46 protein-coding genes, 2 tRNA genes and 1 pseudogene (1 of these 49 cut by a window edge) are annotated in these 57,483 nt (G+C 66.5%); 16 read left to right on the top strand and 33 right to left on the bottom strand.

Annotated features, from left to right (window positions below):
- Positions 1-1,438, bottom strand: the 5' end (the start) of a protein-coding gene (locus tag PS060_RS07675) for an AAA family ATPase (RefSeq protein WP_273986622.1). The gene continues 1,922 nt to the left of window position 1, outside the view; 1,438 of the gene's 3,360 nt are visible here — the first part of the coding sequence; the start codon lies at positions 1,436-1,438; its stop codon lies beyond the left edge, outside the window.
- Positions 1,439-1,514: 76 nt separating this feature from the next.
- Positions 1,515-3,023: a DUF2779 domain-containing protein gene (locus PS060_RS07670; protein WP_273986621.1), complete on the bottom strand. Its 1,509-nt coding sequence runs from the start codon at positions 3,021-3,023 to the stop codon at positions 1,515-1,517.
- A gap of 160 nt (positions 3,024-3,183) precedes the next feature.
- On the opposite strand from PS060_RS07670, the gene PS060_RS07665 reads away from it, so the two are divergent.
- Complete coding sequence (locus PS060_RS07665) at positions 3,184-4,122, top strand: DUF429 domain-containing protein (protein ID WP_273986620.1); 939 nt, start codon at positions 3,184-3,186, stop codon at positions 4,120-4,122.
- A gap of 21 nt (positions 4,123-4,143) precedes the next feature.
- Here the strand turns inward: PS060_RS07665 and PS060_RS07660 are convergent, their stop codons facing one another.
- The 3 genes from PS060_RS07660 to PS060_RS07650 all read right to left on the bottom strand — a co-directional run bounded on the left by PS060_RS07660 (position 4,144) and on the right by PS060_RS07650 (position 6,013).
- The gene (locus tag PS060_RS07660) at positions 4,144-4,917 is read right to left on the bottom strand and encodes an NYN domain-containing protein (RefSeq protein WP_273986619.1); all 774 of its coding nucleotides are present in this window, start codon (positions 4,915-4,917) and stop codon (positions 4,144-4,146) included.
- Positions 4,918-4,922: 5 nt separating this feature from the next.
- The gene (locus PS060_RS07655; protein WP_273986618.1) at positions 4,923-5,237 is read right to left on the bottom strand and encodes a hypothetical protein; all 315 of its coding nucleotides are present in this window, start codon (positions 5,235-5,237) and stop codon (positions 4,923-4,925) included.
- 700 nt (positions 5,238-5,937) lie between these two features.
- Positions 5,938-6,013: transfer RNA gene (locus tag PS060_RS07650), tRNA-Trp, on the bottom strand.
- A 92-nt stretch (positions 6,014-6,105) separates the two neighbouring features.
- On the opposite strand from PS060_RS07650, the gene aat reads away from it, so the two are divergent.
- On the top strand, positions 6,106-6,906 hold the full coding sequence (gene aat, locus PS060_RS07645; RefSeq protein ID WP_273986617.1) for a leucyl/phenylalanyl-tRNA--protein transferase: 801 nt from the start codon (positions 6,106-6,108) through the stop codon (positions 6,904-6,906).
- 35 nt (positions 6,907-6,941) lie between these two features.
- On the opposite strand, the pseudogene PS060_RS07640 reads toward aat, so the two are convergent.
- The 4 genes and pseudogenes from PS060_RS07640 to PS060_RS07625 all read right to left on the bottom strand — a co-directional run.
- Positions 6,942-7,178, bottom strand: a pseudogene (locus PS060_RS07640) (DUF2155 domain-containing protein); the annotation flags it as partial.
- A gap of 188 nt (positions 7,179-7,366) precedes the next feature.
- Positions 7,367-7,798, bottom strand: coding sequence for an NADH:ubiquinone oxidoreductase subunit NDUFA12 (locus PS060_RS07635; RefSeq protein WP_273986615.1), 432 nt, complete (start codon positions 7,796-7,798; stop codon positions 7,367-7,369).
- A 200-nt stretch (positions 7,799-7,998) separates the two neighbouring features.
- Positions 7,999-8,493 carry a DUF192 domain-containing protein gene (locus PS060_RS07630; RefSeq protein WP_273986614.1) on the bottom strand — a complete coding sequence of 165 codons (495 nt, stop codon included), beginning with the start codon at positions 8,491-8,493 and terminating at the stop codon, positions 7,999-8,001.
- Positions 8,487-9,059, bottom strand: coding sequence for a regulatory protein RecX (locus tag PS060_RS07625; RefSeq protein ID WP_273986613.1), 573 nt, complete (start codon positions 9,057-9,059; stop codon positions 8,487-8,489). Before PS060_RS07625 ends, PS060_RS07630 begins: the two co-directional genes overlap by 7 nt.
- Positions 9,060-9,286: 227 nt before the next feature.
- Between PS060_RS07625 and PS060_RS07620 the strand changes: the two genes are divergently transcribed.
- The gene (locus PS060_RS07620) at positions 9,287-11,020 is read left to right on the top strand and encodes a fatty acyl-AMP ligase (RefSeq protein WP_273986612.1); all 1,734 of its coding nucleotides are present in this window, start codon (positions 9,287-9,289) and stop codon (positions 11,018-11,020) included.
- A gap of 195 nt (positions 11,021-11,215) precedes the next feature.
- On the opposite strand, the gene PS060_RS07615 is transcribed toward PS060_RS07620, so the two are convergent.
- Together PS060_RS07615 and PS060_RS07610 are read right to left on the bottom strand one after the other, a co-directional pair.
- Complete coding sequence (locus PS060_RS07615) at positions 11,216-11,908, bottom strand: DUF3592 domain-containing protein (protein ID WP_273986611.1); 693 nt, start codon at positions 11,906-11,908, stop codon at positions 11,216-11,218.
- A gap of 33 nt (positions 11,909-11,941) precedes the next feature.
- The gene (locus tag PS060_RS07610; RefSeq protein WP_273986610.1) at positions 11,942-15,007 is read right to left on the bottom strand and encodes a hypothetical protein; all 3,066 of its coding nucleotides are present in this window, start codon (positions 15,005-15,007) and stop codon (positions 11,942-11,944) included.
- 163 nt (positions 15,008-15,170) lie between these two features.
- Between PS060_RS07610 and PS060_RS07605 the strand changes: the two genes are divergently transcribed.
- The gene (locus PS060_RS07605; RefSeq protein WP_273986609.1) at positions 15,171-15,722 is read left to right on the top strand and encodes an ECF-type sigma factor; all 552 of its coding nucleotides are present in this window, start codon (positions 15,171-15,173) and stop codon (positions 15,720-15,722) included.
- Here PS060_RS07605 and PS060_RS07600 read toward each other — a convergent pair.
- From PS060_RS07600 to PS060_RS07585, 4 genes are all read right to left on the bottom strand, one after another.
- Positions 15,719-18,127: a serine/threonine-protein kinase gene (locus tag PS060_RS07600; RefSeq protein WP_273986608.1), complete on the bottom strand. Its 2,409-nt coding sequence runs from the start codon at positions 18,125-18,127 to the stop codon at positions 15,719-15,721. The genes PS060_RS07605 and PS060_RS07600 overlap by 4 nt on opposite strands.
- Before the next feature lie 71 nt (positions 18,128-18,198).
- Positions 18,199-18,879 (bottom strand): AprI/Inh family metalloprotease inhibitor, encoded by a 681-nt coding sequence (locus PS060_RS07595; protein ID WP_273986606.1) that lies wholly within the window; start codon positions 18,877-18,879, stop codon positions 18,199-18,201.
- A complete protein-coding gene (locus PS060_RS07590) occupies positions 18,876-19,400 on the bottom strand; it encodes a hypothetical protein (RefSeq protein WP_273986605.1) in 525 nt (174 codons plus the stop codon). Before PS060_RS07590 ends, PS060_RS07595 begins: the two co-directional genes overlap by 4 nt.
- 115 nt (positions 19,401-19,515) lie before the next feature.
- Positions 19,516-21,099 carry a TIGR00341 family protein gene (locus tag PS060_RS07585; protein ID WP_273986604.1) on the bottom strand — a complete coding sequence of 528 codons (1,584 nt, stop codon included), beginning with the start codon at positions 21,097-21,099 and terminating at the stop codon, positions 19,516-19,518.
- 214 nt (positions 21,100-21,313) lie between these two features.
- Between PS060_RS07585 and PS060_RS07580 the strand changes: the two genes are divergently transcribed.
- From PS060_RS07580 to PS060_RS07560, 5 genes are all read left to right on the top strand, one after another.
- The gene (locus PS060_RS07580) at positions 21,314-22,525 is read left to right on the top strand and encodes a toxic anion resistance protein (RefSeq protein ID WP_273986603.1); all 1,212 of its coding nucleotides are present in this window, start codon (positions 21,314-21,316) and stop codon (positions 22,523-22,525) included.
- Positions 22,525-23,337: a hypothetical protein gene (locus tag PS060_RS07575; RefSeq protein ID WP_273986602.1), complete on the top strand. Its 813-nt coding sequence runs from the start codon at positions 22,525-22,527 to the stop codon at positions 23,335-23,337. Before PS060_RS07580 ends, PS060_RS07575 begins: the two co-directional genes overlap by 1 nt.
- A 15-nt stretch (positions 23,338-23,352) precedes the next feature.
- A complete protein-coding gene (locus tag PS060_RS07570; protein ID WP_273986601.1) occupies positions 23,353-23,652 on the top strand; it encodes a polyhydroxyalkanoic acid system family protein in 300 nt (99 codons plus the stop codon).
- Between the two features lie 140 nt (positions 23,653-23,792).
- Positions 23,793-24,395, top strand: a complete 603-nt coding sequence (locus PS060_RS07565) for a biliverdin-producing heme oxygenase (protein WP_273986599.1) — start codon at positions 23,793-23,795, stop codon at positions 24,393-24,395.
- Positions 24,392-26,941 carry an HWE histidine kinase domain-containing protein gene (locus PS060_RS07560; RefSeq protein ID WP_273986597.1) on the top strand — a complete coding sequence of 850 codons (2,550 nt, stop codon included), beginning with the start codon at positions 24,392-24,394 and terminating at the stop codon, positions 26,939-26,941. The genes PS060_RS07565 and PS060_RS07560 overlap by 4 nt, the downstream gene beginning before the upstream one ends.
- Positions 26,942-26,960: 19 nt before the next feature.
- Here the strand turns inward: PS060_RS07560 and PS060_RS07555 are convergent, their stop codons facing one another.
- Complete coding sequence (locus PS060_RS07555; RefSeq protein WP_273986595.1) at positions 26,961-27,689, bottom strand: energy transducer TonB; 729 nt, start codon at positions 27,687-27,689, stop codon at positions 26,961-26,963.
- Positions 27,690-28,017: 328 nt separating this feature from the next.
- On the opposite strand from PS060_RS07555, the gene PS060_RS07550 reads away from it, so the two are divergent.
- The gene (locus tag PS060_RS07550) at positions 28,018-30,981 is read left to right on the top strand and encodes an ATP-binding protein (protein WP_273986593.1); all 2,964 of its coding nucleotides are present in this window, start codon (positions 28,018-28,020) and stop codon (positions 30,979-30,981) included.
- 117 nt (positions 30,982-31,098) lie between these two features.
- Here PS060_RS07550 and PS060_RS07545 read toward each other — a convergent pair whose 3' ends face one another.
- The 3 genes from PS060_RS07545 to PS060_RS07535 form a co-directional block, all read right to left on the bottom strand.
- Positions 31,099-34,431: a TonB-dependent receptor gene (locus PS060_RS07545; RefSeq protein WP_273986591.1), complete on the bottom strand. Its 3,333-nt coding sequence runs from the start codon at positions 34,429-34,431 to the stop codon at positions 31,099-31,101.
- 285 nt (positions 34,432-34,716) lie between these two features.
- Complete coding sequence (locus PS060_RS07540) at positions 34,717-35,646, bottom strand: isopenicillin N synthase family dioxygenase (RefSeq protein WP_273986589.1); 930 nt, start codon at positions 35,644-35,646, stop codon at positions 34,717-34,719.
- A gap of 42 nt (positions 35,647-35,688) precedes the next feature.
- On the bottom strand, positions 35,689-37,170 hold the full coding sequence (locus PS060_RS07535) for a NupC/NupG family nucleoside CNT transporter (RefSeq protein ID WP_273986588.1): 1,482 nt from the start codon (positions 37,168-37,170) through the stop codon (positions 35,689-35,691).
- Between the two features lie 215 nt (positions 37,171-37,385).
- Here PS060_RS07535 and PS060_RS07530 point away from each other — a divergent pair, with 215 nt between their 5' ends.
- Entirely contained in the window at positions 37,386-38,105 is a 720-nt protein-coding gene (locus tag PS060_RS07530) for a queuosine precursor transporter (RefSeq protein ID WP_443112409.1), read from the top strand.
- Here the strand turns inward: PS060_RS07530 and PS060_RS07525 are convergent.
- The 5 genes from PS060_RS07525 to PS060_RS07505 all read right to left on the bottom strand — a co-directional run bounded on the left by PS060_RS07525 (position 38,102) and on the right by PS060_RS07505 (position 41,318).
- Complete coding sequence (locus tag PS060_RS07525) at positions 38,102-38,767, bottom strand: hypothetical protein (protein ID WP_273986587.1); 666 nt, start codon at positions 38,765-38,767, stop codon at positions 38,102-38,104. The two genes, PS060_RS07530 and PS060_RS07525, sit on opposite strands and share 4 nt — an antisense overlap.
- Positions 38,768-38,953: 186 nt before the next feature.
- Positions 38,954-39,029 (bottom strand) — tRNA-Lys (locus PS060_RS07520).
- Positions 39,030-39,061: 32 nt separating this feature from the next.
- Positions 39,062-39,526: a 2-amino-4-hydroxy-6-hydroxymethyldihydropteridine diphosphokinase gene (folK, locus tag PS060_RS07515; RefSeq protein WP_273986883.1), complete on the bottom strand. Its 465-nt coding sequence runs from the start codon at positions 39,524-39,526 to the stop codon at positions 39,062-39,064.
- Between the two features lie 25 nt (positions 39,527-39,551).
- Positions 39,552-40,418 (bottom strand): N-carbamoylputrescine amidase, encoded by an 867-nt coding sequence (aguB, locus tag PS060_RS07510; protein WP_273986586.1) that lies wholly within the window; start codon positions 40,416-40,418, stop codon positions 39,552-39,554.
- Positions 40,419-40,436: 18 nt separating this feature from the next.
- On the bottom strand, positions 40,437-41,318 hold the full coding sequence (locus tag PS060_RS07505) for a class I SAM-dependent methyltransferase (protein WP_273986585.1): 882 nt from the start codon (positions 41,316-41,318) through the stop codon (positions 40,437-40,439).
- A 143-nt stretch (positions 41,319-41,461) separates the two neighbouring features.
- On the opposite strand from PS060_RS07505, the gene msrA reads away from it, so the two are divergent.
- Entirely contained in the window at positions 41,462-42,007 is a 546-nt protein-coding gene (gene msrA, locus PS060_RS07500; RefSeq protein WP_273986882.1) for a peptide-methionine (S)-S-oxide reductase MsrA, read from the top strand.
- 107 nt (positions 42,008-42,114) lie between these two features.
- On the opposite strand, the gene PS060_RS07495 is transcribed toward msrA, so the two are convergent.
- Positions 42,115-43,380, bottom strand: a complete 1,266-nt coding sequence (locus tag PS060_RS07495) for an RsmB/NOP family class I SAM-dependent RNA methyltransferase (RefSeq protein WP_273986583.1) — start codon at positions 43,378-43,380, stop codon at positions 42,115-42,117.
- 56 nt (positions 43,381-43,436) lie between these two features.
- On the opposite strand from PS060_RS07495, the gene PS060_RS07490 reads away from it, so the two are divergent.
- Positions 43,437-43,598 carry a DUF1674 domain-containing protein gene (locus PS060_RS07490; protein ID WP_273986582.1) on the top strand — a complete coding sequence of 54 codons (162 nt, stop codon included), beginning with the start codon at positions 43,437-43,439 and terminating at the stop codon, positions 43,596-43,598.
- 106 nt (positions 43,599-43,704) lie between these two features.
- Here PS060_RS07490 and PS060_RS07485 read toward each other — a convergent pair whose 3' ends face one another.
- The 4 genes from PS060_RS07485 to PS060_RS07470 all read right to left on the bottom strand — a co-directional run bounded on the left by PS060_RS07485 (position 43,705) and on the right by PS060_RS07470 (position 49,608).
- Positions 43,705-45,120, bottom strand: coding sequence for a cytochrome P450 (locus tag PS060_RS07485; protein WP_273986581.1), 1,416 nt, complete (start codon positions 45,118-45,120; stop codon positions 43,705-43,707).
- A 77-nt stretch (positions 45,121-45,197) separates the two neighbouring features.
- Positions 45,198-46,232: a ferrochelatase gene (gene hemH, locus PS060_RS07480; protein WP_273986579.1), complete on the bottom strand. Its 1,035-nt coding sequence runs from the start codon at positions 46,230-46,232 to the stop codon at positions 45,198-45,200.
- A 79-nt stretch (positions 46,233-46,311) separates the two neighbouring features.
- Positions 46,312-48,585 carry a molybdopterin cofactor-binding domain-containing protein gene (locus tag PS060_RS07475; RefSeq protein ID WP_273986578.1) on the bottom strand — a complete coding sequence of 758 codons (2,274 nt, stop codon included), beginning with the start codon at positions 48,583-48,585 and terminating at the stop codon, positions 46,312-46,314.
- A gap of 3 nt (positions 48,586-48,588) precedes the next feature.
- Complete coding sequence (locus tag PS060_RS07470; protein ID WP_273986577.1) at positions 48,589-49,608, bottom strand: Mrp/NBP35 family ATP-binding protein; 1,020 nt, start codon at positions 49,606-49,608, stop codon at positions 48,589-48,591.
- 132 nt (positions 49,609-49,740) lie between these two features.
- Here PS060_RS07470 and hflK point away from each other — a divergent pair, with 132 nt between their 5' ends.
- The 3 genes from hflK (at position 49,741) to PS060_RS07455 (ending at position 53,421) form a co-directional block, all read left to right on the top strand.
- Positions 49,741-50,862: a protease modulator HflK gene (hflK, locus tag PS060_RS07465; protein ID WP_273986576.1), complete on the top strand. Its 1,122-nt coding sequence runs from the start codon at positions 49,741-49,743 to the stop codon at positions 50,860-50,862.
- A gap of 4 nt (positions 50,863-50,866) precedes the next feature.
- Positions 50,867-51,712 carry a protease modulator HflC gene (gene hflC, locus PS060_RS07460; protein ID WP_273986573.1) on the top strand — a complete coding sequence of 282 codons (846 nt, stop codon included), beginning with the start codon at positions 50,867-50,869 and terminating at the stop codon, positions 51,710-51,712.
- 176 nt (positions 51,713-51,888) lie between these two features.
- Entirely contained in the window at positions 51,889-53,421 is a 1,533-nt protein-coding gene (locus PS060_RS07455) for a Do family serine endopeptidase (protein ID WP_273986572.1), read from the top strand.
- Positions 53,422-53,500: 79 nt separating this feature from the next.
- On the opposite strand, the gene PS060_RS07450 is transcribed toward PS060_RS07455, so the two are convergent.
- The 4 genes from PS060_RS07450 to PS060_RS07435 all read right to left on the bottom strand — a co-directional run bounded on the left by PS060_RS07450 (position 53,501) and on the right by PS060_RS07435 (position 57,451).
- The gene (locus PS060_RS07450; RefSeq protein ID WP_273986571.1) at positions 53,501-55,654 is read right to left on the bottom strand and encodes a transglycosylase domain-containing protein; all 2,154 of its coding nucleotides are present in this window, start codon (positions 55,652-55,654) and stop codon (positions 53,501-53,503) included.
- 123 nt (positions 55,655-55,777) lie between these two features.
- Positions 55,778-56,185 carry a peptide-methionine (R)-S-oxide reductase MsrB gene (gene msrB / locus PS060_RS07445; protein WP_273986570.1) on the bottom strand — a complete coding sequence of 136 codons (408 nt, stop codon included), beginning with the start codon at positions 56,183-56,185 and terminating at the stop codon, positions 55,778-55,780.
- A 118-nt stretch (positions 56,186-56,303) separates the two neighbouring features.
- The gene (locus tag PS060_RS07440; RefSeq protein ID WP_273986569.1) at positions 56,304-56,972 is read right to left on the bottom strand and encodes a glutathione S-transferase family protein; all 669 of its coding nucleotides are present in this window, start codon (positions 56,970-56,972) and stop codon (positions 56,304-56,306) included.
- A gap of 77 nt (positions 56,973-57,049) precedes the next feature.
- Positions 57,050-57,451, bottom strand: coding sequence for a hypothetical protein (locus PS060_RS07435; protein WP_273986567.1), 402 nt, complete (start codon positions 57,449-57,451; stop codon positions 57,050-57,052).
- Between the last annotated feature and the right edge of the window lie 32 nt (positions 57,452-57,483).

Below are 57,483 nucleotides of genomic sequence, written 5' to 3'. Positions count from 1 at the left end.
GGTCGCCGACCTGCATCTCGCGGACGCGGCGGTTGTTCGCGCTGCCGGTGTCAGTGAGCAGGCTCCATTCGGCCCGCTCGATAAAGCGTGGCAACCCGTCTTCCTGCCCCCACAGCGAAGTGACCATCCAAACTGTGGCGGGGGCGACTGGTTGGGTTTTGCCGAAGGCTTCCCGGCAGGTGACCCAAAGAAAACCCTGCACATCCCACATGTCGCGTGGATGCCACCCCCATTCATCGTCCATGATCCGGAATATCTCACGTGCCATGGAATTCACGCGTGCGAGCTCCCCGCGCGACAAAGGAGCATAAGCGAAACCAGCTTCATTGGTGAGAAGTTTCAAGGCGAAGTCGGTCGGACTCGAGCGGATCGGGAGAATTTCGTCAGGCTCGATCAGCGCGCGAAGCATGGTCGGGAACATACGGCTTTCGGCATAGGGCTTGCTCGCCCGCCCATCAGACATGGCCGGCCATAGAGCATCAAGATAGGCAAAGATCGCTTCGCCCCCATTCTCGGCACGCGCAAGGCGAGCGGTCGCCCGCTCCGCAAGGCCGGGATGCTCTGCGCGGACCTCGTCGATTACCTTCTGAGCCCGCCAGTCAATCAGGTTGCAAGGCAAACCGGCACGACCTGCCAGCAATTCGATCAGCGCGGCACCGAGATCTTGCTCGCTTCCGTCTGCCATTACTGTGAGCAGGCTTTGCGCTTCTGACGCAATCGCAGCCTTGTAGTCGCCCTCCGTCGCAGCGAACTCTGGACTATCATCGAAGCTGACGAAGTCATGAAATTTCTTAAGAAATCGGGACTTCAACCGATCTAGCGCTGCACGATCGAGCACTGTCTCGCTTCGCTCATCAAGTCCAAATCGGTATCGGATGGTAGAGCTCGGCTTGTCGCTGCCGATTGGGCTGTGGCGCTCGAGCAAGGTCACGCCGGCGACCGCAGCAAAGCGCTTCCCCTCAAGTGCCGAGCAAACAATGGGCATGGCGTTCGCAAGCCCCATCTCGCGGTGCACGTCTCCCGAGATGATCTCAATCGTTGAGGCTCCTTCCAGACGTGCCGGGGCGATGTGAGCGCGTAGAACGTGCTGGCGGATCTGCTCCGCAATGCTGGTCTGATCTGTCTCCTCAAGGAACCGGCCGTATTGCCCCAACCAGCTCCGCCAACTGGACAGGCGATTATGTGGTGCTTCGGACTCTGGCATCAGAATTCGGTAGCGCTCGCCTCCTGCGACGAAATCGGCACGGATGCGAGAGATTTCCTCGCGAATGTCTTCAAAGCTATGAGCCTTCCACGCCACTTCGAGATCAGCATAATCGAAGCCCAGTTCCGATAGCTTGCGCTCAATCGTTTTTACCGCATAGACACGTGTATTGCGTCCAGCTTGCGTGTTCGCGCCGTTTGCCTCGAGCCAGCTCCGAAATTCTTCTTCCCTCAACCGTTCCTCCTTGCCATTCCGCGCGAGCCAATTGCCAAGCCACAGATCTTCAGAAGCTTTCTTAAGGTCACAGTAGCTATGGCAACAAGGCCTGCTGAGCAGGCTGGCGTCCTCCAAGCGCCCGCGCCACCGCAACCATCGCCCAAGTGTCGCGCGCGCAATAGGCTTTGAGCGCCTCTTCCAGCGCCTCCCGCCGCAGCGGATCGCACGCCGGATCGGCAGCTTCGAACCATGCCGCCTGCGCATCGCCCCCGTCCTTTACTTCGAGCGCGCCGTAATCGAGTTCAGCGGCAATCGTCGGGAGCACCGCCTTGATCGACCAGCTCCCACGCTGGTCGCGGTGGTACCAATGGTTGCGAGCGACAGGCAGCAGATCGACGGTCGCCTCCGCCATAACTTCGAGACGCGGGGCGAGATCGGGGAACGAAGCTGCCAGATCGCGCAACACGCTGCGCTCGAAGGCCGCGTTATACGCAATGATCGTCGCGCCCGCGGGGATGTGCTCCACCAACGCCTCAGCACAGGCCCGGCGCGGATCGGTGCCGTCGCAGCTCAGGAATTCGTGGTGCGTCATGCGACCGCCGCGCCGCTCGAGGTGGAGCGAGAACTGGAACGGGATCTGCTGATATGGGCGCGTGCCGACCCAGCGCGGAACCGCAGCAGCGACAGTCTCGAAATCGAGCCAGGCGCGCGGCCAGCCCCATCCCGCCATCGCTTTGCGCGCACCTTCCGCGTCGTGAAACGGGATGCCGTCGCGGGTCGCGGCAAGGATGCGGGCGTGGCGGTCGTTGAGGTCGGCTTCGGCGAGATCGAGCAAATCCTCGACTCCGCGCTCCAGCCAGCGCTTGCCGCCGCCGTAGGGGAGCAAAGTCACGGGCCATTCCGGGCCCTGCGGGAGGTCGCGGCTGCAATAGGCAGCGAACTCGCACGCGAAGGGCGCGCTGCAATGATCGCCCATCTCGCGCTCGGGTTCCTCGCCGGACAGCGTAGCGCGCGCCTCAGCAACCAACGCCGGGCGGGTGGCAATGGTCCCCTCCAGATCGGCGAGCAGATCGGCATCGGTGAACAGCCCGGCATAATCACCCTCTCGGGTGAGGACGAAGGTTGTGTCGATATGGCGGATGGCGGCGCGTTTCAGTTCGATCCCCGCCTCGCGCATTACCCAGACCTGCGTAGCGAGATCGCCGCGGTGGTAGTCCTTGACCTTGCCCGAGCTCTTGACCTCGGCAGCTACCCAGCCCCCGCCTTCGACCTTTTCGAGCACATCGACGCGCACCAGCACACCGTCATGTTCGAAGGTCGCTTCGAAGATTGGGCCGGGATGCCCGCCTGCAATGAGAGAGGAGGTCTTGGCCAGCGCCTCGGAAAGAGACGGCGGATCGACCATCACACCGCCTGGATGAAGCGCACAGGCGATCTCACCAACGGCATTACCGGTCGCAAAGCGCGCTTCGGCGCCCTCGTCCTGCTCGGCGAGCTCAGGGCGATGCGTCGCAAGCCATAGCTTCTTGGGACATTGCTCGAAGGCCGTGATCTTCGATTTGGAGAGGCCGAAACGGCGGGTGGCGGTGCTAGTCTGCATCATGGTCCGTTTCCTACAGCGATGATGCGACAGAAACGGTCATTCATTCCTCGGTGACGGAATGGAGCGGCGTTGCTCGGTCTGGAGCGATAGTGTTCGAGAACCACAGCCCCGACAAGATTTATCTCTTGTTACCAGATGCTTCTTTACAGCCCAAGGGCCGGTGACCGAAATCGGCAGCAAAGAGATGCATGTGATGAGAGTAGTCCTCGGGATCGACGCGGCATGGACGGATAAGAACCCCTCGGGCATTGCCGTCGCAATTGAGGAGCCGGAAGGCTGGATGCTCAAAGGTGCCTTCCCATCGGTCGAGCACTTTACAGCCCAAGCGCACAAGCGGCCAGCGCCCGAGAAACCCTCCGGCGGCGTCGGGCAGGCCCGCGACTTGCTCGAAGCCACGCGCGCATTGGCGGGCCGCCTGCCTGATCTGGTCGCGATCGACATGCCCATGGCTCGTGAGCCGATCACGACACGGCGCGCTTCGGATGATGCGCTATCACGGGCCTATGGTGCCAGATGGTGCGCCGCTCACAGCCCCAACGCCCAACGCCCGGGCCCCATCAGTGATCGCTTGCGCGAGGGTTTTGGCGAGGCGGGATACCCGCTGTGCGTCCGCGAAATCGCGACGCCGGGCCTGATCGAAGTCTACCCGCACCCAGCCTTAGTCGAGCTCTGCGACGAGCCCAAGCGTCTGCCCTACAAGGTCGGCAAACTGCGGTCCTACTGGCCGAAATCCAAACCGGAGCACCGGCGGCTTCTGCTATCCGACGAATGGAGCTCGATCGGCACGGTGCTTGAGCCCTATCTTCAGGGTGCCGGAGCCTTTTGCAGCACCTCCGAATTGACCACGAAGCAGCTCAAGTCGCAGGAGGACATGATCGACGCGATCATCTGCTGCATCTGCGGGATCCGTGCCCTTGAGGGCGGAGCAAAGCCGATGGCCGGCGACGACCTTTCTGCCATCTGGGTTCCAATGGCCGACCCCGTCATCCAATCGCGGACGCTTTTGCCCAGCAGCCCCTTCTCCGATCGCGCCGAGCTGCGCAGGGAGGTCTGGCACGACAATCTGGAAGATGACGAGGAGCTGGCAAAGTACCTGTAAGGCAGCGATGCCGTGTGGCGTTCAGCCGGGCCGCTTTGCCTTCGGCGAACCTGTCTGCTTCGGCCGGATGTAGACCCTCAGATTGTCGCGTCTGACCTCGAAGGCTTCCGACTTCTCGATAAGCGTGAGCAGCTTCGGGCATCCATATGTCCGAGGGTCGAAGTCGGGCATCAGCGCGGCAAGCCGCGTGCCCACCGCCCCCAGAAAGTGCCATCCGTCAACATCGTCGATTTGGCTGATGGCCGTGCGGATGTGGGGTATCGCTGCGGTCGGCGGCATCTTGGACGATCCACTGACCGCCCCGTTCCCTACCGCCTCAGCCCCGGCAGGCACCGATCCGTCACCCGGCGGAAGCAGGTTCTCGGTATAGATGAACCGCTTGCATGCCCGGCGGAAGCTTTCGGGGGTTTTGTGTTCGCCGAAGCCGTAGACGTCGAGGCCCTGTTCTCGGATGCGGGCGGCAAGCCTCGTAAAGTCGCTGTCCGACGAGACCAGGCAGAACCCCTCAAATCTGCCACTATGAAGCAGGTCCATCGCGTCGATGACCAGCGCGATATCCGAAGCGTTCTTCCCGACCGTGTTGGCGAAATTTTGCTGGGGGATGATTGCGTAGGTCGCCAGCACCTCAGACCACCCCTTGAGCCGCGTGCCCGAGAAATCGCCATAAATGCGCCTTGCGCTTGCCTCGCCGATGGTCGCGATCTCCTCGAAGATCGCCGCTGCTGTCCGCGGCGATGCATTGTCGGCGTCGATCAGGATTGCGAGGCGCTGGGGGCGCTCAAGTTCGGTGGCCATCCCGCCTAGTAGCTGCTTTGTCCTAACATCTTGTTTCGGCGAGTGGCCCAGACGATCCACTTGAGGAGAAGCGCGCGCTGTTCGTCCGTCAAAGAGCAAATGCCGGCAACCGTGTCGGCTATGGTCTTGGGCTTGAACTCTCTCCCCGAGCGAAACGCCCGCCTCAAGAGGCGGATCGCACAAATGATCGCTGCGGCAGGAAGCCCGTGAAGCGGCGGCTCGCTCGGGTCGAGCGGGCTGTCGCCGTTTTGATCACGAAGGCGCTTCTCCTGCCTTACAGCCTTTTCGACAATGATTTGGGTTCGCCGCGCACGCTTCAATTTATGCTCACTTTGCGAGTCTTTATTCTTCGGGCAAGCTATAATATTATCATCATTCTTATGCCCCCTCCAATCGATTGAATAGGCGTTTATAGGTCCGGCTATTATTTGATACCAAATTTGTTGGAGAGATTTTTTATTTTTTGAGCGAGTTTAGTAATGTCCGCATTATTGACCAGACTCACTTTCATCAGATTCTTATTATCTTTGGGGCATTTGAGTGCGCGCGGAAATCGAGCGTTCGACACTGGTCATAGATCTGAGCCGGACCCCGCACCGATGGAGGATGGGCGAGCATGCGCCAGCTCTCGTCCATTCGAGCAGAACCTTGCCTGATGCCGTTAGTGGTAGTGGCTGACCTCGCAGTTATCGACACAACCCTTCGCGGAAGGTGGCATCAGCGAGGGACACGCCGCCGCAGACCGGGCGTGCGGCCTATCATCGATTTGCAGGGGTCCTGCGCCTCGTGAACCTTGGATCACCGCCAAAGCGCCGATCGGAATGTCCAGTTGCGCGGGGATGATCCTGCGCAAGACAGGTGGATACCCGAAATTTTTGAAGGCCGGTCTTGCACGTCATGCGAGAGCGATTCATAGCCGCCTGGTCATGGCCACTAAAGGGTACCACGACGGGGTACCACAGGATTTTGACTCGAAGAAAAAACCGTTACTTTTCAGAAGCTTGAACTTCAAGAAAAAGTTGGCAGGGGTGACAGGATTCGAACCCGTGGCCCTCGGTTTTGGAGACCGATGCTCTACCAGCTGAGCTACACCCCTGCACTGGCGGAAGCGGCCCCTTATCCGAGGCTCGCGGGTTAGGCAATCCTCTTTGCCACGGGGCGACGGGCGTTGTATTGTGCAGCGCAACCATGCACGCCCCCCAACGCCCTCCGATCCCGGTCGAGACCCTGCTTCTCGCCTATCGCAGCGGGATCTTCCCGATGGCCGACACGCGCGAGGATACCGAGGTGTTCTGGGTCGAACCGCGCGACCGGGCGATCATTCCGCTTGGCGGGCTGCATATCTCCAAATCGTTGCGCAAGGTGATCCGCGCCGACCGCTTCCTGGTCACGGTCGACCGGGCGTTCGAACAGGTGATCCGCGCCTGTGCCGCTCCGCGCGCCGAGCATCCCGAGACCTGGATTTCCGAGCGGATCGTGCAGTCCTATCTCGGCCTCCATCGCGCCGGAAACGCCCATTCGGTCGAATGCTGGCTACCGGGCGAGGATGGCTGGCCGCAGCTCGTGGGCGGGCTCTATGGGGTCGCGTTCGACCGGGTGTTCTGCGGCGAATCGATGTTCAGCCGGGTGCCCGATGCAAGCAAGGTCGCGCTCGCATGGCTGGTGGCATTGATGCGGCGCGCGGGCTACGCGCTGCTCGACTGCCAGTTCATGACCGATCATCTGCGCTCGATGGGCGCGACAGAACTCGCGCAGGCCGATTACCGGCGGCTGGTTGAGCGGGCGCAAGGGCAGCCGCAGTGCAGCCTTGTCGAAGCCTGGCGTGTTTTCGACGGCGGTTATGCGGCGGGCGTGGCGGCGGCGGCAGGGGCCGGAGTGGCCGGGGCCGAGGGGCGCGCGGCTGGCTTGCCCGAAGCGTCCGCCTTGGGCGAGGCCGGGCCTTCTTCGCCCGGGAAGCTCATAATGCAGTCCTTGATCCAGACATCATAGACCGGGTGTTCGACCACGTTGAGGCTGGGCGACTCCCGAAACAGCCAGCCCGAGAACACCCGCGCGTGCTGCGCCGCGCCGCGTTCGCGGATGTCAACCTGCACGAAAGCGCCGGTTTCCTGCGGCATTTCCCACGGCGCGGTACGCTCGCAGGCCGAGACGCGCACGATCACCGGGCCGATCTCGCGCGCCTCGCCGGGCTTTAGTTTCAGCTCTTCGGAGACGTTGTTGCGCTTGTTGAGCAAGCCGAGCACCGCAACACGCTCGTTCATCGGCGTTGCGCCGTAATCATTGCCGGGGGCGACGGACGAGGAGGCAGAGGGCGCTGCCGCCGCCGTTGCATCGTCAAGCGGAACTTCGACCGATTCGCCCTCGGGCGCCGTGAAGTAATCGCAGGCCGAAAGCGCCAGCGAGGCTGCCAGCAGGCTTGTCAGAGCAGCGGCGCGCACCCCTTTGCGCCTCAGCTGTCCGCGCTGCCGGGGGTCCAGGCCTCGTAATCGCCGACCGCACGGGCACGCTGCCCGCCGCGCTCCAGAGCGCCTTGCGGGACATAGGCTGCCATGGTGCCGGTGGCGTTGGGGGTGTAATCGGCCTCCCAGATGCGCGGCGGGGGCAGGTGGCTTTCGGGCACATCGTCATAGGTGCCGTGCAGCCAGCCGTGCCATTCGGCCGGCACGCGGCTGGCATCATTGGCGCCGTTGTAGATTACCCAGCGCTTTTCGCGGCTGGTATAGGAGCCATCATTGGCCCCGCCCGCCCTGCTGCGCTCACGGTAATACTTGTTGCCCGCAGCATCGGTGCCGACGTGCTCGCCCTTGGCGCGGCTGGCCCAAAGGTGGGTGCCGAGCGTGGCACCGTCCCACCAGGTGAAGATCTTTGCGAGGATTCCCATGGGGGCTGCGCCTAGCGGATTAGTACCGGCGCGCCAAGATGGGATTGGAGTGGGCGGACAAGCTCGGTCCGCCAACGGACGGACCGCAAGGCCGACCGGCCGCCCGCAGCGATGCGGCCTTCAGGCCGCGTGAGCGAGGATTTCGCGCGCCGGATGGCGTGCGGAACACAAAAAACTCCGCGCGCAGGCGGGCACGCAAACTAGAACACCACCTTATCGCCCGGCACGATCCCCAGCGCCGCCGCGCGGCCTGCGCGCAGTTCGAGCACCGCGCTGGCCGACCCCTTGGAGCTGACCGAATCGAGCGAATAGGGCGTGGTGTTCGCCGCAATATTGGCGATCCGCCCGTCCGGCCCGATGAAGATGATGTCGAGGCTGAGCGGGGTGTTCTTCATCCAGAAGCTGCGCGGCTGCGGCACGCCCGAGGGGAAGATCATCCCCTCGAAATCGCCCAGCTGCGTGCGGAACATCAGCCCGCGCGCCTGCGCCTCGGGGCTGGCGGCGAGTTCAACCTTGAAGGCGATTTTCTTGCCGCCACGATCCACCGTCAGATCGATCACCTCAAGCCCCGAGACCGGATGGATCGCCGGGGACGCGGCTGGTGCGGGCGTCTGCGCCGTCGCGGTCGCACCGCCGCCCGGCGAGCAGGCCACCAGCGCTGCCAGCGCCCCTGCAATCAGCATCTGCCTTACCATTGTTCGTCCATCCCTTCGTCAGTGGCGGCCTCGGCCAGCCAATCTTCGACATCCTCGGGCCGGGCGGCGGCGAGGATGACTTTCACATGGTCATACTGGTGGCCTGCGCGCAGCATTGCTGCAACGGCTTTTTCGTGGGCCTTGCGGGCGGCAAGCGGATCTTCGGGCGCGGCGCCCCACGGCCCGATCCTGCGTTTCTGCGCCATCAGCATGGCGGCACGGCGGCTCGCGGCCTCCCCCGGCGCATGGGCCGTGCGCACCGCCTCGCCAACGCCGGCATGGCGCAGGCTTTCCTCGACCCGCCTTGCACCATAACCGCGCCCGCCCAGATCGCGGGCGCGCATCCGGGCATAGGCATCATCATCGACATAGCCGAGTTCCACCAGCCGAGCGACAAGCGCGGGAATATCGACCTCTATCGTCCGGCCATCTGCATCCTCGGCCAGCCCGCGCTCGCGGATCTTGCGCCCGAGATAGGCCTCGAGGCGCGCGGCGGTGGTGGCAAAGCGGGCGGCATAATGCAGCGCCAGATCGCACAATTGCGCCTCGCCCAGCGGCGGTTTCACCCGTCTGGCATCGCGGCGCGAGGGCCGCTCATCCTGTCCGGCCCCACGACCGAATGATGACGAATTCGCTTTACGTGAAACCATTTCGCCTTATTCGTGCCACTTTCCTTATCAAATGCGAAACATTGGACGCCGCCGGACTATGCCCGGCGACACGGGGTTATGCCAGAGCGCGGGAGGGACAACACCATGAACCGCGCCGCAACTTACGGGTATCGCTGAAAAATATGACCGACGCCGCTTTGACGCCGACGCCGAATGACTGCGATCTGCCGCGAATCCGTGCGCAATTTGCAACCTTCAACGAAGCGATCGACTATGCCGCGCAGAGCCTGAAGGGGCTCAACTTCCACGATATGCGCGGGGAGCTGGCGCGGGTTTATCCCTATTCCGCCATGCGCGAAGATGCGCTGGTGATGGCGCGCCGCCTGATTGTAGCCGGCATCGGCAAGGAAGACCGCGTTGCCCTGATCGCGGAAACCGGCGCCGATTTTGCTGCGCTGTTCTGCGCCTGCGTCTATGCCGGGGCATGGCCGGTGCCGCTGCCGCTGCCGACCAGCTTTGGCGGCAAGGAGAGCTTCATCGACCAGCTCGCCGTGCAGCTGATGAGCTCGGACCCCAAGCTGCTGCTCTACCCCGAAGAGATCGCCGAAATGGCCGAGGCCGCCGCCGCGCGGCAGGGTTGTGCGGCGGAAAGCTGGCAAGCGTTCGGCGAGCGCCCCGCGCCCGAATGCGAACTGCCGCAGGCCAGCCCGGACGATATCTGCTACCTGCAATATTCCTCCGGCTCGACCCGCTTCCCCACCGGCGTTGCCGTCACCCACCGTGCGCTGCTGCATAATCTGTATGGTCACTCGACCACGATGAACCTCGGCGAGAATGACCGCTGCGTCAGCTGGCTGCCGTGGTATCACGACATGGGGCTGGTCGGCTGCCTGCTGTCGCTGATCGCCAATCAGGTTTCGGGCGATTACCTGAAGCCCGATGCCTTCGCGCGCCGGCCTCTCGCCTGGCTCGATATGATCAGCCGCAATCCGGGCAACACGCTCTCCTATTCCCCCACCTTCGGCTACGACATCTGCGCGCGCCGCATCTCCAGCCAGAGCCAGGTGGCCGAGCGCTTCGACCTGTCGCGCTGGCGCATCGCGGGCAATGGCGCGGACATGATCCGCCCGGACGTGATGCAGAACTTCGTCAACGCCTTTGCCGAAGCGGGCTTCAAGGCCTCCTCCTTCACCCCCTCCTATGGCTTGGCCGAGGCGGTGCTCGCCGTCACCGTGATGCCGCCGGGCGAGGGTATCCGCGTCGAACTGGTCGAGGAAGAGCGGCTCTCGGGCGCCCCGCGCGATCTCTCGCGTCCGGCCCGCTACCGCGCGATCGTCAATTGCGGCAAGGCGCTGCCTGACATGGAAGTCGCCATCAAGGGCGAGAATGGCGAGCGCCGCGGCGATCATCAGATCGGCAAGGTGTGGTGCCGCGGGCCGAGCGTCATGCACTCCTATTTCCGCAACCCCGAGGCCACCGAGGACTGCCTCGTCGACGGCTGGCTCGACACCGGCGACATGGGTTACACCGCCAATGGCTATCTGTTCATCGTCGGCCGGGCGAAGGACATGATCATCATCAACGGCAAGAACCACTGGCCGCAGGATATCGAGTGGGCGGTGGAGCAGCTGCCCGGCTTCAACCACGGCGACATCGCCGCTTTCGCGATCGAAATGGAAAACGGCGAGGAAGCCCCCGCGGTGCTGGTGCACTGCAAGGTCTCCGACCCGGAAGAGCGCGTGCGCTTGCGCGACCAGATCGCCGACAAGGTGCGTTCGGTCACGGGCATGAGCTGCATCGTCGAACTGGTGCCGCCCCGCACCCTGCCGCGCACCAGCTCGGGCAAGCTTTCCCGCGCCAAGGCCAAGAAGCTCTATCTGGCGGGCGAGATCGTGCCGATCAGCCTTGCGGCTTGAGCAATAACCTGAGGAGGAATGCCGTGTCAGACATTCCTCTTGCATCGCTCACCGGCCGGATCGCCATTTTCTTCCGCCCCAGTGGGCGCTGGGCTGTATGCCATGCGCATGGGCCTGCTGCGACCGGTTCCGCAACTGGGTGGCTGAGGCGGCTGTTTCAGCGCCTGCGCGCCTGACGAAGGCGGCTGCCCGGCGTCATGCAATGATCACTTCATAATTCCCGGCATCCTGCGGATCGACGCGCACCCTGATCGCCCCCTGCGCCAGCAGCGGGGCGGGATCGTCGGGCATCGGCGCGCTGACAAAGCGCATCGCCGCGCCGGTCGCGGGCCATTGCGCGAGGCAGGCAATCCGGAACCAGCGCCCCCGGCTGTCGGATACGTTGGTATCGCGAAACACCTCGAGCAGTTGCGCGGGTAGCTCGATCCCGCGCGCGGCCAGCACCCGTGCGCGGCGGCGGGCGGCGAGCGCTTGCCCGATCGAGCGCAGCCCCAGCCACACCAGCAGCGCCCCCATACCCGCTGTCAGCCCCGGCCCCATCAATCGCGCCGTCCAGCTGTCGATCACCGCCTCTTCCGGCGCGGCAGGATCATAGCGCACCGCGACAGTCTCCCCCCTCTGATAGGAAGGGGGGTTGCTGCCGATGGTGCCGGTGAAGCGATGTTCGCGGCCGGCCGCGTCGCGGAAGGCAACCACGGGATAGTAGCTCGCCTTGCCATTGCCCGAGGCTGACCGTTCGAGATCGACCACCGCCCCCTCCGCCTCAGCCCCCGCGCCGGAGAACAGCGGATCGCGGCTCAGCATCCACCCGGCGATGAGGAGCATCACCGCCCCCACCGGCACGAAGATCACCGACAGCCAGCCGATCGAGGCGCGCGCGTCCTTCATCACACGTTCCCCCTTGCAGGTTGCTGCACGCGATTACTTGATCTCGGGGCTGACGCGGTTCTTGCTGTCCTTCACCGCCTTCTCGAAGCGCGGCTTGAACTGCTTGGTCACTTCGGCCACCACGCCTTCCTTCTTGAGATCGGGGCTGAGCTTGGAAATCTTGGCCGCCTCGCCGCCCATCACATCGGCGGTGAAGGCCACTTCGAACCGGCAGCGCTGATCGAGGCACTGCTTCTGGTAGCTGTTCTTGACCGGCGCGATCCACGTCTCGCCCGATGCGGCGAGCTTGGTGTCGATGCTTTCGACGATCGAGACCATCGCTTCATCCTCGGCCTTCGTCATGCGCGAATTCCAGCCGAAGCTCTCGATATAGATCCCTTCGCCCGGCTTGAGCACGGGCGGATCGGTCGCAATCAGCTTCTTGAAGTCGATATCCGCCGCGGTGCGGATCAGCTTGATCGCGCTGCGGCATTTGTTGTCCGCGCACTTGGCCGACCAGGTAGGCTCGAATTCGATGTTGAACCGCCTGAGATCGGATTCCCGCTTCTGCTTCTGGGCAATGTTGCCGGCTTCGGTAAACTTCCCGGCGAAGAAGGGATCAGCCCCGAGATTGCTGGGCGACGGGGTGCCCGCTTTCTTGATCTGGCCCTTCATCACCCCTTCGTAACCTGCGCGGATGAAGCGGATGTCGCCCTCGCACTGCGCATCGCGGCACTGGCCGAACCAGTAGGTCTCGAACTGGTTGACCCACTTGGCGATGCCTTGCAGCGCGATATCCTGACTGTTGGGGACCAGCGCATAATCGCGTGAGCACACCGTCCCGTCATGGCAGGCGAAGGTCACGCCGCCCGATGGCACCTTGAGCGCGAGGCTGGGGAAATAGACCGGCATATCCCAGCTCTTGCCCCACACTCCGACATCGACGAACACCCGGGCGACGATGCCCGGCTCGACCGTCAGTTCGAGATTGTAGACCGGGTCCTTGATGTCGAATTCCAGCGCCCCCGTGTTGCTATCGGCATTGACGGGCACGGTCGCGCCGCTGGTGGTGAGCTTGACCGGGGGCTTGCCGTTCTTGTCGGCGACAGTCAGCGACAATTCGTTCGAGGTCAGGATGATGTTGGCCGACGGGAAGACCTGCGCGCCGACAAAGCCGAAATTGCCCTGTCCGCCGATCAGGTCGACATCATACAGCGTGAGATTGCCGACCATCGGCTTGCCCGGAACGGGTGGGGTAAAGTTGCCGCCGTTGAATTCCTTGCCAAGGTAATCGGTGAAATCGAGCTGCTTGGAGAAGGCGATCGACAGCGAGGGATAGAGCGGCACATCGAAACCGAACCCGGCATGGGCGCCGAACTGCGCGACGAATTCCTTGGCGTCGAACAGCTTTTCCTTGGGCAACCCGGCGGCCAGATAGTGCGATTCCTGCCCGTCGAAGGTGCGGAAGGTGGGCGTGACCGAGGCGGTGGTGGTGCCGTTCGTCTCCTTCTTGAAGTTCGCCTTGCCGGTCACCTCGATCGGGAAACGCAGGCCGAGGCCGTAATTGAACCCGGCAAAGGCCTCGACGTAGTAGGTCTTGGCGCAGCCGATCAGGCAGCGGTTGATGCGCTGTTCGATCCGCAGCCGCCATTCATATTCACGCCCGAAGGTGAAACCGGCGAGGAAATACTGGGTGCCAAGGTCGAACTCCTGCGCCACCGGGCCGGGCGGGGGCGGCGGGGCGAGGCCAAGCTTGACCGCGGGCTTGAAGGCCTCGACCGTGTCGTTGATCGGGATGTAGCTGACATCCTCCATCTTGGTGTCGCCCGAATTGACGATTTCGGCGGCCAGATCGGCATCGCTCAGGGCTTCGATCCGCTTGACCTCGGCCTCGCCGATGGCGGCCACCATTTCGGCGCGCAGCTGCGGGATCTTGAGATCGGCGCGCAGCGCGGCGACATCCTTGGCGAGCATCTTGGCATCGTCATCCGCCTGCTTCTTGGCCTCGGCCAGCGCCTGCGCGCGCAGGGCCGGATCGGCGACATAGCGGGGATCGCCAGGGGTCGAGAACGCCTTGTCGCGCTGGGCGGCGGTCATCGGCGTGGCGCAGCGCACCCCGGCCTTCTCCACGGCGGCGCGGCGCGTTGCGACGGTGCAGGTGCCCGGCAGCAGCGAGTAATTGACGAAGCTGCGCACCACCAGCCCGTCCTTCACCCGCGTTGCGGCAAAGGAGGTGTTGTTGACCCGCACCGATCCCTTGAGGCTGTCGAGCGCCACAGCCCGGTTGGCGACCGATTGGGGGTTGGCCAGCACCCGGCTCATGTCCACCCGGGTGTTGCCGAGCTGGATCGGCGCGCCCGACTTCATCTGCGCCAGCGTGAAGGTCTGGGTCGGGCCGAGCTGCTTGAGCCGGTCGCTGAACCGTCCCTGGGCGATCACCGTGCGCTTGGGGGTGAAGGTGCTGCCGTTCGGCATCGCGACGGCATCGGGCACCTTGGGCGCGGCCTGGCGGGCCGAGGGCACGATCTCGTCCATCCCGCCGCGCGGCGCATCGCTCTCACGCTTGGCGAAGGGCATGATTTCGAGGCTGACAGGCACCGCGCCCGGCCCCGGTGCCTTGACGTCGGCCTTGGGCGGAGCGGCGACCGCAGGGGCAACCTTGATCGCTGGCGCGGCAGCGGGCGGCTTGGCCGAGCTCACCGTGGGCGCGGGCGCGGCGGGCTTGGGCGCAGGCGTGGTGGCAGGCTGGGCTGCGGGCGCGGTGGCGGGTTTGGGCGCGCCCAGCCTGATCGGCGCAGGGGCCGGGGTCGGCGCAGCGGCAGGAGCGGCGGCAGGCTTGGGCGTGCCGAGCCGGATCGGCGCGGGCGCAGGTGTCGGCGTGGCAGCAGGCGCAGGCGTTGCCGCTGGCTTGGGCGCACCGAGACGGATCGGCGCAGGGCGCGCCGGGGTGGCGGTCGCCGTGGGTGTCGGCGTCGGCGAAGGGGTCGGCGTCGGGGCAACACGCGGCGGACGCCCCGGAGGCGCGCTCTGCGCCCACACGGGCGAAAGGCTGCCCGAAAGGCACGTTGTGGCAGCCAGCGCGCACAGCATCACACGCACGCCCGTCGATTTCGTCATCATCGCATTCCCCTCCCGTGGATGGTCACTACAATCGGCAGGACGCGATTGCTTGTCGAAACCGGACAAGTGACTCGACAAATTTCGCTCCGCTCCCCGCCCGCCTGCTTGCCAATCCCCGCATCGCGCGGCACCATCCCTGGGTCTTATCGGGATGATTGGGGGCATGATGGCCGAACGAGACGCAAGCGTTCCGGCGCCCTCATCCGAGGCGCTGATCAAGTTGCTCTATGAGGAACTGCACGAGATCGCCCGGCGCGAGCATCGCTGGGCGGGCAGCCCCGGTACGCTCCAGCCGACCGCGCTGATCGGCGAGGCCTATCTCAAGATCCGCAATCGCGCCGACTGGCAGAGCAAGGCGCATTTCCTCGGCTGCGCGGCAACCGCGATGCGGCACGTGCTGGTCGATGCGGCGCGGGCGCGGCTGGCGAGCAAGCGGAAGGGCGAGCGGGCAAGCCTGACCGGCGCGCTCGAACATCTCGCCGCAGAGAGCCGTGACGATGAGCAGCTGGTGATGCTGGGCGAGGCGCTGGCCGATCTGGCGAAGCACGATCCCGATCTGGCGCGGCTGGTCGATTGCCGGTTCTTCGTCGGCCTGTCCGAAACCGAGACCGCCGAAGTGCTCGGCATCACCGACCGCACCGTGCGCCGCTGGTGGGTGCGCGCGCGGGCGTGGATCCACGCGCAGATGGCCGAGGGCGGGTCGCCGCCCGCCTAGGGCAGCTTGTCCACCCGCGCGCGGGTCTTGGCGACGCTCTGCACCCCGAACGCACCTGCCGGCCCCATCGCCTCGAACCCGGCCCTGGCCTTGTCGAGCGCGGCGCTGGCGGCGGGTTTGTCACGCGCGGCAAGTTCGATCACCGCGCGGGTCAGCTCCAGTTGCGGCGCGAGCGGCGGGATGGCGGCGGCGGCGGCTTCGACCTTGGCGATCTGGGCGCGGGCCGGGGCGAGATTGCCCTGTTCGGCCATGATCTGCGCCAGCACCAGATCCTGCAGCACCACCGGCACGGACGCCTCGCCCAGAAACTGCGCCAGCATCGGGCGCGCTTCGCCCGCTGCCGCTGCCGCTGCATCAGGCTTGCCCTCGGCCAGCTGCTGACGGGCATAGAGCGAAAGGTCGGAGGCGAGCGCCGGGCTTTCGCCATAAAGCCGCCGCCGCCGCTCGATCACGCGGCGCAGCACCTCGCCCGCCTGCCCGTTGCGGTCGGTGCGCATCAGCACGGCAGCGCGCAGCTGATCGAGCCCGAGCCCCTGGATCGTGTCGCCCAGCCCCGGTGTCGCCAGCAGCTTGTCCGCCCGTGCGAAGACGGCGTCGGCCTCGGCCAGACGATTGGCTTCGATCAGATAGACCAGCAGGTTGTTGTAACGCACCAGCACCTGGCTCCGGTCGCCGCCAAATGCGCGCTCGGCCCGGTCGAGATCACCGATCAGCGCAATCGCCTGATCCAGATCGCCGCTGCGCCGCGCCAGCGAGGCGCGGGTGCTGATGATCGATTCGCGCGCCGCTTCGCTCTCGGGAGTGCCGGGCGGGAGCAGCGCCTCGGCCTGGTCGAGCAGGCCGGGGGCGCGGTCCATCTCGCCGATGCTCACCTCGACATCGGCAAGGCTTGCCATCAGCCGCGCGGTCTCCAGCGGGCTGTCCTTGCCGATCCCCTTGGCAAGCGCCGCATCGATAAAGCCCTGCGCGGATTTGGCATCCTGCACGAAGATATAGAGGTCAGCGACAGCATTGGCGGTCGCCCCTGACCGGTCGCTGCCGTCGAGCGTTTCGAGCAGGCGCTTCGCCGTCTGGTCGAGGGTCTGGCGGAAGGTGAGATCGCCCGACGATCCGCCCTGCGCCAGCGCCAGCGTGAGGGTCTGGACGATCGAGTCCGCCCGCCGTGCCTCGGCCAGCGCGCGGTCGCGTTCAGCCTCGGCGATATTGGCCTGCCGGGTGGTGGCGATGATCCCGCCGGTCAGCGTCACCAGCACCGCCGCCGCCGCCGCCACCTGCCAGCGGTAGCGCCTGAGGAAGCGCTTGATCCGGTAACCGGTGGTCGCGCTGCGCGCTGCGACGGGGCGGAATTCGGCATAGGCATCCAGATCCGCCAGCAGCGCCGCCACACTGGGATAGCGCTCCGCCGGGTCCTTGCGCAGCGCCTTGAGCACGATCGCATCGAGATCGCCCGCCAGCAGGCTCGCCGGGATCGCGGCCGCGCCCCGCGCCTCGGCCCGGCTCGGCCCGCGCACTTCGTCCTCGACGATGCGGCGCACCAGCGTGGAGAGCGGGCTGCCGCTGTCGCCCCACGGCTGGGTGTCGGCGAGCAGGGTGTAGAGCACCAGCCCCAGCGCATGAATATCGGTCGCCACCGTCACCGGCCCGGCGGTCAGCTGTTCGGGCGAGGCATAGTGCAGCGTCAGCACGCCGCCGGTGATCCCCGAACGATCCGGGTCTTCCGCCAGCGAGGCCACCCCGAAATCGAGCAGCCGCGCCCGCCCCTGCCGGTCGATCAGGATGTTGGAAGGCTTGATGTCGCGGTGGACGATCAGATTGGCGTGGGCATGGCCCGCCGCCTCGCACACCTGCCGGAACACGGCGAGACGATCCGCCAGCGAAGGGTTGGTGCGCGCCACCCAGGCGCTCATCGTCTCGCCCTCGACATAGGCCATCGCCATCCACAGCCGCCCCTCGGGGGTCACACCGCCGTCGATGAAATGGGCGATATGCGGATGATCGAGCCGCGCCAGCATCCGCCGTTCGCGGGCGAACAGTTTTTCATCCACCGCCATGTCGACCCGCAGCAGCTTGAGCGCGACCTGCTGGCGGAACGAGGGATCATCGCGGGTGGCCAGATAGACCTCGCCCATCCCGCCGCGCCCCAGCAGGCGGTCGATCACGAAGCCGCCGATAGTATCGCCCGCCGCCAGTGTGGCCGAAGGCGGAGCGCTGGCCGCGGCAAGGCCGAGCGGGCCACCATCGAGAATCCCGGTCAGCTCGCCCGCCGCCAGCATCCTGCGCACCTGATCGCCCACCTCGGGCGCAAGGCCTGCCAGCGCCGCCTCGCGCGCGGACGGATCGAGCGCCACGATGCGGTCGAACGCCGCCATGATCGCATCCCAGCGACCGGAATCATTGCTGGCCATGAAAGCCCCCCTTGTGCTGCATTAGTGCTGTGGCCGCCGCATTTGCGTCAAGCCCCGGCCGCGACGTGTCCTCAGCGTCCCGTCCAATGGGCGAGCCGCCAGCGCCCGTCATCGCTGCGGTGCGTCTCGGCCCCGTCGGGCGCGAAGGCGATCTGTGCATCATCCGGCCCGGCGAGCATCAGATCCATGCCCTCGAGGTACCAGCGGTTCATCCGCGCCAAGCCCCGGTTGCGGCATTTGCGCAGACTGACGCGCCCGCCCTCGCGCGGCGCATCGAGATTGGCGGGCGGGCCGAACTGGAGCACGCAAGGCTTCTGCCCCTTGGCGGTGATCTGCCACGGCCCCTCCCACTCACCCGGCTGGCGCAGGCTGACGAAGCCGGGGATCGCGGGGACGAGGTAGAACTGCGGCGCGGCAACGCTGGGGCTGGCGGGGAGCGCGGTCTCGTCCTCCTCGAACGCCATCACCACCGCGCCTGTGGCATCGAGCAGGCGCATCCCGTCCTCGAAGGTCCAGGCCGCCGCCTTGGACGCTGCCGGGGCATGGGTCGCGCACAGGCCACCCGGCACCGCCCGCCACCCGCCGCGCGCCGGTTCCTGCCCGAGCGTGACGGTGCAGGCGAGGAGGCCATCCACCGGCACGATCTGCCATTCCCCCGCCAGCTCGGCGGCGATGGAGGGGCTTTCCTCGCTCTCCTGCGCCGCCGCGCCGACCGTCAGAGCCAGCAGCAAGGCAGCGGCACACCGCTTCACGGCGCGACGGCTCGCGCCACGGCGCTCGCCTGTTCGAGCGTCGCCTCCCGCCCGACCAGCGTTACCACCACCGAACGACGCTCATCGAAGAACACCTGCAAGGTCTTGGCCATCGGTGCCGCGCGCCACAGCGCCGCCTTGCCGAGCCCGGGCACATCCTCGGCCGGTTCCATCGTCCCATCGGCCGTGCGCGATTTTGCGATCGCCTCGGGCGTGGCATCGTCATAGGGCGCTTCGCGGGTCAGCAGCACCGCCGACGCCCCGCCTGCTCCGCCATATTCGCACATCGAGGTCGCCGCCGTGCTGTCCGTCATCGGCGCCATCGGGGTAAGCTTGGCGGTCTCGAACGCCAAGCCCGTGAGCGCCGACAGCTTGCCGACATCGAGCATCGCGCAGGCCTGAGTCGCATCCCAGCCGCTTGCCGCCGCCGGAGCGCTGCTTTCGCCTGCCTCCCCATCCGCGCCGCCGCATCCTGCGAGGCCTGCCGCAAGCGCGGCTGCCATGATCCATCGTCTCGCCATCTTTACTCCCTCCTGCGCCCCTGCCCTAGTGACCGCGTGTCATAAGGCAGGACGAAAGGCTGGTGCAAATCCGGACACGCGCACCGTGCCGGGTGCAGAAAGCCTGGCTTGGCGGCTAGGGACTGTCGCTTGCCCAGCTGGCGCGCAGGGGCGCGGGGCCAGCGCGCAGGGTGAGAGCAACGCCGCTGTCGCGCAGCACACTCGCTGCCGCCTCACCCTCCCGCGCCGGGCCGGTGAGCACCACACCGCGATCAAGCCGCAGCGCGCTCCATGCAACCAGTTCGAGCGTCGCGGCGCCCGCCTCGCTCGGCGTGTCGCCGTCAAAGGCGATGGCCGCATCGAGCGCGCTGGCAGGCGGGATCAGCGCGATCCGCCAGCCGGGCTCGGTGCCTGCGATCCGGGTTTCCAGCGCGCGATAGGTGGCAAGGCTTGCTCCCGCGAGCGGCTTGGCGCGCACCATCGCGCGGCGGCGGGTCTCGTCGAGCAGGACATCGTCCGTCCCCACGCCTGCCGCCAGCGCCAGCCGCATCCCCAGCGCCTCGGCGCGGGCCGAGGCCTCACGATCCTCGCGCGCACGGGCCGAGGACAGCTGCGCGCGTTCGGCTGCGGATTCGTTGGTGCCGACCTCATATTGCACCAGATCGAGCGCCACCGGCTCACCCAGCCTTTCGGCCAGCGCCTCGGCCACCGCCGCCTCGACCTCGGGCTTGAGAGCGGGGGTGAAGACGACGGCGTGGATGGTGACGGGGTCGGCCGCAAAGTCGATCTCCAGCGCATCAAGCTGCGAGCGCCCGTCGAACTGCGTCCGGATTTCGGAGCGCACGATGCGCTGCGCGTTGGTCTCCCACGCGATCCGCTGGAGCGAGAAGGACAGCGGCACGGCCAGCGCAAAGATGACCGCCACAACCGCAAAATTCTGCGCCTGCGACTGGCCCTTGGTGAGATTGGCGCGAAATCCGTAGAGCTTGGCCATGCCAAAGGCGGTGAGCGCGATGGTGATGAAGTTGGTCACGAACAGCAGCAGTGCGCCGGAAAACACCGTCCAGTTCCAGGTCGCAAGACCAAAGCCGACCACCGCGAGCGGTGGCATCAGCGCGGTGGCGATGGCCACGCCCACGATCGCACCTTCGCGCCCGCGGATCATCGCATAGGCGCCGGCCAGGGCCGAAAACAGCGCCACGAAAAGATCGAACAGATTGGGCCGGGTGCGCGCGGCGATCTCGGAGGTGATGGTCTGGATCGGCGAGACGAACACCAGCGCGGCGCACAGCAGCACCGCCATGACGCTGCCCAGCGCAAGGGTGCGTGCCGATTGCTTGAGCCACTCCCAGTCGCCAATCGCCAGGGCAAAGCCCAGCGCCATGATCGGGCCCATCAGCGGCGAGAGCAGCATGGCCCCGATCACCACGGCAGGCGATGACAGCAGCAGGCCAAGGATCGCGATCCCGCCGCTCATCGCGGTCATGAACAGGTAGTGCTCGGACAGCTTGCCGTCCTCGCGCCGCCGTTCGGTCACTTCGGCCTGATCGACCTGACCAATGACGTGAACCGTCCACCATTCGCGGGTCGCAGCGATGATGCCACTGAGGCCGACGTGAGGACTGGCCGCAGCCGCGGGCTTGGCGGGCGCGCTGTCACCTGCGCCCTCGGCGGCCATTGCGGCTTCGGGAGAGGCGTTCGTCGTCGGTTCGTTGCTCATGCATCGCCTTGTGGTTGCAGGGTCATTCTTGCCGGGATAGCCCGCGCCCGGCTGCAATGCCAACCCATCTGCGCCCCATGTCGCAGCGATGGACGCGCAGGCCCATTCGCGGCTACGATGCGCGCGCCCGCTTGAAAGGCGTGTTTTAGATCACTAATACAGTCGGGATTGTCCCGGCGCAGACACGCGGGATGTGAGGGAGCAGACACAAGCCATGAGCACCGAGACCCAGACGGCCACCGCGACCCCGTTTTCGCTGACCCCGCCCGATCCGGTGCCGGTGGTCGCAGCCGAGCAGGCCGCAGGGCTGGTGCCGGTCACCACCGAACAGAAGTCCAAGCTCGACACCAAGGTCGATGCCTTCGTCAACGAGCTGGTCAGCGTCGATGCCAATTCGCCCCAGTTCGGCGAGAAGGTCGACCAGATCACCCGCATGGGGCAGGAACAGATCCGCGCGGCCGCGGCAATGTCGAACCGCTTCCTCGACCGTCCGGTGCGCGCGATGGATGCCGATGGCTCTGTCGGCAAGGATCTCGCCGAACTGCGCCGCACCGTCGAGGATCTCGATCCGGGCCGGCAAGGCAAGCTTTCGGGGCCGCGCAAGATCCTCGGGATCATCCCCTTCGGGAACAAGATCAAGAACTACTTCGACAGCTATTCCAGTGCCCAGACCCACATCGCGGCGATCCTCCAGCGGCTCGAAAGCGGCAAGAAGGAACTGCACCTCGATAACGCCGCGATCGATACCGAGCGGCAGAAGCTGTGGGCCGCGATGGGCGAGCTCGAGCAGATGATCCACATCGCCAAGACGCTGGACGAACGGCTGGAGGCCAAGGCGCTGGAACTCGACAGCGTTGACCCCGCCAAGGCCAAGGCGCTGCGCGAATCCGCGCTGTTCTATGTCCGCCAGCGCACGCAGGACCTGCTGACCCAGATGGCGGTGAGCGTGCAGGGCTATCTCGCGCTCGATCTGGTCAAGAAGAACAATGTCGAGCTGGTGAAGGGCGTCGACCGTGCCAGCACCACCACCGTGGGCGCGCTGCGCACCGCGGTGACGGTGGCGCAGGCGATGACCAACCAGCGCCTCGTGCTCGGCCAGATCACGGCCTTGAACAAGACCACCAGCGACATCATCGATTCCACCAGCACGCTGCTGCGCGAACAGACCGCGCAGATCCACGAACAGGCGGCGTCCTCCACCATCCCGCTGGAAACGCTGCAACGCGCCTTCCAGAACATCTACGACACGATGGACGAGGTCGACAATTTCAAGGTGCGCGCGCTCGACTCCATGAAGCAGACCGTCACCGTGCTGACCGCCGAGGTCGAAAAGTCCAAGGGCTATATCGCCCGTGCCGAGGGCCAGGCGCAGGCGCAGGCCAAGGTCGCCTCGCAGACGCCTTCCTTGCTGGCGCTGGATAAATAATGCCCGACACGACCCGCGATTCCGACCGCATCCTGCGCGAGGCGAAGACCAGCCTCGCAGTGCAGCGCGATGGCGGGACGCACCGGCCCGGGCCGCGAAGCATCGGCAAGGGTTCGGCCGAGGTGAAGATGAAGGCGCTGCTCAAGCGCGTGCGCAACATCGCGCTTGCGGTGGTGGCGATCTGGATCGGTGCCGGGATTTTCAGCGCGGTTATCGGCCCGCTGCTGTTCTGGGGCTTCATGGCGACGCTGCTCGCCACCGTGGTCGCGGTCGGGGTTCTGGGTCTTTACCCGAAGGTCAAGACACCCCGCCGCGAGGAGCTGAAGCTCGGCAACCCGGCGCAGATGGTCGCCCGCACCGAACTGTGGCTCGAAGCGCAGCGCCCTGCCTTGCCCCCGCCCGCCCAGACACTGGTCGATCAGCTGGGTGTGCAATTGGATGCGCTCGGGCTGCAATTGAAAGGCCTTGGCGACAACGAGCCGGCGATGGCCGAAGTGCGCGAGCTGGTGGGCGAGTATATCCCCGAGACGATCGACAATTATCGCAAGATCCCCGTGCATCTGCGCGCCGAGGAATATGCCGGAAAGACCGCCGACCAGCGCCTCACCGAAAGCCTCACCAAGCTTTCGGGCGAGGTTGACCGGGTGACCCGGCGGCTGGCCGAGGGCGCATTGGATGATCTGGCGATCAAGAGCCGCTATCTCGAATACCGCTATGGCGGGGCCGAAGCGCTCGAGGATATGCGCGAAATGCCCGACACCGGGGTGCCCCTGCCCGATTTCTCGGCGATCCCCAGCAAGCAGTCCAAATAGCAGGAGCGCTGAACCATGCGCGTGACCCTTCCCCATTCGCTCGGCAAGGACGAGGTTCGCCGCCGGATGCACAAGCACGCCGACGAGATCGGCAGTTTCTTTCCCGCCGGGCTTGCCAAGGTCACCACCGGCTGGCCGAGCGAAGACCGCATGAGCATCATGGCTGAGGTGATGGGCCAGTCGATCCCCGGCGGGGTCGAAGTGCGCGACAATGAAGTGGTGATCGAGATGGATCTGCCGCTGCTGCTCTCGGTGATGAAAGGCCCGCTGGAGGCTGCGGTGAAGAAAGAGGCCGGTCGCCTGCTCGCGCCCTGATTGCGCGCCCGCTTGCAATTGCCAATCACCGCCGCTTGTGTCATAAATAATTGACACAATTTTTTGCCTAATTTGCCTTACAGTCGGGATCGTCGGGCAAATCGGACACGGGGCCGATTCGGGCGGGAAGGACGGGCACTATGGCGTCGGCCAGCAAGCGGTCTCAGCCGGGCGAAAGCCTGCGCACCCATCTGCGCGCCGCCACCATGGCCGCGCATGATCTGCTCGATCACGCAATGCAGGCTGCAAGCGGCTGGCAGACCCGCAGCGATTACGCCCGCTTCCTCGCGCTTCAGCACGCCGCGCGCGCGCCGCTGGAGGCGTGGCTTGCGGCCCATGCGCCGCCAGCGCTCTGCCCGCCTGTGCAGACATCGTTGATCGCGATTGATCTTGCCCGGCTCGGCGTTTCCGCCCCTGCGCCCGCACCCTTGTTCACATTGGGCCGCACCGGCCCCGGATCAGCGCTCGGCACCGCGTGGGTGCTCGCCGGATCGGCGCTCGGAAACAAGGCGATTGCCAAGCAGGTCGCCCGCATCGGAGGCGGGACATGGCCGGTCGCCTTCCTCGGCGACGATGCGATGATGGCCTTCTGGCAAGGCCTGCGCGCCCGGATCGAAGCCCCCGCTGACCCAGCCGAGGCCGAAGGCGCAACCCATGCGGCCGAGGCCGTGTTCGCGCACTTCCTTGCGGTCGCATTGCAGGACGACGCGTCTGGCCGCGCCGCTGAAAGCGTTCCGGCATGAACCTTCACCAGCGCAGCGACACGCTGACCGAATGCGACCGCGAGGCGATCCACCATATCGCGGCGGTGCAGGGTTTTGGCGGCCTCTTGGCGGTTGATGCGCAAGGGCTGTTGGCTCATGCCTCGGCCAATGCAGCCGATCTGCTGGGGCTGGCCGAACATCCTGAGCCCGGCACGCCGCTCGCCGCAGTGATCGCGCCCGCAGCCTGCACAGCGCTTGAAGCGGCGCTGGCCAGCCTTGCCGGAATCGACACGCCGGAACGCCGCTTCGGGCTCGATCTGACCGGCACCGGGGCATTGTTCGACTGCGCCGTGCACCGCGCCTGCGGTCTGGCGATCATCGAGTTCGAGCCCCACGCCCGCAATGATTTTGCCGACCATGTCAGCATGATCGTGCCGGTGATCGCCCAGCTCGAACAGGCCAGCAGCCTCGCCGCATTGTGCGACACCGCCGCCCGATTGGTGCGGCAGATGACCGGCTATGACAGGGTGATGATCTACCGCTTTCACCCCGACGAAAGCGGCGAGGTGATCGCCGAGGACCGGGACGAGGCGCTCGAACCCTTCATCGGCCTGCGCTATCCGGCCGCCGACATCCCGCAGCAAGCGCGCGAGCTGTTCCGCCGCAACCGGTTCCGCATCATCGCCGACATGGATGCCGACGCCGTGCCGATCGTCCCTGCGACGGGGCCGGAGGGCGACCCGCTCGACCTGTCGATGTCGATGCTGCGCGCCCATTCGAAGATGCACCTGGCCTATATGCGCAACATGGGCGTGGGCGCGTCCCTGGCGATAGCGATTGTGCGCCACGACCGGCTGTGGGGCATGATCAGCTGCCATCACCGCACGCCGCGCCTGCCGCCCTATTCGCTGCGCACCGTGGCCGAACTGCTGAGCCAGACCTTCTCGCTGATGCTTGACCGGCTGCTGGTCGCCCAGGCCGACGCCTTGCGCGAACGGGCGCGGCAGCTGAACGACCGGTTGCTGCTGCGCCTTGCGGGCGGGGTGAGCCTGGCTGACAGCCTGCCGATGATCGAACAGCTGCTGCGCGGCACGATCCAGCACGACGGCATCTCGCTGTTTGCCGACGGGGAGTATCGCGCGAGTGGTGAGGCTCCCGAGGAAGCCGAGTTCCGCAGCCTCGCCCCGCTTCTCGCCAGTACGTTGGGCGGGGCGACCCATGCCTCGACCCGGCTCGCCGATCAGGTGCCCGAGGCCGCCGGCTTTGCGCACAAGGTGGCAGGCGCGCTGGTGCTTCCGCTGTCGCGCGGCACGCGCGATTCGCTGGTGCTGTGGCGCCGTCCGCTCGAACGGGTGGTGACCTGGGCCGGCGATCCGACCAAAGCCGTCGCCGCGCCAGGAGAATTGCTCCAGCCGCGCGCCAGCTTTGCCGCCTGGTCCGAAACCGTGCGCGGCCATTCGGCCGACTGGACGGCGGAAGAATGCGAAATCGCCGCCCGGCTGCGCCGCACGCTGATCGAGGTGATCCTGCGCATGAGCGAGGATCTCACGCGGGAGCGCGCGCGGGCCGCGCAGCAGCAGGATTTGCTCATCGCAGAACTCAATCACCGGGTGCGCAACATCCTCGGCCTGATCCGCGCCTTGGTGTCGCAATCGCAGGCTGAGGCGCTGAGCGTGCCCGGCTTTGCCGCGATCGTCGGCGGGCGCATCGCCGCGCTTGCCGCCGCGCATGACAATATCACGGCAAGGAACTGGGGGCCGGCCAGCCTCACCCGCCTGATCGAAGGAGAGCTTGCGCCCTATTGCGGGGAGAGCCGCGCGCGGCTCCGGCTGACGGGCGATGATGTTCTGGTGACGCCAGAGGCCTACACGATCCTTGCGCTGGTGGTGCATGAACTGGCGACCAATTCGGCCAAGTATGGCAGCCTGTCTGCATCGGCGGGAACGGTCGATATCACGCTGGCACGCACCGCCTTTGGCGATCTGGCGCTGCGCTGGCGCGAAAGCGGCGGCCCGCCCGTGACCGCGCCGACCCGGCATGGCTTCGGTTCGACGATCATCACCCGCTCGATCCCCCATGACCTCCAGGGCGAGGCTGATGTGCGCTACAAGCTGAGCGGGGTCGAAGCCGATTTCCTCATCCCCTCGCGCCATCTCGCCCCCGCCGACGGCGAGCGGATCCGCCGCGTCGCAGTGCCGCGCAACGAGGCGCACAGGGAACCAGCACCGCTTGCCGCGATGCAGCCGGCGCGGGTGCTGGTGGTGGAAGACAGCATCATCATCGCGCTCGACACCGAGGAAAACCTCAAGCGTTTGGGGGTGGGCGATGTGCGGCTGGAAAGCTCGGTCACCGGCGCGCTGGCAGCGATTGCCGAGGCCCGCCCCGATTTCGCGATCATCGACTTCAACCTCGGCGGCGAGAGTTCCGAGCCGATTGCCGAGGCCTTGCGCGCGGCCGGCGTGCGCTTTGTGCTGGCAACCGGCTATGCCGAGGGCGCGGGCGGGTTCGAACGGATGGGCGCGGCGGCGGTGCTGCGCAAGCCCTATGGGATGACCGAGATCGAACGGCTCCTGATCGAAAGCTGACGGCCCCCGCCGGCGCGCTTCAGAACCATTGCTGGCGCCAGTAGAACGGCGCTGCGACCGGGTTGCCATTGGCATCGGTTGCCGGGCGGAAGCCGAGGCGGTTTTCGACCAGCTGGCAGGTGATCCGATCTGCCTCAGGGTCGGGGCTGGCGCGGTAGATGGTGCAACCGCGCGCGCGGCCATCGGTGCCGACGATCACGCGCACCACCACCTGCGTGCCGCGCCGCGCCTCGCGCCCGCCGGGCGGCACGGGGAAGTCGCGCGCATTGTCGATCCGGCCCGAGATGTGCACCGGCTTGGTCACGGCCACCCCTCCGCGCCCATTGCCGCTGTTGCCGCTGCCGGTGCCATCGCCGCGCCCCGCAGCGCCCGTGCCGTCGCCCGCCTGCGCCGCGCCCGACTGGTTGGCGGTGCCGGTCGATGCCGCGCGCGGGAGCGGCTTGTCGGGTTTTGTGCGCACCTTGGGCGGGGGGCTGGTGACCTCTTGCGCGGTCGCATCGCGCCCCGGATCGCCTTGCGCCCCTTCATCCGGTTCGGACTGGTTCTCGGGCGGCGGAGGCTGCTCGGGCGGGGCGGTCACTGTCACGGTGAAAGCAGCCACCACCTCGCGCTCGACCACGGCGGTGAAATCGGGCGCAAAGGCGCGCGCAAGGCCATAGAGCGCGGCCAGATGGAGCAGCACCAGCACACTCACCAGCTTCCAGCTGAGCTTGCGCCGCTGTGTCGTGTAGCCCGGTTCGGGTGTCATGGCCGCTCGCCCCCTCTGGCAGGATCGCTCCGATACGGATGCGGTTGTCCCCGCAACTTGCGCGATGCCTCTATAGCAGAGCACCGGCAATTGGCGATGGAGCGCAGCGATCGAGCGCGCACTGGATCACAACCGGCCCGGCGCAGATGAAACGCCGGATGCCGAAGCGGACTGCGCCCCCATCGGCTCGGCCCCCATCAACGCGGCCCCCATCAACGCGGCCCCTGCCAGAGCGCACCCGGCGGGCAGCCGCGCGCGCGATGGCAGAGCTGGGCAGGCAGCGCCGTCGCCTTCGGCCCGTGCCAGACGGTGGCTGCAACCCCTTGATGTGGCGATCAAAAAACTTCTGCGCTGGCTACAAGACTCCGGAATTGCCGCTGGACCACTCGATCGCACCAGCCTTTACGTCGCCCTCGTCGGCGGTCTGGCCTATCTCGGCCTTGCCTGCCTCAGCCTGCTGCTCGCCCACGCCGGCGGAAACGTCAGCCCGATCTGGCTGCCCAATGCCTGCGCCGTCGCGCTGCTGCTGCGGATGCGGCTCGGCAATGAACTGCCCTTCCTGATCGCTTGCTTTGCCGCCAGCCTTGGCGCGAACGGCGTGGTGCAACTGCCCGATAGTGTGGCGCTGCTGTTTTCCTTTGCCAACATGGTCGAGATCGGAGCCGTGCTGGTGCTCAGTCGCCTTGGGGCACACGGCGTGCAGCCCAACATGAACCGCCTCGGCGATCTGGCGCGCTTCGTCTGGGCAGGTGGGCTGGTTGGCCCGCTGCTGTCAGCGGCACTCACTGCACCGGCGATGGGCGACACGCTGAACGAGGTGCGGATCGGAGCCATGACCTGGTTCCTGACCGACAGCATGGCGATGGTGCTGATCGTGCCTATGACCCTGCTGCTGGTTGATCGGCTGCGCGGCCGGCTCGCCCCGGCCCCGGCCCGCCCGCTCGAATGTGCAGCGCTGCTTGGCGGGGGCATGGCCTGCGCCTTTCTGGTGTTCAATCAGACCCATTATCCGCTGATGTTCCTGATCCAGCCGGTCACGCTCTTGCACGCGTTCCGGCTCGGCAGTCTGGGCAGCGCCGTCCACGTCGTGGGCGTGGCGATGGTGGCAGCGGTGATGACCTGGGCGGGCCACGGCCCGATTGCCGCCGCCAGCGGCACGGGGATCGCCCAGCTGCACCTGTTGCAGGCCTTCATCGCCGCCAATTTCCTGACCGGCCTGCCGGTCTCTGCCATCCTCGCCGGACGCGACCGGATGATGGCCCGGCTCGAAGCGGGCAAGCGCGAGGTCGATCTGCTGGCGGAGAACATCAGCGATGCAATCCTGAGGTTCGACCTTGAGGGCGTGTGCACCTATGCCTCGCCCTCGGTGCAGGAGGTGATGGGGGTTCCGCCTGCGACCTTCGTCGGCGTCCATGTCGGCGAGCGGCTGCACCCCGATGCGCGCGACCGGGCGCTGCAGGCGCTGGGACGACTGCTCGATGGCACCAGCGAGCGCGAGCGTGTCACCTATCGCCGCTTTGCCGACGCGCCGGATGGCTCGCCCGTTTTCCTCGAGGCGGATTGCACCCTCGTGCGTCATCCCGAAACCGGCGTGGGCGAAAGCGTGGTGGTGGCCGCGCGCGATGTGACCGAACGGGTCGAGCTGGAACTGCTGCTGACCCGCGCGCGCCGCCATGCCGAGAACGCGGCGCGCGCCAAGTCCGAATTCCTCGCCAACATGAGCCACGAGATCAGGACACCCATGAACGGTGTGCTGGGGTTCGCCGAACTGATGCTTCAGGGTGAATTGGCGCATGATCAGCGCCGCTTTGCCGAGCTGATCGTGCAATCGGGCCGTTCGATGATGATGCTGCTCAACGACGTGCTCGATCTCAGCAAGATCGAGAGCGGGCAGTTCACGATTGATCGGGCACCGGTCAATCTCCACGCCAGCCTTGCCGAATGTGCCGCGCTGCATCGCCCGGCGGCGACCCGCAAGGGTTTGACGCTCGATCTGGTGTGCGATTGTGGGGACGATCCCGAATGCCGCTATTCCGAGGCCCGTCCGCCGTGGCTGCTGACCGACGGGCTGCGGCTGCGGCAGATCCTGCTCAATCTGATCGGCAATGCGGTCAAGTTCACCGAAGCCGGACATATCCAGGTCAGCTACCGCATAACCCGTCTTGAGGTGCGCGTCAGCGTGACCGACAGTGGCATCGGCATCAGTCCCTTGCAGCTTGAGACCATCTTCCACCCCTTCACGCAGGGAGAGGCCGATACGGGGCGTCGGTTCGGCGGCACGGGCCTTGGCCTGTCGATCAGCCGCCAGCTGGCCGCGCTGCTCGGTGGGCGGATCGAGGTCGAGAGCACGCCGGGCGAGGGATCGCTCTTCACGCTGCTGCTGCCTGCCACGCTTGTGCCGCCTCACGCGCTGGCCGAAGCGGATGACGGCGCAGTGGCGGGGTTTGCGGATCGGGTGGGAGGTGCTGATGAGCCAAGCCAGGTGCTGCCCCCTGCCCCCATCGCACCGTCGCGAATCCTGCTGGCCGAAGATCACGACATCAATCGTCTGCTGGTAACCGAGATGCTGGAGCGCTGCGGGCAGGAGGTCGATGTCGCGCATGACGGGAACGAGGCGCTGGCGATGGTGATCGATTCGATCATGCGCGGGCGGCCCTATGATCTGGTGTTGATGGATGTGCAGATGCCCGATTGCGATGGCCTGTCCGCCACCCGGGCGATCCGGGCCGAGGGGATCGGGCCGGGGCTCTTGCCGGTGATCGCGCTGACCGCCAATGCCTTCCCCGAAGATATTGCGGCAGCGCGCGCGGCAGGCATGCAGGCGCACCTTGCCAAGCCGGTGGTCTTCACCCAGCTCGCCCGCGCGCTGCAACGCTGGTTGCCGACCCGCATCGTCGAGGCCGATCCGGGCGGATCGGCAGCCCTGTCGTCTCACCCGGCGCTGACAGGCCCGGCGGCACGGGCATCGCAACTGGCACGCTCACCGCAGCTGGTCGCGCGCTGGGAGGCCCGTCGGCGCGAGGCGGTGGAGGCGGTGGCTGCCGCGCTGCGCGAGGGCGCACTGACCCAGCAGGGCGAGGTTGCCAGCACACAGATCGAAACGCTCGCCCGGCTTCTCCATAAGCTCGCAGGCACCGCCGCGATGTTTGGCGAGCCGCAGCTGGGCGAGGCGGCAAGCGCGCTGGAACGGGCGCTCAAGGCAGCCAGAAGTGCTGCGGATCGGGCCGCGCTGGCACAAGCGCTGCTCGATCAGGCCTCGGGCGCTGACCAGACCCGTTACGCCCGGAACTGATCGGGGCACTGGCGCACAGACACGCCCAGCGCACGCCGATCCCCTTGATCACGGCAAGCAAAAAGGGCGACCCGTTGCCGGGCCGCCCTCTTGCTTGTGCCAGCTGTTCTGCCGCGATCAGAAGCGGACGCGAACCCCGAAGCGGATGCCCCAGAGCGAACCGTTGATGTTGGTCGCTTCGTTCGGCGCGCGGAAGCTGGAGTAGCGATACTGCGCGCAGGGCTGTGCGGTCGTCGTCGCCAGCGTGCCGGTCGTGCCGCTCGGCGTGACCGCCTGAAGGCACTGCACGTTCACCACCGACGCGGTGTAGGGGAAGCCGACCTGCCGGATGGTGCCCCAATCCTTGTCGATCAGGTTCAGCACGTTTTCGACGTCGGCCATCAGTTCCAGCTTGCCGCCGAGAACGAACGGCACTTCCTGACGCACCGAAAGGTCAAGCTTGTGCACCCAGGGGGTCTTGCCGATGTTCTTCGGCGCGACCTGGCCCTGATATTCGTTCAGCTCCGAACCCTGCACCAGCGCCTGCACGGCGGTGAAGGTGGCGGTCGAATCGTAGCTGACGCGGCTATCGGCGGTGATGCTGCTCACGTTCGGCACGTAGAGCAGACCACGGCTGGCACGCTCGACGCCGCCGAACACCGACGAACGGCCCGGGGTCGGATCGTTCATGGTGAAGCTGTAACGCTGACCCGAACGGACGTTGTAGAAGAACTCGATCCGGGTGTTGTTGTCGCCGAACAGCTCGCTGTCGAAGCCCGCGCCCAGACGGAACTGGTGATCGCGCTGGTAGTTGGCGATCCCCTGTGCCGCAAAGTTGGCGTCGAAGAAGGCGGTGTTCTGGTAGTTCGACAGCGCCACCGACGAGGTGCCGGGGTTCTGATCGGTCACGTCCTGATAGGTGTACGAACCGTTCAGGAAGAAGCCCGAATCCCACACCTTGTCGAAGCGGCCAACGATGTTCCAGCTTTCACCGAAGCTGGTGTTGGTCAGCAGCATATCGGTGTTTTCACCCGAAGCGCCCGGCAGCACGGTGTAGCGCTGGCGCCCGTCAGGCAGAGTCGAGGTGGCGTCAGTCCGCTCGGCGGTGCGCAGGTCGGTCCATTCGAGCGCGTTGTTGATGTTCGAATAGATGACATCGACGCCGAGGTTCCAGCCATCGCCGAGGAAGCCGAAGTCGGCTTCATAGTCGACCGAGCCCGAGAAACGCCACTGCGAGGGCGGCTCGAAATTCGGGTCGAGCGCGTTGGTCGGCGACAGCGAGAAGCCGGCCTGACGCACGGCGTCAATCAGCGCCTGCGGCACGCCCGGGCCACCCGAGACGTTGTTCAGCGTGGCAGCGCCCAGCGTCTGCACCTGCGCGGTGGTCAGGCCGATGGCGGCCTGATCCGGCGTGGTGAAGGTGCCGTCGGCGTTGCGACGCAGACGGATGCGCTGGAGCGTCGGCCCGGGGTTCGAGAAGTTGTTCGAGATCCACACCAGCGGGTTGCCGCCGCCGAACAGGCCGGCCGAACCGCGCACCTGCAGACGATCGGTCGGCTGCCAGTTGAAGCCGAAGCGCGGCTGGAACAGGTCGCGCCCGTTGAGGCTCGAGGTGTTCGGGAAGCCGAAGCGCTGGAGGAAGAACTCGTTGAAGAACGGACGATCCGGCGAATCGAACAGATCGTAACGCACGCCGGCCACCACGGTGAGGTTGTCGGTCACGTCGATCGTGTCGCTGATACCGAAGGTCCAGCTGTTGTTCTGGAATTCGGCAGTGACGGTGTCGATCCCGCCGCGCAGCGGCACGGCATAGTCGAGCTCGTTCGCACGACGCGCCTGGAAATCGGCGATGCTGTCGAAATAGAACGCACCCGACACGCGCTGGGCGAACAGGTTGCGCACGTCCTGACGGCGACGCTCGGCGATCAGCTTGAGGGTGTGGTTTTCAACCTTCAGCGTGGCAGCGAATTCGATCGCCAGCGACTGGCTGTCGAGCTCGTTGGCCTGACGGCTGACGTCCGGGCCGAACTGGATGCGCTGCTGCGCCGGGGTGCAGACCAGCGGGCCAGCGCCCTGAGCGGGCGTGCCGGTGGTGGGGTTGGTCGGATCGAGACAGACCTGGAACTGGCCAAACTCGCGCCCGCCCAGCGGAACCTGCAGACGCACGTAATCGGCATAAGACACGCGCAGCTGGGTCGAGAAGGCATCCGACCACTGGTTGTTCGACTGCAGGATCCCGAAGTGGTTCTTGGCGCCCTGCGTGTAGTTGTTCGACAGCAGGTTGTAGGTCGGGTTGACGGCGGTGATCTGGCCGGTGCCGGTCTGGCCGGCGAGCAGCGCGCTGTCGTTCCAGATGTAGGTGGCGGTCAGACGGTGACCGTCAGCCACGTTCCAGTCCAGCTTGGTGACCAGCTTGTCGTCCTTTTCGACGATGTCGCTGGCAACGCCGAGCGTGTCGTAGTTGTAGACGGTCTGCGCGATCGAGCTGATGTTGGCGATCTCGGCATCGGTGATGTTGAGCTGCGAGGGCGAAACGTCGGCCGGCACGGTGTCACGGGTGCGTTCGTAGGTGACCGCGAAGAACAGCTTGTCCTTGATGATCGGGCCGGTGACCTGCGCCACATAGACCTGCGAGTCGAACGCGCCGATGCGACGCAGGTTGTCCGCCTTGGAACCGCGCAGATCGTCGTTCTGGTAGAACGCGGCGCCCATGAAGGTGAAGTTGTTGCCGCCCGACTTGAGCTGGGTGTTGATCGCACCGCCCTGGAAGAAGCCCTGCTGGATGTCGACCGGCGCAATTTCGACCGAGAATTCGCCGATCGCGTCAAGCGGCACCGGGCCGCGCGACGACACGAGGCCGCCCGATTCAAGGCCGAAGGGGTCGCCGAAGGCCACACCGTCGACGGTGAAGCGGTTGAAGCGGTTGTTCTGGCCGGCAATGGTGATCGCGCCGTTGTTGGTGGCGTCGAGCGTCACCAGCGGATCGCGCGCGGCAAGGTTGCGGACGTCGCGGTTGATGTTGGCCACACCGGCGATGTCGTTGGCGGTCAGCACGGTGGCCGCGCCGGTCGAAAGGGTGATCGCCGACTTCTGGCGCGCGCCGGTGACGACGATGGTCTGACCGGCATCGGCCAGAGCCACGCTGATGCGCTGGGCCTGACCAGCGGCCAGGAAGCCGATTTCCTGCTCGGCAGCCTCAAAGCCATCGGCGGTCACCGAGACCGAGAACGGGCCGCCCAGACGCAGACCGGCAGCGTTGAAGCCGCCCGATGCGTCGGTGGTCTGCACCGAACGGGTGCCCGAGGGCACGTGGGTGACGACAACAGTCGCGCCGACAACCGGGTTGCCGCTCGAATCGACGACTTCGCCGCGCACCGACGAGGTGGTTTCCTGCGCGAACGCCGGCGTGGCGATGGTGGTGGTCGCAGCAAGGCTGACGATGCTCGCCGCAAGGAGATACTTAAGCTTCATGGATGAGGCCCCTGGTAACTGGTGGAGAGTGATAAGCTTGACGTGATGTGGCCTGCCCTAGGCCGGAACGCTTGCGGCAAAGCGACTGTTCTGTGACAGTTTGATGAAACGCCCTGACGCGACGCGGCGATTCCTTAGTGCGAGTCTCTCCGAACGCCAGAAAAGTGTCGGATTTGCGCGCGTTCCGCCGACGGGTGTTGCATCGCAGCAACGCCCGAAGTGAATTTCTTGAGGCACATCAATAGGGCAGGATCAGACCCGCCGGAGCGGGGGCCAGCCCCGAGGTCAGGCGAGGTTGATCTCGCGCAGGCGCTCCATGAGGTAATCATGCGCGGTGATCGGCGGCGGCGGGGGATTCGCGTCGGCCGGATCGACACATTCGGGCAGCGGCTCGATCAGGAAATCGGGCCGGAAATGCAGGAAGAACGGCATGGAATAGCGCGCCCGCCGCGCCGCTTCCCCGCGCGGGTTGACGACCCGGTGCGTAGTCGAGCGCAGCCGTCCATTGGTCTGGCGCTGGAGCATATCACCGACATTGATCACCAGCGCGCCCGCAGGCACATCCACCGCATACCACTGGCCGTCCTTGGCGAGCAGTTCGAGCCCCGCTTCCTCCGCACCGAGGAGCAGCGTGATGGTGTTGATGTCCTCATGCCCCGCCGCGCGAATCGCACCCTCGGGCGCGCCTTCGCCCAGCGGCGGGTAGTGGAGCAGGCGCATCACCGAATTGCCGTCTTCCACGCTCGCAGCGAAGAAATCCCGCGGGCGGCCGAGGTGCAGCGCGATCGCCTCAAGCACGCGGCCACCGGCGACTTCAAAGGCGCTGAACAGCGCGCTCATGGTCTCGCGGAACCCCTCGACCTCGGTCGGCCAGACATTGGGGTCCATGAATTCACTGAGCGGGTGGCCTTCGGGCAGATCGCGCCCGACGTGCCAGAATTCCTTGAGGTCGAACACCTCGGCGTCCTTGGCCTTCTCGGTGCCGAACGGGGTGTAGCCGCGCGCGCCCCCGCGGCCCTCGATCTTGTAAGCGCGCTTCACATCGGCCGGCAGGGCGAAGAAGGCCTTGGAGACAGCCTCGGCCTCGTCGATCAGGCTTTGCGGAATGCCGTGATCGCGCACCACGGCAAAGCCATACTCGCCAAAGCTGCGCCCCAATTCGTCGGCGATGGTTTCAAGCGGCTGGGCGAGGCTGACGGATGCGATGTTGATCATGGGACGCGCCCTTACACCTGCGTGCAGGCGCCTGCCAAGAGGTCAGTAGGGCAGGAACAGGCTCGCCAGCGCCGCGCTCATCAGATTGGCGAGACTGCCTGCCGCAAGCGCCTTCAGCCCCAGCTTGGCGATCACCGGGCGCTGGTTGGGGGCAAGCCCGCCAGTCACCGCCATCTGGATCGCGATCGAGGAGAAATTGGCAAAGCCGCACAGCGCGAAGGTAATGATCGCGCGGCTGCGGGCGGTCAGCTCGGATCCCTGCATATTGCCGAGATCAATGAAGGCGACGAATTCGTTGAGCACGATCTTGGTGCCGAACAGCCCGCCCGCGATCTGCGCCTGATCCCAGTCGGAAATGCCGATCAGGAACATCACTGGCGCAAACAGATAGCCGAGCAGCTTCTGGAAGCTGAGGGTCGACAGCCACGCCGCCGCCTCGGGCGAAAGCGGCGCGCCGGCGCCTGCCGCGAGGTTGACGATGCCGCCGCCGATCCCCGCCAGCATCCCGTTGGCGAGCGCCACCAGCGCCACGAACACCATCACCATCGCACCCACGGCCACAGCCAGCTTCACGCCGGTCTGCGTGCCTTGCGCTGCGGCTTCGATGATGTTGGCCGGGCGCTGGCCTTCCTCGAAAGTCTCCGCCGCGCTGACCTCGTCTGCCTTGGCGCCGCCTTCGAGGATCGAGGCAGGGCCAACCGCGCTGATCCGCGCCTGGGGGAGTTCGACCTCCTGCCCGTTCTCGTCATACATCACCACGCGGGTCGCTTCAGCCAGCGCATTGGCCTTGCCGCGCGCCCGTGCGACGGCTGCCGCTGCGACCGAGCCTTCGTAACCCGTCGGCCCTTGCGGCTGATCTGGCATCATGATCTTCGCCATCAGGATCCCGCCGGGCGCCGACATGAACGCCGCGGCCAGCAGGAAGGGCACGGCGTCCTCGCCGATGAAGCTGGCATAGGCGGCAAGGATCGTGCCCGCCACGCCCGCCATCCCCACCGCCATCAGCGTGAACAGGCCCGAGGGGCTGAGGGCGGCGAGATAGGGCCGCACCACCAGGGGGCTTTCCGACTGGCCGACGAAGATGTTGGCCGCCGCGCCCAGCGCCTCGACCTTGCTGATCCCGGTGATCCAGCCGATCGCCCCGCCCACCCAGCGCACCAGCCGCTGCATGATGCCGAGGTGATAGAGGATCGAGACGATCGCCGCGAAGAACACGATCACCGGCAGCGCGGCGATGACGAAGGTGTTGGCGAAGGGGTTGGTCTCCATCGCGCCGAACACGCTGGTGATCCCGACCTTGGAGAAATCGAGCAGCGCGATCACGCCCTGCGAAAGCCCGCCGATCACGGCGACGCCCGCATCGGTGCGCAGCACGATCAGCGCGGTGATCGCCTGCAAGGCGAAGGCTGACCCCACCACGCGCAGATTGATCTGCCGCCGCGCCGAAGACAGCGCGATAGCGATGGCGAGAATGGCGAGCACGCCTGCAAGGCTCAGCAAGGTGGACGTGAGACTTCCGTTCACGGCAGCGATTAATCCCTGGATGCTTTGAAAAGTGATCCGATCCCCCGCACGCAGGACAGCTAGTCCCACACGCAGCACGGCTGGGCGTGGCAGTTTGCGGCAGCACTTGCAAGCCGGATGCGACAGCGCGCTGTCACAAACACCGGCCCCTGCGCCGGTGACAGGCACAATGCGCGCGCTTTTCTTTTGTTCGCGCGCTGGCTAGCACCCACAACATGGATCAGCCCGCCACCGCCGCTCCGGCCGCCGCCCCTTTCGCTGCCACCACGCCTGCGGGTGTTTCGATGCCGCTCGGAATGTTCGTCTACACCCTGCTCTATGGCGGAATGACAGTGCTGGCGGGCGTGCTCGCCTACAAGCAGGTGCAACTGCCGCCGACGAGCCTTGCGGTCGAAAGCGGGATCTTCCCCTTCCTGCTGCTGGTGGTGATTTCGAGCACGCTGTCGCAGCTTTACGGGCGCGATGCGGCCAAGCGGATCGTGTGGTGGGGCTTCTTCCCGCTCGGCCTGTCGGCGCTGCTGATGCAGCTGGTGCTGGCCCTGCCCGCATCCTCGGAGATGATCGCCTTCCGCCCTGACGATCTTGCCGCCTTCGAGCGCGTCCATGCATCGACCTGGCGGGTGTGGATGGCGGGCCCGGCGAGCTACATCACCTCGCTCCTCCTCAACATCTGGATCTTCGACCGGCTGCGCGGCAGCGGCGATGGGGAGAGCACCATCGGCCTGATGATACGCGGCGCGGTGGCCTCGGCGCTTTCGCAGGCGGTCGATTCGGTGATCTTCATCACCCTCGCCTTCTACGGCGAGTTCGACATCACCGATCTGATGATCGGGCAGGTGCTCGCCAAGGTCTTCCTGAGCCTGGTGATGGTGCCGTTCCTGATCACCTTCGGGGTGCGGGCGGCGCGCTGGCTTGACGCGAAGAAGACGAGCTAGGCCATCGCTTCCCACACCAGCGCCGACAGGCCGGCCCAAGTGGTGAACATCACGAGATAGGGCCAGCGGCGCGGCCATAGGCGGGTGACCAGCGCGGTCGCTGCCGCCGTCCCTGCAAGCGCGATCAAGGCCGCAGCGGCAAGCCGCGTGCCCGTGCCGGTCAGCGCGCTCTGAAGCGCGATCGTCGCCCATTGGGCCGGTAGCAGCGCCAGCACCCAGCCCGGCCATGCGCCCGGCATGGCAATCGCCGTCAGCAGCACCGCCGCCTCTCCCGCAACGATGGCGAGCGCAACCCACCAGCCCCGCGGAGCGGCCGAAAGCGCAAACAGGCTCCCGCGCGCGGCAAAGCTGGTGCTGGCGATAACGGCGGCGAGCACGGCAGCAAGCGGATCACCAAACGCGGGCAATCCGAGCGCCAGCGCCAGAAGCACAAGGCCCGCCCCGTTGAGCAAGGCGGCGATCACCCCCACCCGAAAGCGCCCGGCAATGGCGGCCGGGATCATCCCCGCCCCCATCAGCCCGACCGCAAACACCGGGGCCGTGGTGCGCGCATCGCCAGCCATCGCCAGCACGCCGGCAGGCACGATGCACCCGACAAGCGCGGCAATCAGCCATGGCAGCAGCGGGCGGCGCGCGGGTTGATTGTCGGACGAGGTGTTCATCGGACGTCAGTGCTAGAGACGATGAGAATTGTCGAGCCGAGGTTGCCAACAGACAGCCTCTCCACATCGCACCCAATCGGTCGCAAAGCGACCGCAAGGGCGACCGCCCGCCCGCAGCGGGTCCGCAGCGTAGCGGAGGACGTCTAGCGAGGATGCAGCCGCGGAGGCGGCTGCGAAAAACAAGAATGGTGAGCCCGACAGGATTCGAACCTGTGACCCGCTGATTAAAAGTCAGCTGCTCTACCTACTGAGCTACGGGCCCACTCTGGTGCCGCGCGGAGGCGGCAGGCGCGCTCACCTAGGCAGGGGGCGCGGGCGGGTCAAGCGGGCTTGATGATGCGCAAGGCTAAGCCCGTGCGGGGGCGTGCGCCAGTCGGGGGCGATGGCGCAGGCGGGATCGAGGACGAAGCGGCGCTGGGCGAAGGCGGCATGGGGGATGACCAATCCCTCCGAGCGCCATGCTCCGCCGCTCCACAGGATAATGTCGCAATCGAGCACCCGGTCGCCCCAGCGCTGGCCGGAGCGGCGGCCGAATTCGCGCTCGGTGCGCTTGAGCGCCGCAAGCAGCGACGGCGGATCGAGCGCGCTTGCCAGCACCAGCGCGGCATTGGCGAAGCGGCGCGATGCTGCGCCCATCGCGGGCGTGCCAAGCACGGGAGAACGCGCGGTCACGGTGCCGAAGGCGGCGCATTCCTCCATCGCCGCGCGCACAACATCACGCGGATCGCCATAGCGGTGGTGCCGCCGGTTGCTCCCCAGCGCGATGAGATAGGTGCTGCTCAGCTCAAATGTCCTCGGCGATGCGTCCGTAGAGCTGCGGACGGCGGTCGCGGAAGAAGCCCATCCCGGCGCGGTGGGTCGCGGCGCGGGCGAGGTCGAGCCGGGCGACCAGGATGCCGGTCTCGCTTGCGCCGTAATCCCCCACCAGATCGCCCCATTCGTCAGAGATGAAGGAGTGCCCGTAGAAGCGCTGCCCGCCTTCGGTGCCGATGCGGTTGCTTGCCACCACAGGCATACAGTTCGAGACCGCGTGGCCGATCATCGCGCGCCGCCACATCCGGCTGGTGTCGAGGTCGGCGTCATAGGGTTCCGAGCCGATCGCGGTGGGATAGAGCAGCAGTTCTGCGCCCAAGAGCGCCATGACGCGCGCACATTCGGGATACCACTGATCCCAGCAGATGCCCACGCCGACGCGGACGACAGCGCCATCCTCGCCCGGCACATCCCACACCTTGAAGCCGGTATTGCCGGGGCGGAAATAGTACTTTTCCTCATAGCCCGGTCCATCGGGAATGTGGCTCTTGCGATAGGTGCCTTGCACCGCGCCGTCCGGGCCGATCATGGCGAGGGTGTTGTAATAGTGGTGCCCTTCGCGCTCGAAGTAGCTGGTGGGGATCGTCACCTTGAGCTTCGCCGCGAGCGCCTGCATCGCGATCACGCTGGGGTGCTCAGCCGTCGGGCGGGCGAGCGCAAACAGCGCCTCGTCCTCCTCGCGGCAGAAATAGGGGCCGGAGAACAGTTCGGGCGGCAGGATCAGCTGCGCGCCTTTGGCGGCGGCTTCCTCGACCAGTGCCGAGACGGCGGCGATATTGGCGGCTTCGTCCTCGGAACCGAGGGGGAGCTGAAGGGCGGCGACAGTGATGGCGGTCATGCCGCCGCCCCTACCTTATTACTTCGCCTTCTTGAACAGCAGAGTCATGCGGTCGCTTTCGCCCAGACCCTGAAGCTCGGGCCGCTTGGTGGAGAGCACCGGGGGCATTTCCCACACGCCGTCCTTGTGATCGGCACTGTCCTTGGGGTTGGCGTTGATCTCGCTGGTGGCGACCAGTTCGAAACCGTTGACGCGCATGAAGTCGATCACGTCCTGCTGGCGCAGATAGCCCTTGGTGCCGTTGGCGTAGGACCACGGCGCATCGGCCTTGGCGCGGTGCTGTTCGATGCCGAGCAGGCCATCATCCTTGAGCAGCTCGCGCATCGCGCGCAGTTCGGTATCGGCAGTGCCGCTGCGCAGCAGGTTGTGCATCGCGCGCATCACCAAGATGCGGTCGAAGGTGCCCTTCTGGCCTTCGAGATTGTCGAGCGTGATGCCGCTGAACTTTTCGGCCGGCAGCCCGGTGTAGCCTGCCACTTCCTTGCCGAAGCCCGCCGCGGTGTCGCGGATGCGCTGCTGGCGCGCCGGATCGGTGGTGGCGGTCAGCGGGTTGGCATAGAGGCCGACCAGCTGGCCCTCACCGCCCAGATAGTGGCCCAGCAGGCGCGAATACCACCCGCCGCCGGGCGCATATTCGCCGACCTTCATTTCGGGGCCGACATGGAAGAAGGCGAGCGTTTCGGCCGGGTGCCGGAAGGCGTCGCGGGCAGCGTCTTCCTTGCGGGTCGGGTGCTGGATCGCGGCGGACAGCTGCTCGCCGTGCATCTTCATGAAATGCGCGGTGTCCTTGATGTGGGCCTCGTCCACCTCGGTGCCGTGGCCTGCGTGGGTATCGGCGAGCGTCGGCGCGGCGATGGCAAGGCCGCTCGCGGTGGCGAGGGCGAGGATCAGTTTCTTCATGGTAACTCTCTCCCGAGGGTTTGCGAATGGGCTGTGTCTAGGGCCAGAAAGGCTGCAGCGGTAGGGCGCAAAAAATGCACTCTGGCAATGGCCGGATGCTGGCCTATCTCTGGGCGAAAGCAATGGAGAATTCGATGAGCAACATGGAAACGGCGATCATCGCCGGCGGGTGCTTCTGGTGCACCGAGGCGGTGTTCCGCGATGTCGTGGGCGTCGCGAGCGTCGAGAGCGGCTATATCGGTGGCACCAAGGCGCACCCGACCTACAAGGAGGTCTGCACCGGCACCACCGGCCATGCCGAAGGCATCCGCGTGACCTTCGACCCGGCTGTCATCAGCCTGCCCGAGATTTACGACGTGTTCCTCGGCACGCATGATCCGACGCAGCTGAACCGGCAGGGCAATGACATCGGCACCCAGTATCGCAGCGCGATCTTCCCGCTGTCGGACGCGCAGGGCGCCGAGGCCGAGGCGGCGATCGCGCGCTGGAATGCCGAGAACGGCAAGGTGGCCGTCACCACCATCGAAGGCCTGTCGGGCGGCGTGCAGACGGCGGAGTGGTATCCGGCCGAGGACTACCATCAGGAATACTGGGACGGCGAAGGCCAGCGCAACCCCTACTGCCTTGCGGTGATCCCGCCCAAGCTGATGAAGCTGCGCAAGAGCTTTCAGAAGTATGTGAAGGACTGAGGTCGAACCAATTTCGTCTCCCCGGCCCCCGAGCCGGGGCCCCGCTGCCTTTGGCCTTGGCGGAAGAAAGCGGGGTCCCGGGTCAAGCCCGGGAAGACGGGCGTGGCCTATGCCCTCACCCACCGCGCGACAAAAAATCCGTCGAGCCCGCCTTCATCGGCCAGCATCCCCGGATGGGTGCGCAGCCAGCCCTCGCTTGTGGGGGCGAGGCCAGCAGGCAGCTCCTCTACCGTGATCGGCTTCGGCGTCAGGCCCAGCTCGGCGTCGATCCACGCGGCCTGTTCCTCGCCCTCCTCGGCCTCGAGCGAGCACACGGCATAGACCAGCACGCCGCCGGGGTTGAGCCACTCGGCGGCCTTGGCCACGAGCGCGCGTTGCAGTTCCGCCATCTCGGCCACCTGCCCCTTGCCGATCCGGTGGAGCACATCGGGGTGGCGGCGGCAGGTGCCGGTTGCGGTGCAGGGCGCGTCGATCAGGATTGCGTCGAAGCGGTGCTTGGGCTCCCACGTCAGGGCATCGGCGCGCACCGGCGAGGCCTTCAATCCGGTGCGCTTGAGGTTGTCTTTGAGCAGGTCGAGCCGCCGCTTCGACATATCGAGCGCCGTGACCTTCCATCCGCTTGCTGCCAGCTGCATGGTCTTGCCGCCGGGCGCGGCGCACAGGTCGAGCGCAGAGCGCCCCTCACCCGCCCCCAGCAACCGCGCCGGGATCGAAGCCGCGAGATCCTGCACCCACCAACCGCCCGCCTTGAAGCCTTCAAGGCTCTCCACCGCGCTCCCGCGCGGCAGGCGAATGTGCCCCGGTGCGAGGCTGACCCCGCCCATCGCCACCGCGCGGGTGGCGGTTTCGGCAGCATCCTTCAGCGCCAGATCGAGTTCGGGCGGGAAGGCAAGGCCCGGCGCAATCGCGGCGGCCTTGTCCGCGCCCCAGCGTTCCACCACCCGTTCGGGCAAGGTCGGCGCCTCGGGCAGCGCCGCCCCCTGCTTCACCCCCCCAGTCTTTATGGCCGCCGAGAACACCCCATGCGCCAGCCTGCGCGGCCCGCCATCCAGCAGCGCGAGGCCGGTCGCGATCACCGCATGGGGCGGGGTGTCGAGCCGCAGCGCCTGGGCCAGCATCAGCCGCAGCACCATCCGCGCCTTGGCATCATCGGGCAGGCGCTGCTTGGTGGCGCTGTCGATCAGGGCGTCAAGATCGGTCAGCCAGCGCAGCGTCTCCCCCGCGATCGCCTTGGCCAGCGCACGGTCCGGCGCCTTGCGAATGTCGGCAAGCGCCGTCCCTTCGGCCTGTTCGAGCGTCTCGCCGCGCCGGAACACGGCATCGAGCAGGCGGAGCGCAGCGCGGCGCACGGGGAGTCCGGGGGGTTGGGCCATGCCCGCGCGCCTAACGCTTATTGAAACAAAGCGCCAGCATGGGCATTTGGGACAGCATGACCCGAGAAAAGTCCGAAGCCGCCAAGGCCTTCAAGAAGCCCGCCCACTGGACCAACGACCCCGTGCCGGCCCCGAAGGCGGTCACCAACGACGAGAAGCTCTCCCCCACCCGCTATGGCGACTGGGAGCGCGGCGACGGAATCGCGGTCGATTTCTAGGCGCGCCCCGCCCGGCGCGTTGGTGACGGGTCTTTGTCGTGTCTTGTCGCGCCCTGGCGATGTTTCACGTGAAACAATGGCCCTGACGCCCTAGATCGCCGCCCCCTCAGAGCGGCGTGAAGGTGACCTTCAGCCCGTCCTTGGGCTGCGGGATCGGCCAGTCCTGCCATTCGGGATTGTAACCCGCCGCCGCTTCGATCCGGTAACGCTGGAGCAATTGGGCGAGCAGGATCTTCACCTGCATATAGGCAAAGTGCAGCCCCAGGCACATGTGCGCCCCGCCGCCGAAGGGCACCCAGGCATATTTGTGCCGCGCCTTCACCTGTTCGGGCGTGAAGCGCATCGGATCGAAGGTGAAGGGCTTGTCCCAATATTCCTCGGAATGGTGCGTCCAGTAGATGTTGATCCCCACCATTGCCCCTGCCGGGATGCGATAGCCGCCATATTCGAATTCGCGCAAAGCCCGGCGCGGCATCGAGGGCACCGGGGGCACCATCCGCAGCGATTCCTTGAACGCCATTTCTGTGAGGTCGAGCTTGGCGAGATCGTCGTAGTCGAGGGCACGCGGATTGCCGTCGCCATCCGGGCCGCCGGTCACCGCGAAGATCTCGTCGCGCACCTTTTCCTGCCATTCGGGGTTGGTGGCGAGGTGATAGATCAGCGAGGTCGCCGAGGAGGTGATGGTGTCATGCGCCGCCATCATCAGGAAATTCATGTGATCGACCACCTCGTCGACCGGCAGCAGGCTCCCGTCCTCGCGGGTGGCGGTGGCGAACTGGCTGAACATATCCTGCCCGCCCCCTTCCGCGCGGCGGCGCAGGGTCTCGCGGGTGAAGTAGTCGACGAGGAAGGCGCGCCCGTCGACGCCCTTTTTCATCTTGGTGAAAGGCAGCGGCCTGCGCACCGGCGCGACCGAGGCCTGCACCATGTCGACGAAGGCCTCGTTGATCTTGTCGGCTTCCGGCCCCCAGGGCAGGCCGATGAAGCTGTCGGCGGCGAGATCGAGGGTGAGTTTCTTGATCGCCGGGTAGAACGCCTTCGGCCCGGCCCAGGTCGCCACTTCGCGGGCGATCCCGCGATTGAGCGCGCCCGAATAGTGCCGCATCGGTTCAGGCTTGAACGCGATCGAGAGCGCGCGGCGGTCAATCCGGTGATGGTCGAAGTCCATCAGCATCAGCCCGCGTGGGAAGAGCTGGTCAAGCACCGGGCCCCAGCCTTGCTCTGACGAGAAGATCTTGTCCTTGTTGAACAGCAGCAGCTCGTTCGCCTCGGCACCGATCAGCGCGACCTGCCAGCCGCCGAAGGCGCGGTTCTTGTAGACCTTGCCGTGGGTCTTGATCATCCGCTCGGCAAAGGCGTGCGGATCGGCGAGCATGGTGAAGGTGTTGCCGACCACCGGCCAGCCCGCTTCGCCCGGAATGTGGGCAAGATCGGCTTCGGTAAGGCGCAGCTCGCTCCAGTGGCGGGGCGCATCGGCAGGTGCAGTGTCGCGGGCGGTCGGGGCTTCGGCAAGGGTGGCCATGTGACGTCGATGCTCCGGTTATCAGGTTCGGATTCGCAACTTACCCTAGTGAAAGTTTCGCGCAAGTTTCCACAGCGTCAAATCCATCCGCCCAGCTCGCGCCGCAGCATCGCCTCGATCATCGCGAGGCCGTGATCCGAGGTGTTGAGGCATTCGAGCACGGCGTAATCCTCGCCGCCTGCCTCGCAGAATTCCTCGCGGCCCTCGATCGCCAGTTCCTCCAGCGTCTCGACGCAATCGGCGGCAAAACCGGGGGCGGCGACCACGAGGCGCTTGGTGCCCTTGCCGCCTTCCGCGATCAGCGTCGCATCGGTCGAGGGTTCGAGCCATGCGGCGGGGCCGAAGCGCGACTGGAAGGTGGTCTCGAACCGCACGCCCGCGAATTCGGGCCGCGTCTCCAGCATCTCGCGCAGCAGGCGGGCGGTCTTCATGCAGTGGCAGTAATAGGGATCGCCCTTCTCCAGCGTCTGCTGCGGCATTCCGTGGAAGCTGAGCAGCATCACCTCGGGCTTGAACTTCAGCGCGCGCACCTGCCGGGTCAGATCCTCGGCGAGCGCGGTGAGGTAATTGGGATCGTCGTGATAGGGGGGCACGAAGCGCAAGGCGGGCTGCCAGCGCATCTTGCCGAGCACGCGGGCGATCTCGTCGAACACGGTCGCGGTCGTCGCGGCGCAATATTGCGGATACATCGGGGCGACGAGGATGCGGTCGCAGCCGTCGGCCATCAGCGCGGTGAGGCGGCTTTCGATCGAGGGATTGCCGTAACGCATCGCCCATTCGACCTGCACGCTCTCGCCGAAGCGGCCCACCATCGCCTCGGCCTGCCGCGCGGTGATGTCGGCGAGCGGCGAGCCGCGCTCCGTCCAGATCTTCTGATAGGCCTTGGCGCTTTTCTGGGGGCGGGTGTTGAGGATGATCCCGCGCAGGATCAGCTGCCAGGCGATCGGCGGGATCTCCACCACCCGCGTGTCCGAGAGGAACTGCTTCAGGTAGCGCTTGACCGATTCCGGGTCAGGCCCGTCGGGCGTGCCGAGGTTGATCAGCAGCACGCCGATCTTGCCGCTGCGCACAGGAGGATGGTCGCCCGGAAGGCGCTGGGTCTGCCAGGTCATAGCCCGCCTAACGGTTGGCAGGCGTTTGGTTTCCGCACGCCCGCGATTGGCGCGGTTTCATGTTGCAAAAATGTCGGGATCATATGCCGTCCGAAAGTAGGGGCAGGCGGCGCAGGCGCAAGCCGGTCGCCGAATAGAGCGCATTGGCAATCGCTGGCGGGGCGACGACAGCGCCCAGCTCGCCGGGATCGGCAGGCGGGGCTTCGCTGGCGAGGAATTCGATCCGCATCTCGGGACATTCCGCCAGCGTCGGCAGGCCGAGCGCGGCAGGATCGACCGCTTCGGGCAGCCCGCCGCGCAGCCGCACCGGATTGCCCAGCGCAATGCCGATGCCGAACACCAGCCCGCCCTCGATCTGCTGGCGGGCGATGTCGTGATTGACGATCCGGCCGATATCGGCGGCGACCGAGAGGCGGATGACACGCACCCCGCCCTCGCCCTGCCTTGCGGTGGCAACGCAGGCGATGCGCGCGGCTTCCGGCCCTTCGCCGATGCGGGCGCAGGCAAGCCCCTGCCCGCTCTGGTCGGCGCCGCCATCCCATCCGGCAAGGCTCGCCGCGCGCTGGAGGCAGGCGGCGAGGCGCACATCGCTTCCGAGCATCGACATCCGGAACGACAGCGGCTCGCGCTTCGATTTGGCAGCGATTTCGTCGATGAAGCTTTCGATGGCGAAGATCGTCGGCCCGTGGGCATTGCCGCGCACCCGCCCGACCGGCAGGCCGATGGCTGCGGGGATATGCTCGACCATCACGGCGGGCAGCTGGTAGGGCGGCACCGCGCCCTCGCAGGCGAGCGGATCGGCCTCGCCTTCGGTCTCGCGGATCGCTGCCATGCTGGTGAGATTGCCGAACAGGCGCTTGCCGAATTCCAGCGCGCCGGGCGGCGTGGCGATACGGATGCGCATCGCGTCGATCTGTCCCTGACCGCCCTTGGCCAGCTGCGCGCCGAGCAGCATCCAGTAGGGCGCGCGCGGGCGGGCGCGGATCACTTCGTCGCGGCGGGGCCAGGTGAGTTGCACCGGGCGATCCAGCTCGCGCGCGATCTGGGCGATTTCGATGGCGTGATCATGCTCCAGCCGGGCATCGAAGCTGCCGCCTGCGGGCATCGGGTAGAGCGCGACATCCTCGGTGGCGATCCCGATCGCACGGGCTGCAGCGATACGCGCCTGTTCGGGCGCCTGGGTCGCGATCCACAGATCAAGCCGCCCGTCGATATAGCGCGCCGTCGCGGTCGCGCTTTCGACCGGCATGGCATAGGCCGGCTCGACCTCATAGCGCCGCCCGATATCGACCCGCTGGAGCGCATCGCCGCCATAGCCGGTCTCGGCGATGACCTGCCCCTCACCGGACGTCAGCAGCGTATCGAGCCGCGCGGCAATATCGACGCTGTTGGCGGGCGCCGTCGTCTTGAAGCGCGGTTTCATCGCGTTGAGCGCAGCCTCGGCGCTCCACCATGTGTCTGCGGCTACCGCCAGCCAGCGCTTGCTTTCGACGATCCCGGCAAGGCCTCGGACGCTGCCTGCCGCCGCCTTGTCGTATTGGCCCAGCTCCGAACCATCAACGGGGCCGTGGCGGATCGAGGCGAACACCATGCCCGGCAGGCGGACGTCGCCCGCAAAGCGGTAGGAGCCATCGACCTTGGACGGCAGGTCGATGCGCGGGAAAGCGGGCGCGGCGTCGACATCGGCGGGCAAGGGCTTTTCGCGCGGAGGCTCGGGCCGCAAGGGGGGCGGGTCAGGGGGCGTGTAGTCGGCGGCGGCCTCGGCCAGTTCACCAAAGCCCGCGCGCTTGTCGCCATGGCGCACGAAGCCGCCCTCGACCTCACATTCCTCCCAGCCGACGCCCCAGCGCGAGGCGGCCTCCTGCGCCAGCATGGCGCGCGCGGCAGCGGCGGCTTCGCGGCAGGGCATCTCATAGGCTTCCAGCGAGGTGCCCGCCGCCGTCGCCGTAAAGCGCTGGCTTCCGGCAAAGCGGGCCGCGATCAGATCGTCGGTCGCAGCCGAGAGCCCGGCGAAGCTCGGATCCCACAGCGCCATCCACTTCTTGGCCAGCGGGAGATTGGCATAAGCCCCCGAAAGCGGCGCCGGTTCAACCGCAACCTGCCGCCAGTCGGCCCCGAGTTCATAGGCAACGATCTGCGGCAGCAGCGTGGTGATCCCTTGCCCCATCTCGAGCTGCGGGACGGCAACCGTCACCACCCCGTCACTGGCAATCTTGATCCACGCGCCGAAAACGTGCTCGCCGCTCGCTGCCACCAGCGGCGTGCGGTAGGCGCGCGGCATCAGCCACCAGGCGACCACCAGCCCGCCGCCCGCAGCCGCCCCGACCAGCAATCCGCGCCGCGTGACCTGCATCCCCTAGAGCTTCCCCGTATCGAGCCAGCGCGCCAGCCCTGCCGCAATCGCCATGAAGGGCGCGGCGGTCTCGTCCTCGCCTGCCGCCGGCGGCTCGCCCTTGTCGCCCGCGATCCGCGTCGCCAGCGTCAGCGGCACCCGGCCGAGGAAGGGGATCTCCAGCGCAGCGGCGAATTTCTCCACCCCGCCGCTGCCGAAGGGATCGCTGATGTGGCCGCATTCGGGGCAGCAATAGCCCGCCATGTTCTCGACCAGCCCGATGATCGGCACCTCGCCCTGTTCGAACAATTGCCCGGCGCGGGCAGCGTCGATCAGCGCGAGGTCCTGCGGGGTCGACACGAGCACCGCGCCATCGGGCTTGTGGGCCGAGAGCATCGAGAGTTGCACATCGCCCGTCCCAGGCGGCAGGTCGACCAGCAAGAGATCGGTCTCGCCCCAGTCGGCATCGATCAGCTGCGAGAGCGCCTTGCCCGTCATCGGCCCGCGCCACGCCAGCGCCTTGCCCGGCGCGACGATGTGCCCCATCGAGAGCACCTTGACGCCATAGGGGCTGTCGATCGCCACCAGCTGCGCGCCATCGGGCGTGGCGGTCGGCTTGATCCCTTCGGTCTTGAGCAGCTTGGGCTGCGAGGGGCCGTAGATGTCGCCGTCGATCACGCCGACGCGGCGGCCCATCTTCGCCAACGCGACCGCGAGATTGGTGGTCAGCGTCGACTTGCCGACCCCGCCCTTGCCGCTCCCCACCGCGATGAGGCGGCGGCGGCGGCGTTCTCCGGTCAGCGCGATGCGCACCTCGTCCACTTCGGGCAGCGCAGAAAGCGCGGCGGTGATCGCCGCCTCCAGCTCGGCGCGGCCGGTGTCGGACAGATCGCCGGCCTCAGCCACAATCACCGCGCGCCGCGCGACAATCCGCGCAGAGCGCAGGCGGTGGTTGATTTCGGGGCTGAGCGCGGCCCGGATCAGCGCCTCTTCGGCGGCCGGATCACGCGGGGGCTGGTGGGGCGAAACGTCTGACTTGTCCATGACGGCACGCCTCTAACACCAAATTCACGCAGCGAACCCCTGTTTTTCGCCGAAACGCGTGCCTATAAACAGGCCATGCAAAGAATGGTCGGTTGGAAAGAACGTCTTGGTGCTGGCCTCAAGGGCCTTGCCATGGCTGGCAAGAATAACCCTTGGGGCGGCTCGGGCGGGGGTGACGGCCCGGGCGATGATGGCGTGCCAGGTGATGGCGGCGCTGATGGCGGCGCAGGGGGCAAGGGCGATGGCCCGCGCAATCCGTGGCTGCCCGGCGGCAGCGAGCCCGGCAAGCGGCGCTCGGCCAGCATCGAGGACATCTTCAAGAACCGCGGCCCCGAAGGCCCGCGCCGCGCAGGCGGCGGCGGCACCGGCGGCGGGCCGACCTTCCGCCTGCCGGAACGTCCGGGCGGCAAGAGCTGGGTGCCGGTGATCATTGGCGGGCTGGCAACGGTGTGGGTGCTGGTCTCAAGCTTCCACTTCATCCAGCCCGGCGAACAGGCAGTCGTCACCTGGCTGGGCGGCAAGTATTACACCACGCTCGACAGCGGCACCAACATCACTGCCCCCTGGCCGCTGCACATGGTCGAGAAGGAAAACGTGACCCAGGTGCGGCTTGAGGAAGTGCCCGGCACCAAGGCCGAAAAGCTGATCCTGACCGGCGACCAGAACCTCGTCGATCTCAGCTACCTGATCCGCTGGAACATCTCGGATCTGGCGCTCTACAAGTACCAGCTCAACGACCCGCGCAACGCCCTGCTGGAAATCGGCGAGGCGGCGATGCGCGCGGCGGTGGCGCGGCAGGATCTGGATGCGGTGCTGACCGGCGCGGGCCGGGCCGAGATCGAACAGGACGTGCGCGCCGCGATGCAGGCACGGCTTGATGCCTATCGTTCGGGGATCAGCGTGCAGGGGATCGAAATCGACAAGGTCGATCCGCCCGCTGCGGTCGAGGAAGCCTTCAAGGACGTGTCCTCGGCGCAGCAGGATGCTGACGCGGCGGTCAACCGGGCGCAGGCCGTGGCCCAGCAGTTGCTCGCCCGTGCGCAGGGCGATGCCCGCGAGTTCAACGACATCTACGCCGAATACAAGCTCGCGCCCGAAGTGACGCGGCGCCGCCTCTATTACGATACCATGGAGCAGATTCTGTCCAAGACCGACAAGACGATTGTCGAATCCGGCAATGTCACGCCCTACCTGCCGTTGCCTGAAGTCCGCCGCCGGGCCCAGCAACAGCAGCCCTCGCAGCAGGGGGAGTAGGCTGATGGACGCGCTGCTTGCCAACACCAAGACGCTGGTGATCGCGGGGATCGTCGCGCTGGTCGCCGTGCTGTCGAGCACGGTGATCGTGCCCGAGACCCATCAGGCGGTGGTGATCCGCACCGGGGAACCGGTGCGCGTCATCAACCGCTTCCGCCCCGATGCGCCCTATGGCTCGACCGGGGCCGGGATCGCGCCGCGCATTCCCTTCGTGGAAGAAGTGCGGATGATCGACCGCCGGGTGCTCGATCTCGACATGGAGCGCACCCAGGTGCTCTCCAACGACCAGAAGCGCCTCCAGGTCGATGCCTATGCGCGCTACCGCATCATCGATCCGGTCAAGCTGGTCGAAAAGGCCGGCAGCGAGCGCCAGCTTGAAGCACAGCTGCTGCCGATCCTCACCTCGGTGCTGCGGCAGGAGTTGGGGCGGCGCCCGTTCGAGGCGCTGATCAAGGCCGAGCGCGGGACAGCGATGTCGAACATCACCGAGACGCTCGACAAGCAGGCGCGCAATTATGGCGCGCAGGTGCTCGATGTGCGGATCAAGGGCGCTGACCTGCCCGAAGGCGGCCCGCTCGATGCGGCCTTCACCCGGATGAAGACAGGGCGCGAGGAAGACGCCGCCAAGATCCGCGCCGAAGGCCAGCGCGATGCGCAGATCATCCAGGCCGAAGCCAGCGCCGCCGCGGCCCGCATCTATGCCGAGGCCTATGGGAAAGACCCGAAGTTCTACGATTTCTACCGCGCCATGCAGAGCTACCGCCAGACCTTCCTCAACGGTCAGGGGCAGAGCACGATGGTGCTGTCGGAGGACAGCGAGTATTTCCGCCAGTTCAAGGGTGAACGCTGACCATTCGACAAAGCGCCGACAGGCGGCGCTGAACGGTGCGGATGTTCAATCAGCGTTCAGCCCCCGGAGGCGCAATTGGGACGCCATGACCCGGCTTCGGGCGGGCCGATGCAAACGGTTTCAGGAACGCGGGGCAACCCCCGCGCATTCCGCCAAAGGATAAGGACCAAGAGGACGTGAACAACGTGCGCTATGTATACGGACTGTCGAGCGCGCTGCTGGTGGGCGGCGCTGCCATCTCGCTGATCACCGGTTCGCCGCTTGGCGCGCAGGTGGCCCAGAACGACGATTCGGTGATGAACCGGGTGGTGCCGGTCGCAGGCGCGCCCGCCAGCTTTGCCGACCTTACCGCGCAGCTTCAGCCGGCGGTGGTCAACATCTCGACCCGCCAGCGCGTCGAGGTTGCCAACAACCCCTTCGCCGGCACGCCCTTTGCCGAACTGTTCAACCGCCGCGGCGGAGGCCAGCCGCAAACCCGCGAAGCGCAGTCGCTGGGTTCGGGCTTCATCATTTCGGCTGACGGCTATGTCGTCACCAACAACCACGTGATCAGCCCGCCCGATACCCGCGCGAAGCTTGAATCGATCACAGTCACCCTGCCCGACGGCACCGAATACGAAGCCGATTTGGTCGGAGCCGACGCGGCATCCGACCTGGCGGTGCTCAAGATCCGGTCGAGCAAGACCTTCCCCTTCGTCAAGTTCGGCGATTCCAGCGCCGCGCGTGTCGGCGACTGGGTGGTGGCGATCGGCAACCCCTTCGGCCTTGGCGGGACGGTGACCAGCGGGATCATCTCGGCGGTCTATCGCAACACCGGCCAGGGCGGCGCCTATGACCGCTATCTCCAGACCGACGCCAGCATCAACCGCGGCAATTCCGGCGGCCCGCTGTTCGATATGCGCGGCAACGTGATCGGCATCAACAACGCGATCTTCTCGCCCTCGGGCGGCAGCGTCGGGATCGGTTTTGCGATCCCTGCCGAAATCGCCGCACCGATCGTGGAGAAGCTGCGCTCGGGTCAGGAAATCCAGCGCGGCTATCTCGGCGTGCGGCTCCAGCCGGTTGACGAGGATCTGGCGCTCTCGCTCGGCCTGCCCAAGAAGCGTGGCGAGCTGGCGCAGGTGGTCGAGGACGGCAGCCCCGCCAGCAAGGGTGGCCTGAAGTCGGGCGACATCCTGACCCGGGTCAACGGCAAGGATGTCACCAGCGAACAGACCGTCTCCTTCCTGGTGGCCAACATCCAGCCGGGCACCACGATCCCGGTCGAGGTGCTGCGTGAGGGCAAGCCGGTGAAGCTCAACGTCACGCTCGGCAAGCGCCCGAGCGAGGCCGAATTGCAGGCACAGGCACAGACCTTCGACCCCGAATCCGAAGAGCCGATGGCACCGGGCACCTCGGACAGCACGATCGAGCAGAAGCTCGGGATGCAGGTGATGCCGATGAACGCGGCCGTGGCCCGCTCGCTCGGGATTCCGGCCGATACGCAGGGCGTGGTGATCGCTGCGGTCGACCCCAATGGCGATGCCGCGCGCAAGGGTCTGCGGCGCGGGGACATCATCCTGTCGGCCAACTACCAGCCGACCGCTTCGGTCGAGGCGCTGCTGGCGCAGGTCAACGCCGCTGTGGCCGAAAACCGCGAGGCGATCCTGCTGCGCGTCCAGCGCCGCACCACCCCGCCCGCCTTCATCGCGGTGCGGATCACCAAGTAAGCGGCCCGCATAGGGCAAACAAAAAGGGCGCCGGGAGCAATCCCGGCGCCCTTTTTTCATGGCCCCCTCTTGAAGCGGCCTATTGCTCGGGCGGCTTGGCGGGCACCGTCTGGGGCGGCGCGCGGCGCGGCTCACGCGGGGGGCGCTGCTGGTTTTGCGGCAGCGAGCCGCCGGTCGCTTCCTCGAGGAAATCCTGACTGGCCGCAGGCGGCGCATCGGGCCCGAAGGGATCAGTGCCCCCTTCGCGCTGGCCGGGCTGCACCATGTTGCCCTGTTCGTCGATGTAGTAATAGTCCTCAGGGCTCCCGAACATCGCCTCCTCGTCCGGCTCAAGCTGCCATTCCGGCAGTTCGAGCGTGACGTCGAATTGTTCGACCGGGCGGCTCTTCACCGCAAAGCGCATATAGGCGGCAAAAGCCTGTGCCGGCGCGCGCCCGCCCTGGAGGCCCGGCACCGCCTTGGCATCGTCGCGGCCCATCCACACACCGGTGGTGATGCCGCTCGAAAAGCCGATGAACCAGCCGTCCTTGTTCGAGGAGGTGGTGCCGGTCTTGCCCGCCACGGGCCGGCCGATGTCAGCGGCGCGTCCGGTGCCGGTCTGGACGGCGGCCTGCAGCAGATCGGTAATCCCGGCGACCACGTAATCGGGCACGGCGGGCGACTTGCCCGGGTTCTCCCGGCGATAGAGCACCTCGCCGCTGGCCCCGGTGACCTTGGTTATGCCATAAGGCTCGACCGCCACGCCCTTGGCGGAAATCCCGGCGAAGGCCTGCACCATCTCGATCACCCGCACTTCGGACGATCCGAGCACCATGGAAGGATAGGTGTCGATCTTGGAATTGACCCCGAACCGCCGCGCCATCGAGGCGACCGTGCCGAACCCGACCTCGTTGCCGAGCTGGGCTGCGACGGTGTTGATCGAATAGGCAAAGGCGGTGCGCAGGTCGGTCTCACCGACATTGCGGCCATTGGCGTTGCGCGGGCTCCAGCCGTCAATCGTCACCGGGGTGTCGGTGACCTTGTCCTCGGGCTTGTAGCCGGCTTCGAGCGCGGCGAGATAGACGAACAGCTTCCACGCCGAGCCCGGCTGGCGCATCGCGGCGGTCGCGCGGTTGTAGTTGCTGGCGACGTAATCCGTGCCGCCCACCATCGCGAGGATCGCCCCGTCGCGGTCAAGACTGACCAGCGCGCCCTGCGCCCCCTTGGGGGTGTTCGCCTCGATCGCGGCGGTGGCGGCGCGCTGCATTCCGATGTCGAGCGTCGTCCACACCTCGATCGGTTCATAGGTTTCGGGCAGGATGATATCGAGCTGCGGCAGCACCCAGTCGGTGAAATAGCGCACCGAATTCTGCCCGGCCTGCTCCTTCAGCTGCACCGCGCTGACATCGACCTTGGCCTCGGCAGGGGTGATGTAGCCCTGCTCCTGCATCAGTCCCAGCACCACCTGAGCGCGGCCTATGGCGGCCTGAACGTCAGCCGTGGGCGAATACTGGCTGGGCGCCTTGACCAGCCCGGCGATGATCGCCGCCTCCTCGACGCTGAGCTCATTGGCGGGGTGGCTGAAGAATTTCCGGCTCGCCGAATCGATCCCGTAGGCGCCGCCGCCGAAATAGACCTTGTTGAGATAGAGCTCGAGGATCTGTTCCTTCGAGAACTTCCATTCCAGCGCCATCGCCAGCACCGCTTCGCGCGCCTTGCGGTCAAGCGAGCGGTTGTTGTTGAGGAACAGGTTGCGCGCCAGCTGCTGGGTGATGGTCGAGGTGCCGCCCAGACGCGCGCGGCTGCCGGTCACCCCTTCGATCAGCGCCCCGGTGAGACGCACCGGATCGACCCCGAAGTGGGAACGGAAGCGCTTGTCTTCCACGGCGACCATCGCATTGGTCATGTTCTCGGGAATTTCGTCGTAGGTCAGCCATTCGCCGAAGCTCGGCCCGATCTCGACCAGCTCGCGCCCGTCACGCGCGCGGATGACGATGGTCTGGCCCGGCTGGGTCGCCTGCAAGGTGGCATAATCGGGCAGAGACGAGGCCGCAAAGCCGACCGCTACGGCCAGCACCACGACCCCGAGCAAAGCCAGCGCGCCGCCCCACACGAACGCGCGCTTCAGCCACAACCGCCAACGTGGGGGGGGCGGCCCGGAACCACCGGGATCGGGCGCTGCCGAACGCTCCGTCGCAGCCCGCCGTCCCCCGCGCGCGCCCTTATTCTGCAACTGCTCACCCCGTTTCGACATTGCTTCGTGCCTATCTCATGCCCGCCCCGAGGGGGCAGGAACGCGCGCCCATGCATAGGCAAGTTGTAACCGCGGGTGAACCCGGCTTTACGCGGCTCTCCCCCGGCATGGCGGCAGGGCGTCTCAATCCTCGGCTGGGGTGAAGATCAGCGCCGCCGAATTGATGCAATAGCGCAAGCCGCCCTGTTCGGGCGGGCCATCGGGGAAGACGTGGCCAAGGTGACTGCCGCACTTGCCGCAACGCACTTCGGTGCGGATCATGCCGTAACTGACATCGCGGTGTTCCTCGATCACCTCGTCCGTGGCGGGGCGGGTGAAGGCGGGCCAGCCGCAGCCGGAATTGTACTTGGCGGTGGAATAGAACAGCTGCGTGCCGCAAGCGGCGCAGTGGTATTCGCCCTCGTCGTAGAACTTGTCGTATTCGCCGGTGAAGGCGCGCTCCGTCCCCGCCTCGCGCAGGATGTGATACTGCATCGGGGTCAGCTTTTCGCGCCATTCGGCGTCGGTGATCGTGCGGGGATCGTCGGTCATGGTCTATCCTCTCTGACCAGCACTATATCGGTTCATCGCAGATGAACCGCAAGGCCGACCGGCCGCCCGCAGCGACCGAAGGGAGCGAGGATTTCGCACGCCGGAGGGCGTGCGGATATCAAGAATCCAGCAACGCGTAATGCGCGGGCGGCTTGATCACGTCCATCCGCTCGGTCAGCAGCGGGCGGAAGCTCGGGCGGCTCTTGAACACGGCATACCAGCCGCGTGACTGTTCATGCCCCGCCCAGTCGATCCCGCCGAGGTAATCCGCAACCGATATCTGCGCCGCCGCCGCGAGGTCAGCGAGGCTCATGGTCGACCCCGCCACCCAGGGGCGGTTGTCGATCAGCCAGTCGAGATAGTCGAGATGCCCGTGCGCCATCTTCATCGCATTGCGCAGCGCGCCGCTGTCGGGCGGCTGGCGCAGGATGCGCTTCTTCATGCGTTCCGACAGCAAGGGCGCGGTGACATCGGCGTAGAAATTCTCGTCGAACAGGGCGACCAGACGGCGGATTTCCGCGCGCTGGGCAGCGGTGCCGTTGATCATCGGGTTGCGGTCGACCGTCTCCTCGAAATATTCCGCAATCGCGCGGCTATCGGGGATGGTGATGCCCTTTTCCTCATTGACGATCACCGGGGTGCGCCCGGCCGGATTGAGGTTGAAGAACAGATCGGACGCCGCCCACGGGTCTTCGCGGGCGAGATCGAAGGGGATGTTCTTCTCGCTCAGCAGCAGCCGGATCTTGCGGCTGAAAGGGCACAGGGGGAATTGATAAAGCAACCACATGGTGCCTGTTTCCATGCCTTGTTTGGCGGCATGAATCCAGCACGGCCCGCGCGGGACGCGGGGATATGTCGGTGCGATTACAGCCCTGCGGCCGACTTCATCAAGACGCAGGCCGGCATCATGGCAGCGACCCGCTCAGTCCCCTCGGCGGTTTCGTTGCGCTCAACCTCTTCAAACGAGAGCGTCATGACATCCTCGCGGGTGAGGCCCGCGTCATCCATCAGCTTGGCCATCGCCTGAACGAAGAACTCGCGCCCGCCGGTGGTTTCCATGTCGGGATAGGCGCTCCCGCGCGTATCGCCCGATTTCTGCCAGCGGCTGACGGTGGCAAAGGCAATGGCGCAGCGCGCGGTGGCAGCCTGCTCGAGCGGCAGGGCGTCGAGCGAGACAGCCGGAGCCGCCGGGTCTGCGGGAGCAGGAGCGACATCGGGTGCTGCGGCTTGCAGCGCCAACAGGACGGCGAGAACGGGCGTGACCATGGCTTGTCCTATGCCCGCGCGGATGAACCTCT

It is taken from the genome of Erythrobacter sp. BLCC-B19 (assembly GCF_028621955.1).
Taxonomy (GTDB): domain Bacteria; phylum Pseudomonadota; class Alphaproteobacteria; order Sphingomonadales; family Sphingomonadaceae; genus Erythrobacter.
This window is presented reverse-complemented; position numbering and strand designations above follow the sequence as displayed.

Coding starts and splice junctions, on each gene's coding strand:
- PS060_RS07670 (WP_273986621.1), bottom strand. CDS start 3,023: ATGATGCAGACTAGCACCGCCACCCGCCGTTTCGGCCTCTCCAAATCG.
- PS060_RS07660 (WP_273986619.1), bottom strand. CDS start 4,917: ATGGCCACCGAACTTGAGCGCCCCCAGCGCCTCGCAATCCTGATCGAC.
- aat (WP_273986617.1), top strand. CDS start 6,106: ATGCACGCCCCCCAACGCCCTCCGATCCCGGTCGAGACCCTGCTTCTC.
- PS060_RS07635 (WP_273986615.1), bottom strand. CDS start 7,798: ATGGGAATCCTCGCAAAGATCTTCACCTGGTGGGACGGTGCCACGCTC.
- PS060_RS07630 (WP_273986614.1), bottom strand. CDS start 8,493: ATGGTAAGGCAGATGCTGATTGCAGGGGCGCTGGCAGCGCTGGTGGCC.
- PS060_RS07620 (WP_273986612.1), top strand. CDS start 9,287: ATGACCGACGCCGCTTTGACGCCGACGCCGAATGACTGCGATCTGCCG.
- PS060_RS07615 (WP_273986611.1), bottom strand. CDS start 11,908: ATGAAGGACGCGCGCGCCTCGATCGGCTGGCTGTCGGTGATCTTCGTG.
- PS060_RS07610 (WP_273986610.1), bottom strand. CDS start 15,007: ATGATGACGAAATCGACGGGCGTGCGTGTGATGCTGTGCGCGCTGGCT.
- PS060_RS07605 (WP_273986609.1), top strand. CDS start 15,171: ATGATGGCCGAACGAGACGCAAGCGTTCCGGCGCCCTCATCCGAGGCG.
- PS060_RS07600 (WP_273986608.1), bottom strand. CDS start 18,127: ATGGCCAGCAATGATTCCGGTCGCTGGGATGCGATCATGGCGGCGTTC.
- PS060_RS07590 (WP_273986605.1), bottom strand. CDS start 19,400: ATGGCGAGACGATGGATCATGGCAGCCGCGCTTGCGGCAGGCCTCGCA.
- PS060_RS07585 (WP_273986604.1), bottom strand. CDS start 21,099: ATGAGCAACGAACCGACGACGAACGCCTCTCCCGAAGCCGCAATGGCC.
- PS060_RS07580 (WP_273986603.1), top strand. CDS start 21,314: ATGAGCACCGAGACCCAGACGGCCACCGCGACCCCGTTTTCGCTGACC.
- PS060_RS07575 (WP_273986602.1), top strand. CDS start 22,525: ATGCCCGACACGACCCGCGATTCCGACCGCATCCTGCGCGAGGCGAAG.
- PS060_RS07570 (WP_273986601.1), top strand. CDS start 23,353: ATGCGCGTGACCCTTCCCCATTCGCTCGGCAAGGACGAGGTTCGCCGC.
- PS060_RS07565 (WP_273986599.1), top strand. CDS start 23,793: ATGGCGTCGGCCAGCAAGCGGTCTCAGCCGGGCGAAAGCCTGCGCACC.
- PS060_RS07560 (WP_273986597.1), top strand. CDS start 24,392: ATGAACCTTCACCAGCGCAGCGACACGCTGACCGAATGCGACCGCGAG.
- PS060_RS07555 (WP_273986595.1), bottom strand. CDS start 27,689: ATGACACCCGAACCGGGCTACACGACACAGCGGCGCAAGCTCAGCTGG.
- PS060_RS07545 (WP_273986591.1), bottom strand. CDS start 34,431: ATGAAGCTTAAGTATCTCCTTGCGGCGAGCATCGTCAGCCTTGCTGCG.
- PS060_RS07540 (WP_273986589.1), bottom strand. CDS start 35,646: ATGATCAACATCGCATCCGTCAGCCTCGCCCAGCCGCTTGAAACCATC.
- PS060_RS07530 (WP_443112409.1), top strand. CDS start 37,386: ATGGATCAGCCCGCCACCGCCGCTCCGGCCGCCGCCCCTTTCGCTGCC.
- PS060_RS07525 (WP_273986587.1), bottom strand. CDS start 38,767: ATGAACACCTCGTCCGACAATCAACCCGCGCGCCGCCCGCTGCTGCCA.
- aguB (WP_273986586.1), bottom strand. CDS start 40,418: ATGACCGCCATCACTGTCGCCGCCCTTCAGCTCCCCCTCGGTTCCGAG.
- PS060_RS07505 (WP_273986585.1), bottom strand. CDS start 41,318: ATGAAGAAACTGATCCTCGCCCTCGCCACCGCGAGCGGCCTTGCCATC.
- msrA (WP_273986882.1), top strand. CDS start 41,462: ATGGAAACGGCGATCATCGCCGGCGGGTGCTTCTGGTGCACCGAGGCG.
- PS060_RS07495 (WP_273986583.1), bottom strand. CDS start 43,380: ATGGCCCAACCCCCCGGACTCCCCGTGCGCCGCGCTGCGCTCCGCCTG.
- PS060_RS07490 (WP_273986582.1), top strand. CDS start 43,437: ATGACCCGAGAAAAGTCCGAAGCCGCCAAGGCCTTCAAGAAGCCCGCC.
- PS060_RS07485 (WP_273986581.1), bottom strand. CDS start 45,120: ATGGCCACCCTTGCCGAAGCCCCGACCGCCCGCGACACTGCACCTGCC.
- hemH (WP_273986579.1), bottom strand. CDS start 46,232: ATGACCTGGCAGACCCAGCGCCTTCCGGGCGACCATCCTCCTGTGCGC.
- PS060_RS07475 (WP_273986578.1), bottom strand. CDS start 48,585: ATGCAGGTCACGCGGCGCGGATTGCTGGTCGGGGCGGCTGCGGGCGGC.
- PS060_RS07470 (WP_273986577.1), bottom strand. CDS start 49,608: ATGGACAAGTCAGACGTTTCGCCCCACCAGCCCCCGCGTGATCCGGCC.
- hflK (WP_273986576.1), top strand. CDS start 49,741: ATGGCTGGCAAGAATAACCCTTGGGGCGGCTCGGGCGGGGGTGACGGC.
- hflC (WP_273986573.1), top strand. CDS start 50,867: ATGGACGCGCTGCTTGCCAACACCAAGACGCTGGTGATCGCGGGGATC.
- PS060_RS07450 (WP_273986571.1), bottom strand. CDS start 55,654: ATGTCGAAACGGGGTGAGCAGTTGCAGAATAAGGGCGCGCGCGGGGGA.
- msrB (WP_273986570.1), bottom strand. CDS start 56,185: ATGACCGACGATCCCCGCACGATCACCGACGCCGAATGGCGCGAAAAG.
- PS060_RS07440 (WP_273986569.1), bottom strand. CDS start 56,972: ATGTGGTTGCTTTATCAATTCCCCCTGTGCCCTTTCAGCCGCAAGATC.
- PS060_RS07435 (WP_273986567.1), bottom strand. CDS start 57,451: ATGGTCACGCCCGTTCTCGCCGTCCTGTTGGCGCTGCAAGCCGCAGCA.